Below are 55,711 nucleotides of genomic sequence, written 5' to 3' on the forward strand. Positions count from 1 at the left end.
GTGTAGAGCGATCCGCGAAAATTGGTCGACAGGCGGTAACCCATTTTGCCGCCGGCACCGAGCAGCGCAATCGTCGTCATGTAATCCCTACTCCCGATTCAAACGACGGCCGCGCCGATCGTCATGTTATTAACTGGTATGATCACCTTACCACGAATTGAGGAGTTGAACAGGGCTTTGATGAGCGGCTATGCAGTCGCCGTTTGGCTTCCGTCCGCACGATTTCCGCGGTGGCGGCCGAGAATTCAACCAAGCCAGAGCGCCGTTGCCTTTCCAGACGTTCGATGCCCGCGTTAGAAGCCTCCAGGTCCATTTTTGCGGGGGCTCGGTCGCGAGGTGACGGTGGGGGGCCACCAGCAAGGCGAAGCGCGTCCGCGGGGTCCGGTCGCGTTTTCGGGCCGTGAGTTCTCGCGGCGATTTGGCGAAGGGCTATAGAGAGCGCTTTGCCGGGGTTCCGGCGAGCCAAATCACTTCTAGGCGATCATGCCGACAATTATTTACCGGTAGCTTCCCGGGTCCTTGGCTTTCTCCGCCCGACAGCTGTCCGTGCGTTGCGCCGCCGTGCGGAAAGCGCCTTCATAAAACCTGATGGCTCTCTTGAATTTGGGGGGATTGGGCATCAGGTGTTTATCTTGCACATCGTACAAGATATATATCGCCGTTATTTTGGATTTTCCGTCTGGAGTCAGCTGCAGCGCCGGGCATCGCGTCGTAACGGCGATGACGTTAGCTGACCATGTTACGACCAATTTCAACTGGGCGTCGGACAGCCCGGCCAGATAGTTGATGTTTTTTTGATAGGCAGGGTCGATGTGTTGTCGATTATCTTTTGCAGACGCAGCGGAAGACAGGACACCTACCGCGCCGAGTATAATCAATATGCATTTCAAAAGCTGCCTCCCCCAATGTTATGGCCATCTCGACCACGGCATTGTCCGTCCCCACAAAGCAGGTTGAAACAAGTCAATTCGAAAAGCAATTGGGGTTCGCGACCTTATACGGATCACCGCACCTTCAGAACCCGGTTGCTCGCGGACGCCCTTCTTCAACCAAGTGAAACCGGTAGCGATCGCGTATGAACTCGTTGAAAAATTGCCCTTTCGAGAAGGCGGCGCGGAACGCCGCATAGGTCTCGGGCTCGACCTCTTCATAGTCGTAGCGGGCTCCGCTCGGGACGAACCAGACCGAGAGGATTTTCGTCGACGGGTCGTAGTGGGTGTTGCGAATGGCAGTGGACGGCATGTCGAAAATCCTGCTTCGTCCCCAAATCTTTCGCCCCAAATCCTGCTTCGAACATGCGTAATGCCGCAACGATGCGGAGGTTCCGTCAGGGAGGCGCACCACAACGCCGAAAATCTTGCCCGGGCCGCGAGGCTTCCTATCTCTCCGTCAGATGGCGCAGACGAAATCCAGCACAACAGCATATGCCAGCCAAGGCGATCTCTTCGGCGTGGCCGACGCGTTGCCGGAAGGATTTTCTTACCGGCCTAGCCTGATCACAACGGACGAAGAGGCGGAACTGGTCCGTCACCTCAATGAACTGTCCTTCAAGCCGTTCGATTTCCATGGCCATATTGCCAACCGGCTGGTCGCCGGCTTCGGCTGGCGCTACGACTACGACCGGCGACAGGTCGTCGAAGCGCCGCCCATCCCGAAATTCCTGCTGCCGCTTCGCGACAAGGTCGCGGATTTTGCCGGCAGGCAGGCCACGGAATTCGCCCAAGTGCACATCAACGAGTATCGGCCGGGCGCGGGCATAGGTTGGCATCGCGACAAGCCGCATTTCGATCTCGTCGCCGGCGTCTCGCTGCTGGCGCCCTGCAGCTTTCGGCTGCGCCGCAAAAACGGCTCGAAATGGGATCGCGAGACGATCGAGGTCGAACCGAGGTCCCTCTATCTCATGGACGGTCCGGCGCGCCACGAGTGGGAGCACAGCATTCCGCCGGTCGCCGGGCACCGCTATTCGATCACGCTGCGCACTCTGAAATAGGCCACACTCCAAGCCACGCAGCAGCCGCTCTGGAAGACCGAGCGCAGTTGTGCTTCGATCGCACATGAGCGTGGATCGCAGCAGAGTTTTGGTTACCCGCGTGGCGCTCTTTCTGTGGGCATGCCTGTCCTGCGTTCTGGCTCTGCAGTGGCTCGTCGACCTTGGCATGGTCGGCTTTCCCGACGGATACATAACGCCCTATGCCCGAGCAACGAGCACGCTGTTGCATGTCCTTGTCTGGGCATGCCTGGCTCAAAGTCTCTACTTCGCTTGCCGAGCCTTGTTTGGCAAACGCTTCGAGCCTGCTCCTCTCTTCCTGCAAATCCTGATCGCCGCCGCACTGACTGTCGTGCCGGTATTCATCGTAAAACACTGTCCGCGGTCCCAGGTATGCAGCAACATCTATGAAGCGCTCACGAATACGATGATGGACGACGGCACCGGCGGATGACGTTGTGTCTCCAGTAACTGACGAGAGATAGAAGTTTGGCGTCGCGCCCGCGCGGTGGCGGTAAAACCTGGAGGAACCATGCGAAAGATCCTGGCATCGATGCTGCTGTTCGCGGCGGCGCTATCTGCAAACCCCGCTCGGGCGCTGGACAGTACCAGCCCGCCGGTAGTCGTCACGCCGCTTGCCGATCGCAGCCAGACGGCGTCCGGCCAGCCGATCGTGCTGCCGCAGAAAAATGTCCAGGTCCTGGTTTCAACCTATGACATTGCGGTCGGCGCCACTCTGCCGGTGCACAAGCACCCGTTTGCCCGCTACGCCTATGTCGAGGCCGGGACACTCAAAGTGACGAATGTCGAGACCGGCAACAGCAACACCTACAAGACGGGCGATTTCATCATCGAGATGATCGGCCAATGGCACCAGGCCACCAACATCGGCGACGCCCCGGTCAAGCTGCTGGTCATCGACCAGGCCGAACAAGGCGCCAAGAACACGGTGCTGCAGAAACAATAGATCTCTCGCTACGGACCTAGGCAGGGTTGCCGGGCTGGCCCAAGCAGCGACTGGCTGTTCCGGCTTCCCCACCAACCGAGCCGATGCTAGGGCTGGCCGTCATGCAATCATGAAGGATCGCCCCTTGGCCGGAAATGCTCGCCCCCTGATCGAAATCTGCGTCGAAGGCATCGATGGACTGCTGGCCGCGCAGGCCGCCGGCGCCGACCGGGTCGAGCTCTGCGCCAGCCTGGTCGAAGGCGGCATCACGCCCAGCCTCGGCACGGTGCGCGCCGCACTCGAGAGCGCGACCATTCCCTTCCATGTCATCGTGCGGCCGCGCGGCGGCGATTTCCTCTACAGCGAGGCCGAATACAGCTCGATGCTCGCCGATGTCGCAGCGCTTCGTGACCTCGGCGTCGCCGGTGTCGTCGTCGGTTGCCTCAATGCCGACGGCACCATCGATGAAACCCGCATGGGCGCACTGGTCGATGCCGCCGGTCCGCTCGCCGTTACCTGCCACCGCGCCTTCGACATGACGCGCGACCCGGCCGAGGCGCTGGAAGCGCTGATCCGCTGCAAGGTCGGCCGCGTGCTGACCAGCGGCCAGAGGGACACCGCGGTGGAAGGCGCCGGCCTGTTGGCGGATCTCGTCCGCCAGGCCGACGGCCGCATCATCATCCTCGGCTGCGGCGCGCTGGACCCCGAAAACATCGCCGGGGTGCTGGCATCAACCGGGCTGAGGGAACTGCATTTCGCCGCGCTCAAGGACGTACCGAGCGCCATGGCCTACCGCAACCCGCAAGTCGGCATGGGCGGCGCCGATCTCGACCGCGAGTATCGCACCACAGTCACCGATGGGGCGCTGGTTGCGGCGACGATTGCGGCGGCCAGAGCATGATGAGCAAAGCCGTGACTGGGCCGTCGCCGATCAGCCGTGTCTCGCCTCGGGACGAAGCGGCCATCCTCGCACTCAACAATGAGCACGCCGCCGAACTGTCATGGCTCGAGCCCGAACGGCTGTCTTTCCTGCTTGGCGAAGCGTTTTACGTCAGGCGCATCGGCACGCTCGAAGCCTTCATCATGACCTTCGACCAGGATGCGGCCTACGACAGCCCGAATTTCCTCTGGTTCCGCGAGCGCTATCCACGCTTCGTCTATGTCGACCGCGTCGTCGTCGCGGCGCAAGCGCGCGGCCGCGGCCATGCCCGCCGGCTCTACGAGGATCTGTTCGGGGAAGTCGCCCGCGCGGGCCACAGCATCGTCACCTGCGAGGTGAATGCCGAACCTCCCAATCCGGCTTCGGACGCCTTCCATGCCGCGCTTGGCTTTGCGCAAGTCGGGGAAGCGGCGATCCATGGCGGCCAGAAGACCGTGCGCTACTACCTCAGGCAGATTGCGGGCTGACGCATCGCTGGCTGATGATCGGCAAGCAGATCGCCACGGCAGCATAAGATTAGGAGTCCGTAGCCCTCACCAATTCCGGTTCAGCCAGGCCCGCGCGGGCTTCTCGACCAGATAGTAGCTGCATAATGCACAGGCGAAGACAGCCGCCAGCATCGGGATCGGTGCACTGCCCTGCTCGGCGACGAATTTGTAGAAGGGCTGTTGCCAGAGATAGAGCGAGTACGACCATAGCCCGATCATCACCATCGGCCTGGATGAAAGCAGGCCGGTAAGATGCCAGTTGCTGGTGTCCAGCGTATTGACGGCAAGCGCCAGCAACGGCACCGCCAGTAGGTAATGGATCGGCGTCGGCACCGGATCGAGGAACAGCAATATAGCCGCCGCCGCCGACACGAGGCTGACATAGGGGCTCGTCAGGAATGCCGGCAGCCGGTCATCGTGCTTGAGCAGGCAGATCGATGCCGACAGCAGGATCGAGGCGATATGCACATCGGTGCGCCAATAGCTGTGCTCGTAATCCATGCCGAGTGCCCAGTACGAAATGGCGCCATTGGCCATCGCCAGCAGCGACAGCGTCACCAGCAGCCGAACGACATTACCCCGCCCGGTCACCACCACGCTGATCAGCGCCAGGATGATGTAGGCATGCTCTTCCACGCATAGCGACCAGATGTGGTCGAGCGCGCCGGCGCGGGTGATGAGAATTCCGGCATAGTTGTAGGTGAATGTCAGCGCCGTCAGCGCCGCCTTCCATTTGAAGCCGATAAAGGTGCCGGAGAGCCCGATCATGGCTGATGTCACGAACACCAGCAGCGCGGGATAGATGCGCGAAAAGCGGCGCTTGAAGAATTTTTTCAGCGGAAAGCGTTCGATGAACAGTATCTCGCCCATCAGCCGGCCTGAGAGCGCGAAGAAGAACTCGACGCCGAGCACGCCGAGATTGATCCCGGGAACGGGGAAGAAATGGCCGATCAGCACCAGTGCGATCGAAAGCCCGCGCCAGCCATCGAGATAGGCCAGTCTTGCTCTGGCTGCTTTGTCGGCTGTGGCCCGCGGCAGGGCAACAGACGCTGCGGAGATGTCGGCCATGCCGATCCTCTACGACGCAAGATCTTGGCGCAGCTCACACCGCCGCGCGCAGAATCCACCCCGTGTTCCGCCAAGCTATACATATTGCAGTGCAATATCAGATTGTGCAAGTGCGAGAATGGGGCTGGGCAGTCCCTTGGGAAGTATGCGCCTGTTCTTGCACGGGAATTACCTGAAACAACGGATTTGCGCGTGGCAGCGAACCCGCAAGGACTGGGCAGTTACAGCCCGCCGCAGACGAACAAAGGGGCCGCGATGGCCCCTTTCCTTGTCAGTAGCTTTATGATGTCAGGCGTTGGCTGCCGCCACCGCGCGCTTGGCCATCACGGCGATCAAATTGGCACGGTATTCGGCCGAAGCGTGGAGGTCGGTCATCAAATTCTTCGCCGGCACTTTCACGCCGTCGAGCGCCGATGCGGCAAAATTCTTCGCCAGTGCGGCTTCGATCTCCTTCGAGCGGAACACGCCGTCATCGCCGGCACCGGTAACGGCAACGCTGACCCCGTCCTTGCCCTTGGCCACGAACACGCCGACAATCGCATAGCGCGAGGCCGGGTTGCGGAATTTTTCGTAAGCAGCCTTGGCCGGCGCGGTAAAACTCACCGCGGTGATGATCTCGCCTTCTTTCAGCGCCGTTTCGAACAGGCCGGTGAAGAATTTCGCGGCTGAAATCTCGCGCTTGTTGGTGACGATGGTGGCGCCCAGCGCCAAGAGCGCCGCCGGATAATCGGCGGCTGGGTCGTTGTTGGCGACCGAGCCGCCGATCGTGCCCTTGTGGCGCACCGCCGGATCGCCAATCAGCGACGCAAGGTGCGCAAGCGCCGGACAGGCCTTCCGCAGCTTCTCGTCATTGGCGACGTCGTAATGGGTTGTGGCGGCGCCGATGGTGACGGTCTTGCCCGACACCTTAACGCCTTGCAGTTCCTTGATCCGCGACAGGTCGATCAGGTCGGAGGGTGCGGCGAGCCGCGTCTTCATCGCCGGGATCAGCGTCATGCCGCCTGACAAAACCCTGGCGTCGCCGCTCTTCACCAGCTTGGCGGCGTCGGCGACCGAGGCGGCGCGGTGGTAGTTGACTGCGTACATGGGATCCTCCCCTGAAGTGGTTAGGCAGTAGTGAGTAGTCAGTAGTGAATGCTCAGCTGCCGTTGGCGATGAAGCTCTTCGCTAATCACTACTCACTACTCACTCTGTTCAATGCTTCGCCGCCCTAATCGCCGCCCACACCGTCGACGGCGAGGCCGGCATGGCGATGTCCACAATCCCCAAAGCGTCGGTGATGGCGTTGATGACCGCTGGCGGCGAGCCGATGGCGCCAGCCTCGCCACAGCCCTTGATGCCGAGCGGATTGCTCGGACACGGCGTGTTCGAGGTCGACACCTTGAATGACGGCAGGTCGTCCGCGCGCGGCATGGTGTAGTCCATGTAGCTCGCCGTCAGCAGCTGCCCGCTATCGTCGTAGTGAGCGCCTTCCAGCAGCGCCTGGCCGATGCCCTGGGCGATGCCGCCATGCACCTGGCCCTCGACGATCATCGGGTTGATGATGTTGCCGAAATCGTCCGCGGCGACGAACTGGACGATCTCGGTCGTGCCGGTTTCCGGATCGATCTCGACCTCGCAGATGTAGCAGCCGGCTGGGAAAGTGAAGTTCGCCGGATCGTAGAAGGCGGTTTCCTTCAGTCCCGGCTCCATGCCTGCCGGCAGATTGTGGGCGGTGTAGGAGGCAAGCGCCACCTGGAACCAGGGCAGGCTCTTGTCGGTGCCGGCAACCTTGACCTCGCCATTCTCGATGACGATGTCGCCCTCGTCGGCCTCGAGCAGATGGGCGGCGATTTTCTTGGCCTTGACCTCGACCTTGTCGAGCGCCTTGGCAATTGCCGACATGCCGACCGCGCCCGAGCGCGAGCCGTAGGTGCCCATGCCCATCTGCACCTTGTCGGTGTCGCCATGGACGATCGACACCGAGTCGAGCGGCACGCCGAAGCGCTGGGTGACCAGTTGCGCGAAGGTCGTCTCATGGCCCTGGCCGTGGCTGTGCGAGCCGGTCAGCACCTCGATCGTGCCGACGGCATTGACCCGCACCTCGGCCGATTCCCACAGACCGACGCCGGCGCCGAGCGAACCGACCGCCGCCGACGGCGCGATGCCGCAGGCCTCGATATAGCAGCTCATGCCGATGCCGCGCAGCCTGCCCTGGCTGGCGGCTGCCGCTTTGCGCTTGGCAAAGCCGGCATAGTCGGACGCCTGTGTCGCCGCATCGAGTGAAGCTCCATAGTCGCCGGCGTCATAGTTCATGATGACCGGCGTCTGATGCGGAAACTCGGTGATGAAATTGGCGCGCCGAAGCTCCGCCGGAGACACGCCGAGTTCGCGTGCGGCGGTCTCCATTGTGCGTTCGAGCAAATAGGTCGCTTCCGGCCGCCCTGCCCCACGATAGGCATCGACGGGTGCCGTGTTGGTGTAGACGGTGCGCACATTGGCGTGGATCGTCGGGATGTTGTACTGGCCCGACAGCAGCGTCGCGTAGAGATAGGTCGGCACGCAAGACGAGAACAGCGACATGTAGGCGCCGAGATTGGCGATGGTGTCGACTTTGAAGCCGGTGATCTTGTTGTTCTTGTCGAACGCCATTTCGACCGTCGAGACATGGTCGCGGCCATGTGCGTCGGTGAGAAAGCTTTCGGTACGGTCGGCAACCCATTTGACCGGCACGCCGGTCTTCTTCGACGCCCACAGGCAGACGATCTCTTCGGGATAGATGTAGATCTTCGAGCCGAAGCCGCCGCCGACATCGGGCGCAATGACGCGCAGCTTGTTTTCCGGCGCGACATTGTAGAAGGCGCTCATCACTAGCCGCGCGACATGCGGGTTCTGCGACGTCGTCCAGCAGGTAAAATGGTCCTCGGCTTTGTCGTAATGGCCAAGGGCCGCGCGCGGCTCCATGGCGTTGGGAACCAGCCGGTTGTTGACGATCTTCATGCGGGTGACATGGGCCGCCGCCTGGATCGCCGCGTCGGTCGCCTTGGCATCGCCGATCTCCCAGTCGAAGATCAGATTGTCCTCGGCCTCGGCATGGACCTGCGGCGCACCTTTTTGCAGCGCCTTGGTGGCATCGACCACCGCCTTCAATTCCTTGTAGGTGATCTCGACCGCTTCGGCCGCGTCGCGGGCCTGGCCCTTGGTTTCCGCCACCACGATGACGACCGCATCGCCGACATAGCGCACCTTGTCGACCGCCAGCGGCGACCACGCGCCCATCTTCATCGGCGAGCCGTCCTTGGAATGGATCATCCAGCCGCAGATCAGGTTGCCGATGCCGTCGGCCTTGAGCTCCTTGCCGGTCAAGACGCCGATGACGCCGGGCATCGCCTGCGCTCGTCTGACGTCGATCTTCCTGATTTGAGCATGCGCGTGCGGGCTGCGCACGAAAGCGGCATGCTTCATGCCGGGAACCACCATGTCGTCGACATAGCGGCCGGCGCCGGTGATGAACCGTTTGTCTTCCTTGCGCACGACCCGAGCGCCGATGCCTTCAATGCCCATAGGAATTCCTCCGGAATAGCGAATAGTGAGTAGCGAATAGTGAACAGTGAGTAGGGAATTGTGCTCGGAGCGGTTCGGCTAAACCGACTACTCGCTATTCACTATTCACTACTCGCTTCTTTCTTACGCTGCCTGTTTCGCCCTGCCCTTCGGCACCTTCGCCATCGTCTGCGATGCGGCGAGGATCGCCTTGACGATGTTGTGGTAGCCGGTGCAGCGGCAGATGTTGCCTTCGAGCTCGGCGCGCACCGTCGCCTCGTCAAGTCCTTCGGGATGGCGCGCGATCATGTCGGTCGCCGTCATGATCATGCCCGGCGTGCAGAAGCCGCATTGCAGCCCATGATGTTCCTTGAACGCGGCCTGCATCGGATGCAGGTCGCCGCCATTGGCAAGCCCTTCGATCGTCACCACGGTCGACCCGGAGGCCTGCACGGCCAGCATCGAACAGGACTTCACCGCCTTGCCGTCGACATGCACGACGCAGGCGCCGCATTGAGAGGTGTCACAACCGACATGCGTTCCGGTGAGACCAAGATTTTCGCGCAGGAAATGAACCAGAAGCGTTCGGTCCTCGGCAGCGCCGCTGATCCGTTTTCCGTTCACGACAAACGAAACGTCCGACATGCATCCCCCCTGGGTATCGACCTTGGTAGTCATGCTGCCGATGCGGCTTTGGCGCTCGGCCATGCGCTATTGGTACACTGCAAAAAGCGCAAAAAACACACGGCGCTCATTGTACTTTCGGTCATGGAGAAAACGAAAATCATGGGCCTGTCCGCCCCATTGCCAAAGAGCGAATAGGGGGCAACAATGCCCTCGACGCCAACGCGCCGAGAGACATAAAACGGGCGCGCGCAGGAAGCGTCGGAGGATATCGGGAGGAAGCCTCTGGCCAGTTCACGGACGAGCTATGCATCCGGTCTGTCGGCGCTCACCACCGACGAGCCCGACGCCGATGCATTCGCCCTCGCGGTCGCCGTCGAGGCCGCAGCCATCGATGCCGGCTTTGCCCTGCTGTTCTTCTCCCAGAGCCTGTTTGACGCGAGCGTCCTTTCGCAAGGGCTGAAGACCCACGCGCCGACGCTGGCCTACGCCGCCTGCTCGACCGCCGGCGAGATTACCCCCCAGGGCCTGGAGGAAGGCCATGTGCTGGCGCTGCTCTTTCCCTCCGCGTCGTTTTCGGCGGTCAGCACCATGGTCGACAATCTCTCCTCGTCGGGCATGGACAGGATTACTGATGAAGTCGAGGCCTTGCGGCGCCTGCTGCGCGGACGCACTGGCAGTTGCCATGCCAAAAGCACTTTCGCGCTCTGCTTCATCGACGGCCTGTCCTTTGCAGAGGAAGCGGTGACCTCGGCCATCCATTGGGGGCTGGACGACATCCCGCTGATCGGCGGTTCGGCGGGCGACGATTTGAAATTCGAAACCACCAGGCTGATTTCGAACGGCAAGGTAGCGTCAGACAGCGCCATCATTGTGCTGATCGCCACCGAGATCCCGTTCCATGTCTTCAAGACCGACAATTTCATCCCCACCGACGAGAAGCTGGTGGTGACGGCATCCGATCCGGACCACCGCACCGTGCGCGAATTCAACGCCACCAATGCGGCTGAGGAGTATGCAGCCTCCGTCGGCATCGTTGCGCAGAACCTGACGCCGATGAGCTTCGCCTCGCACCCGGTGGTGGTGAAAGTGGGCGGCGAATATTACTGCCGCTCGATCCAGAAGATGCATGCCGACGGCTCACTGTCTTTCTTCTGCGCCATAGACGACGGCGTCGTGCTCTCCATCGCCCAGCCCAAGGACATGGTGGAATCGACGCGCGCCGCACTGCGCGACGTCGAGGAGCGGCTCGGCGGCATCGACATGATCCTCGGCTTCGATTGCGTGCTGCGCCGGCTCGACGCCCGCAACCGCCAGGTGTTCCGCGACATTTCGGAGCTCTACCGGGTCAACAATGTCATCGGCTTCGGCACCTATGGCGAACAGTACCGTTCGATGCATCTGAACCAAACCTTCACCGGCATCGCCTTCGGCGAACGCCAGGCGGCGGAATAGCGCATGCCGCTCAGGGACATCAACGACGTCGACAGGCTGAAGAAGATCAACGCCGCTCTGGTCAGCCGCGTCGAGCGCTCGATGGACCAGCAGGGCAACGCCTTCTCGCTGTTCCAGACCGCAATTTCACTGGAAAACCGCGTGCGCATGCGCACCGAGGAACTACACTCGACCTTGCGCCGGCTGGAACAGTCGAACATCGACCTCAGCGCCGCAAAGGAAAACGCCGAACTGGCAAACCTGTCCAAGACCAGGTTCCTGGCCGCCGCCAGCCATGACGTGCTGCAGCCGCTGAACGCCGCCCACCTCTCCGTCTCGGCGCTGGCCGAAGTGCAGACCAGCGACGAGGGCAAGAAACTTGTCCGTCAGGTCGAGCGCTCGCTGGAGACCATGGAAGACCTGTTGCGCACGCTGCTGGACATTTCCAAGCTCGATGCCGGTGTGGTGCAGCCCGACATCGGCGATGTCAATCTGGAGACGCTGTTTTCCTCGCTGCGGTCGGATTTCCTGCCCGTGGCCGAGATGAAGGGGCTGGCGCTGAAGTTCCGCCCGGTCAGCGCCGTGGTGCGTTCGGACCGCACGCTCTTGCGCCGCATCCTGCAAAACATCCTGTCCAATGCGCTGCGCTATACCCCTTCGGGCGGCGTGCTTGTCGGCACAAGGCATCGCGGCGATACCATCCGCATCGATGTCGCCGACACCGGCTGCGGCATTCCCGACGACCAGCGCGAGGCGGTGTTCGAGGAGTTCCATCGCGGCTCCGCCATTCCAGCCGACACCGGGATCTCCGGCGGCGGGCTGGGCCTGGGCCTTGCCATCGTGCGGCGCATGGCCGCCGCGCTCGGTCATCCCGTGACGTTCTCCTCGAGGGTTGGGCGCGGCACCATCTTCCACATCGACGTGCCGGTCGGCATCGGCGCCAGCGCCGACGCCATCGCCAGCCTTGCCGAAATGGAGCGGCCGCGCGGCTACGGCCTGTTCGGCACCAAGGTGCTGCTGGTCGAAAACGACGCCGACGTGCTGCAGGCGATGACTTTCCTGCTCGAGCGCTGGCAGTGCCTGGTGCGCGCCGCGACCTCGACCGAGGCTGCGGTCAGCCTGCTTGGCGACACCGACTGGGTGCCCGACATCGTCATTGCCGACCAGCATCTCGACGACGGCGACCTCGGCACCGCCACCATCGCCGAAGTCCGCGATTATCTCGGCCGCGCCGTGCCGGCGCTGATCGTCACCGCGGACGGATCGGAGGCCGTCGTCAAAGCCGCCCGCGCCGCCGGCATCGAACTGATGCGCAAGCCGCTGAAACCGGCGCAGCTAAGGGCGCTGCTGGCGCATTTGCTGGCTTGAGCCCCATACCATCCCCTCGATGGGGAGGGTCGGCGCGCAGCGCCGGGGCGGGGTGCAGCGCCAAGCTCCCCCACCCCGCTCCGCTTCGCGGATCGACCCTCCCCACAAGGGGGAGGGTAAAGATCAAAACCCGGCCTGATCGCGAAACAGCTCCGCATTGTCCAGCTTCGACACCTCAATCACCGCTTGCGTGCGGCTGTAGACGTTGAGCTTGCGCAGGATCTCCGAGACATGCGCCTTGACCGTGGTCTCGCCGACCTGCAGCTCGTAGGCGATCTGCTTGTTCAGCAGGCCCTGGCGCAGCATCTGCAGCACGCGCAGCTGCTGCGGCGTCAGTTTGGCCAGCCGCTGCACCATATCGGCGCGGTCGGCGCTGTCGGCGTCGGGCGGCTGTCCCTCATAGGTCTCCGGCACATAGATCGCGCCCTCCATCACTGAGCGGATGGCGGCGGCAAGATCGCTCTTGCGCGCCGATTTCGGGATGAAGCCGGCAGCGCCATAGGACAACGCCTCGGAGATGATCTTCGGCTCCTCATAGCCCGAGACGACGACCACCGGCAGCCGCGGATGGCGGGTCCTGAGTTGCAGCAGTCCATCGAAGCCATGGACATCAGGCATGTTGAGATCGAGCAGCGCCAGATCGAACGGTTTTATCCCACCCAGAAGATCGAGCGCCTCGGCGATCGAGCGCGCCTCCACGGTGTCGACTTCCGGATAGGCCATCTGCACGGCGCTGTGCAGCGCCTCGCGAAACAGCGGATGGTCGTCGATGATCAGAAACCGGGCGCGATCGTTGATTGCGGTCATGGTGTTCGTTTCAGTTCTCCGTGGGCACGATACTCCCGCTGGTATGGCCAGCTTATTGGCAAATAGTCTATCGCCATCTTGGTCCACGGAGCGCAGCCGACGCTTTTGCCAGCGCTGATGCCTTGCCCGGCGGTCCAAATCGGTCAAATGTGCCCTCAGTTGAAGCAGAGACCCGCGCATGACAGACTTCGTCCTTCCCCTGCCCGCAACCCCGTCGGTGGCCGTCGCCGGCTCTGCCGAGCGTTTTGCGGTGCGCCGCATCTTCTGCGTCGGCCGCAACTACGCCGCGCATGCCCGCGAACTCGGCAATGACGAGCGCGACCCGCCCTTCTTCTTCACCAAGCCGGCCGATGCGGTGGTCGGTTCCGGCACCACGATCCCCTACCCGCCCTTGACCAAGAACCTGCACCACGAGATCGAGCTGGTCGCGGCGATCGGCAAGGCCGGCTTCCGCATCCCGCGCGCGCAAGCGCTCGACCATGTCTGGGGCTACGGCGCCGGTATCGACCTCACCCGCCGCGACCTGCAGGACGAGGCCAAGAAAGCGGCGCGGCCGTGGGACTGGTCGAAGGCCTTCGACCGCTCGGCGCCTTGCGGCCCGTTGGTATCAGCCGCCAAATCCGGCCACCCGCAAAAGGGCCGTATCTGGCTCGCCGTCGACGGCGCGGTGAAACAGGAGGGCGACCTCGCCGAACTGATCTGGCCGATCGCCGATATCGTTTCGATCTGCAGCAGTGCGGTTGTACTACAACCGGGCGACCTGATCTTCACCGGCACGCCGGCCGGCGTCGGCGCGGTGGCGCCGGGCCAGACGATGACCGGCGGCGTCGACGGCATCGGCACCATCGAGATCACCATCGGCCAAGATTCCGTCGGCCAAGATTCCGACAAGCCGTGATCCAATGAGCGACCTCGTCCTCCACAACTACTACCGCTCTTCCACCTCCTATCGCGCACGCATTGCGCTCGAGATGAAGGGCCTGACCTACGATTACGTGCCGCATCATCTGCGTCATGGCGACCATCTGGAGCCGGCTTACCTGGCGGTCAATCCGCAGGGGCTGGTACCGGCGCTGATCCTGGGCGACGGCACGCTTTTGACGCAGTCGCTGGCGATCATCGAATATCTCGACGAGACCCATCCCGAACCGCCGCTGCTGCCGAAGGACGCGCTCGGCCGGGCGCGCGTGCGAATGCTGGCGCAGATGATCGCCTGCGACATCCACCCGGTGAACAATCTGCGCGTGCTGACCTCGCTGCGCACTTTGTTCGGCGCAGGCGACCAGGATGTCGTCAACTGGTTCCGCCACTGGGTGAACGAAGGCTTCCAGCCGCTTGAAAAGATTCTGGCTTCATCGGATGAGACCGGCACATTTTGCCATGGCGACACACCGGGCCTCGCCGACATCTGCCTGGTCGCCCAGATCGCCAGCAACGCCCGCTTCGGCGTCGACCTGACACCCTACCCCGAGATCTCGCGCATCCACGCCGCCTGCATGGCGCTGCCGGCCTTTCAGAAGGCGGCGCCGGAGAATCAGATAGATGCCGAATAGGCTCACAATGCCGGAGCAGAGCACGGAGAGTTGCCGATGAAAGCCGTCGTCTTCGAAAAATTCGGTGAGACGCCGAGAATCCTGACCGTGCCGGATCCGAAACCGGCTGCCGACGGCGTCGTCATCAAGGTCGAGGCGACCGGGCTCTGCCGTAGCGACTGGCATGGCTGGATGGGCCATGACGATGGCATCACACTGCCGCATGTGCCGGGCCATGAACTGGCCGGCATCGTCGTCGCCGTCGGCAAGCAGGTCACCCGCTGGAAGGCCGGCGAGCGCGTCACCGTGCCGTTCTGCGTCGGCTGCGGCCGCTGCTTCGAATGCAATTCGGGCAATCATCAGGTCTGCGAACACCAGACGCAGCCGGGATTCACCGCCTGGGGATCGTTTGCCGAATATGTCGCCATCGAGCATGCCGACACCAATCTCGTACGCCTGCCCGAGGAGATGGAGTTCGCCACCGCCGCCAGCCTCGGCTGCCGCTTCGTCACCTCGTTTCGCGCCATTGTCGACCAAGGCCGGGTGACGCCGGGGGAATGGGTGGCGGTGCATGGCTGCGGCGGCGTCGGCCTGTCGGCGATCATGATCGCCAGTTCCATGGGCGCCAATGTCATCGCCATCGACCTCACCGACGAGAAACTGGACTTCGCCAAAAAGATCGGCGCCGTGGCGACCATCAACGCCGCGACCACGCCGAACGTGGTCAAGGCGGTCAAGCAAATCACCAATGGCGGCGCGCATATGTCGATGGACGCGCTCGGCCACCCCACGACATCCTTCAACTCGATTGCCAATCTGCGCCGGCGCGGCCGCCACGTGCAGGTCGGTCTGATGCTGGGCGAACATGCCCGCCCGCAAGTGCCGATGGACAAGGTGATCGCCTTCGAGCTCGAAATCCTCGGCAGCCACGGCATGCAGGCCTACCGCTACCCCGCCATGATGGAGATGATCCGCACCGGCAAGCTCAAGCCCGAACTGCTGGTCGGCAAGAAGATCAGCCTTGATGAGGCGCCTGCGGCGCTGATGGCGATGGGCGGGTTCGAGGGGATTGGCATTGGGGTGGTGACGAAGTTCTAGGGCGGAGTCGCCCTCCACCACCAAACTCCTAGCGTGCAAATTTCTTCGCCCCGAACACGCAGGCCACCACGCCGAGCGTGACAACAATCATCGGCCGGCTGACCTGCTCGTGCAGCAGCGACGCTGCCAGCGCCAGGCCGAAAAAGGGCTGCAGTAGCTGCAACTGCCCGACGGCAGCGATGCCGCCTTGGGCGAGGCCGCGGTACCAGAACACGAAGCCGATCAGCATGCTGAACAGCGAGACATAGGCGAGACCCATCCAGGCGCCGGAGCCGACGCCGGCGAAGGACGACGGCAGCGTCGCAAAGGTCAGAACCAGCATGATCGGCAGCGAGATCGCCAGCGCCCAGCAGATCACCTGCCAGCCGCCCAGCCTGCGCGACAATGCCGCCCCCTCGGCATAGCCCAGGCCGCAGACGATGATGGCGGCCAGCATCAGGCCGTCGCCGACAGGTGAGGCCGTCACGCCTTGCATCAGGGCAAAACCGGCGACCAGCGCGCTGCCGATGCAGGAAAACAGCCAGAAGGCCGGGCGCGGACGCTCGCCACCGCGCAGCACGCCGAAGATCGCGGTGGCCAGCGGCAGCAGGCCGACGAAGATGATAGAGTGGGCAGAGGTGACGTGCTTGAGCGCCAGAGCGGTGAGCAAGGGAAAGCCGACAACCACCCCAAGGGCGACGATCACCAGCGACAGAAAATCGCTGCGCGCCGGGCGCTTCTGCTGGAACAGGACGAGCATCGCGAGACCAAGCAGCCCGGCAATCGCGGCGCGGGCCGAGGTCAGGAATGTCGGATCGAACTCCGCCACGGCGCCGCGCGGCGCCGGCAGCGAGCCTGAGAAGATCAACACGCCGATGAATCCGTTCACCCAGCCGCTCGCGGTCTTGTCCATTCCAGGCTCCATTGCTTTCGCCCTCTATCGGGCACGTGCCTATGGTGCAGCCAGAGACAATGCAGTACAATTCCATCAAACTGTAATGGCTGATTGAGCAATACAGATGACTGGTCTCGTTCTGGAAGTCGACACCGCACGCACTGTTGCCGCGGCCACTCTGGTCGAAACTGTCATGGCGACCATCCGCCAGAGGATTGCCGCGCGCAGCCTGACGCCGGGCGCGCGGCTGCCTTCGATCCGCGCCTTCGCCAAAGCCATGCAGGTGTCCAAATCCACCGTCGTCGAAGCCTATGAGCGGCTTGCTGCCGAAGGCGCGATCCGCTCGCGGCCGGGCTCGGGTTTCTATGCCGCCGGATCGCTGGCGCCGCTATCGCTGGCCGAGATCGGCCCTCGGCTCGACCGCGCTGTCGATCCGCTTTGGGTTTCGCGCCAGTCACTGGAAGCCGGCGACGACATGCTGAAACCCGGCTGCGGCTGGATGCCGGCCTCATGGATGCCGCAGGCGGCCTTGCGCCGGGCGCTGCGCACCGTGGCGCGCGCAGACGATGTCGACCTAGCCGATTACGGCACGCCGCTCGGCCTGCCGCCGCTCAGGCAATTGCTCGCGCGGCGCATGGCCGGCCACGGCATCGAGGTCTCGCCCGAACAGATCATGCTGACCGAATCGGGCACGCAGGCCATCGATCTTCTGTGCCGCTTCCTGATCGAACCCGGCGATACCGTGCTGGTCGACGACCCCTGCTATTTCAATTTCCACGCGCTGCTGCGCGCCCACCGCGCCAAGGTCGTCAGCGTGCCCTACACGCCATCCGGGCCTGATATCGAGCTGTTCGCCCAGGCACTGGCCGAGCACAAGCCGCGCCTCTACATCACCAATTCCGCCATCCACAACCCGACCGGCGCGATCCTGTCGCCGGTCACCGCGCACCGGCTGCTGAAGCTCGCCGACCAGTCGGACCTGACCATCGTCGAGGACGACATCTTCGCCGATTTCGAGCACAGTCCCGCGCCCCGGCTGGCGGCGTTCGACGGCCTCAACCGCGTCGTCCATATCGGCAGCTTCTCCAAGACGCTATCGGCATCGGTTCGCTGCGGCTTCATCGCGGCACCGCGCGACTGGATCGAGCAACTCACCGACCTCAAGATTGCCACCACCTTCGGCGGCGGCCGGCTGGCGGCCGAACTGGTGCTGACGCTGCTTAGGGACGGCAGCTACCGCAAGCACATGGAATTGCTGCGCGCGCGGCTTTCCCGCGCCATGGGCGAGACGGGCGTGCGCCTGAAGGCGATCGGCATCACGCCCTGGATCGACCAACCGGCCGGCTTGTTCCTGTGGTGCAGCCTGCCCGATGGCGTGGATGCGGCCGAAATCGCCCGCCGCGCGCTGGCCGACAACATCGTGCTGGCGCCCGGCAACGCATTCAGTCTGTCGGGAACCGCCAGCCGCTTCCTGCGCTTCAACGTTGCCCAGTGCCAGGACGAGCGGATTTTCAGGGTGCTCAAGGCGGCAATGGCGCGCTGAGCGCTCAGCGGGAGGCCGCGCAGACCTCCCGAACGCAATCTCGCAGCCAGCGTTGCGCCGGATCGGCATCGAGCCGTGGATGCCAGAGCATCGAGATGGTGACCTCCACAGTGGCGACCGGCAGCGGAAAGCTGACCATGCCGGCGCGTGCGCCTTGCGTGTGCCGTTCGGGCACGCTGGCAATAAGGTCCGAAGCGCGCGCCATGGCGAGTGCAGCCGAAAAGCCGGAGACCATGCACGCCACGGTTCGCTGCAGGCCGAGCTGCGCCAAAGTCTGATCGATCGGCCCTCTTTCCCGACCCCGCCGTGAAACGCTGATGTGGCGGCCGGCCGCGTAGCGTTCAGGCGTTACCGCGCCTTCACTCAAAGGGTGGCCGGCTCGCACAGCACCGACGAAGCGGTCGCGAAACAGCGCCTGTGTCAGCACTTCAGGTCCGGCCTCGCCGGCAACGCCGATTTCGAGGTCGATGTCCGCGTCGCGCAGCGAGGCGACATCCTTGTCGGATTTGGGCCCAAAGCGCAGCCGCGCGCCCGGCGCCTCGGCCTGGATGCGGGCGACAAGACGCGGCCCGAATTCCTCGACGAACCCTTCATTGGTGCGCAGCGTGAAGATCTGTTCCAGCTTTGCGAGATCGAGAGGCCTGGCAGGGCGCAGCAACGTTTCTGCTTCCTGGACGACATGGCCGGCCTGCTGCCGCAATGCCTCCGCGCGCGGCGTCGGGACCAGGCCGCGGCCGGCGCGGACCAGCAGCGGATCGCCGGTCGCTTCGCGCAGCCGCGCCAGCGTGCGGCTCATCGCCGAAGGGCTGAGCCGCAGCCGGGTTGCCGCGCGCGCCACGCTGCCTTCGGCGAGCAAAACGTCGAGCGCGAACAGCAGATTGAGATCGGGCGATGCCATCGGCGGATTGTAGCACATGCCATGGCGTTTGGCGCACGAATAAGATGCAAATGATGCGCCTTCCGCCATTCCATCCTGACGACTAGATCTCCGACAGGTCCGGTTGCGGGACTGACAAGGAGGAAATCGCCATGGCAATTGCTGAGCAGAACGAGTGCGCATCGGCGCCGCACAACACCCGGTCCGCAGGCCTGGCCCACTCTCCTGTCTTGGCATTGGCCAGCCTGTCGCTCGCCACGCTGCTGTCGTCGCTTGGAACCAGCATTGCCAGCGTCGGACTGCCTTCCCTCATGCAGGCGTTCGGTGCGCCGTTCCAGTCCGTGCAATGGGTGGTTCTCGCCTATCTGCTCGCCATCACCGCCCTGATCGTCAGCGCCGGGCGCCTGGCTGACATGGTCGGCCGCCGGCCGTTGCTGCTCGGCGGCATCGCGCTGTTCACACTGGCTTCGGTGCTCTGCGGCCTGGCGCCGACGCTCTGGCTGCTGATTGCGGCGCGCGCCGTACAAGGACTGGGTGCCGCGCTGATGATGGCGTTGACGCTGGCCTTTGTCGCGGAGACCGTGACCAAGGAGAGAACCGGCAGCGCCATGGGCCTGCTCGGCGCCATGTCGGCGATCGGCACGACGCTCGGACCCTCGCTCGGCGGCTTGCTGATCGCCGGCTTCGGCTGGCGGGCGATCTTCCTCGTCAATGTGCCGCTCGGCCTCCTGACCTTTGCCCTCGCCTCGCTGGCCCTGCCTGCCCGCGACAAGACTGCGGAAGCAGCTCAAAACAGCTTCGATGCGATCGGGACGGTCTTGCTGGCCCTGACGCTGGCCGCCTATGCATTGGCCATGACGCTCGGCCGCGGCCATTTCGGCGCCCTCAACACCGGCCTGCTGGTTGCCGCCGGCATCGGCGTCGTTCTGTTCGGCGTCGCGCAGAAGAGGGCGAAGAATCCCTTGATCCGGCTTGCCCGGTTGTACGACATCCGGCTCAGCGCCAGCCTCGCCACGAACCTCGTTGTCGCCACAGTGATGATGGCGACCCTGGTGGTCGCTCCATTCTATCTGTCGCGAGCGCTGGGGCTCGATGCTGCGATGGTCGGCGTGGTCCTGTCGACAGGTCCGCTGGTCTCCGCGCTCTCGGCGCTCGTCGCCGGCCGCCTCACCGATCGCTTCGGCGCGCACAGGATGATGGTCGTCGGACTGTTCAGTCTTGCCGTCGGAACCTCATTGTTGTCGCTCGCCGCAACAAAACTCGGCATTGCCAGCTATATCGTGCCGATCGCCGTCACCTGCTTCGGGTACGCCCTGTTCCAGACATCCAACAATGCCGCCGTCATGAGCGGTGTCGCTGCCGGCGAGCGCGGCGTGGTGTCCGGCCTGCTCAATCTGTCGCGCAATCTCGGCCTGATCACCGGCGCATCGCTTATGGGCGCCATTTTTGCGGCTGCCTCGACGGGAGAACGGCAAAGCCAGGACATGCTGACCTCAGCGGCAGCCGCGCGCGGCATGCAGGTTACCTTTCAGACGGCAACGGTCCTGGCGGTGGCTGCGCTGTTGCTGGCACTGCTCTCGACCCGCGCCGGCGGCAGGCTGTCGGTGCGGCAACAGCCATCATGACCGAAGATAGGGAGCTTACGCTCCCGCCCGCTTGCGCCGCTCATAAAGCATGACCAGCGTTTCGGCGGTCAGCGCCGGCCTCTGTTCGCCCTCGATCTCGACCGTATTGGCGGCCTTCATCAGATACTGGCCCGGCCCCTTGTCCTCCACCGACAACAGCGTCGTGCGCAGCCGGATGCGTGCGCCGACCCTGACGGGCGCCAGGAACCGCACCTTGTCGAAGCCGTAATTGAAGGCGGCTTGCGTGTTTTCGGGTACGATGCCCATGCCCAGCGCCAGCGCGCCGATGATCGACAGCGTCAGATAGCCATGCGCGATCGTGGTGCGAAATGGGCTCTGCCGCTTCGCCCGCTCCGGATCGACGTGGATCCACTGATGGTCGCCTGTGCATTCGGCAAACTGGTTGATGCGGTTCTGGTCGACGGTCGTCCATTCCGACACGCCGAGCTCCTGCCCGGCCATCGCCCTTAACTGCTCGAAGGTCGGCGGCGTTTTCGGCCGTAGTTCCGTCATTCCTGCTTTCCCGGTGGCTCCCAGTGCCTCGGACCACGAACGGACGGCTCCTGTCAATTCGCCCGTTGCGATTCCGTTCCGCCATTTTCCGCCAAACAGCGTCCCTCGTCCATGCTCATGCGCCGCAACCGGCCCACTCCTCTCATGGTTGCGTTGAGAGTCACTTCTTGTCATAGCCCGAGCGGATTTCCTCCATCGCTTCCTTGATGCGGCTGCGCAGGATTTCGATCGATTCGGTGCCGGATTTCTTGACCAGCTCGGCCACTTCGCCGGCATTTTTCAGGGCGGCTTCGAAGGATTTCCTGGCGAACTCCGCCTGTTTTGTCATCAGTTCCTGGGGATTGCCCGGCGCCTTGTAGCTCTGCGCCATGTCGCTGACTTCACGCAGCGTGTCCTGCAGCATCTCGCGCTGTCTGGACAACAATGAGGTCGCGCCGGCAGCTCCCGCCCGCGCCGATCTTTCCAGGGCCTCGAGGTTCTTGCGATGATGCGCGAGGATCGCCTCGACATTCGGCACCTTCAGGTCACGGCCGAACCGGCTGAACATGTCAAGGAACGAATCGGAGTCGGGTTGTTTGGCCATTGCTCGTGCTCCCCAGTTGTCGCAAATGCTGAACCTCGAGCAATTCCAGGAAAAGTGTGAAACGGTTTTCCGTCAGGAATTGCGTCAAAACAAAGAGTTAGAGCAGGTCGCCGTTTCCTTGAAACGGTGAACTGTTCTGTTCTGGACAATAGCACTCGCGCGCCGTGTGTCCATTCGGACGCCCAAGCAATTCAGCGGCAAATGCAGCATCAGCCAGCGAGAAACAGCCTCTCCGCCGTGTAGAGCACGAGACCGGCCAGGCCGCCAATAATCATGCCATTGAAGCGGATATATTGCAGGTCCCTGCCGATGTTCATCTCGATCAGCCTCGTCAGCTGGGCAAGGTCCCAGCGCTTGACCTGATCGGCGATGAACGTCGACACACCGCTCTTCTGGCTCTCCACGAACGACGACAGCGCCACGACAAAGCCCTGGTTCATGTCGGCCCTGATCTGCGGATCGCCTGAGAGATGGCGGCCGACCTCGACGAACATGTTGGCGAGATGCGCGCGAACAATCGAATTCTCCGCCTTGGCGTCCTGTTCGATGAACACGCTGAGGCTCTGCCACATGTCGCCGGCGAGCGACTTCACTTCCGGCCGCGCCAGGAAATCGCGCTTCAGCTTCTCGGCCCGTTTGGCGTATTGCTTCGAGGTTCTGAGCCGCTCGATGAAGCTGTGCGCGAAACGGTCGAATTCGGCGCGCATCGGATGGTCGGGATCGGCCCGCACCTCGTCAAGCAGCGAACCGGCGGAAGCGACGATCTTTTTCAGCAGATAGGCGTCGGCTCTGAACAGGTTGAACAGCGACGGCAATTCCTCGCGGATTTTCTCGCGCATGGTCGCCAGCGCCTCTTCATCGTTCAGGAACCGGCCGATCACCCTGGTGAATTCGTCGAAGAGTTTCTGGTGGCGGCGGTCGTCGGTCAGTGCCGACAGCAATTCGGCCGCGAGCGGCGCCAGCGGCACCTTGTCGATCTGCTCCAGCATGCGGCTGGTGACGAAGCTCCGCAGGCCGGATTGCTCGATCGCCGCAAGCGTCTGCGGGACCAGCCGTACGACGAAGCGCGACAGGCCGGCAGAGCGTTCGGCGTCAGTCAGCCAGTCGGCGACGAGTGCTGCAAAATCGACCTCGGCCAGCTTTTCCCGCACCGGCCCGGGCGCCAGAAAATTGACCTCGATGAAGCGGCCCAGATTATCGGCGATGCGGTTCTGGTTCGCTGGGATGATGGCGGTGTGCGGGATCGGCAGGCCCAGCGGCCGCTTGAACAGCGCCACCACCGCGTACCAGTCGGCCAGGCCGCCAATGGTCGCCGCCTCGGCGAAGGCCGCCACGAAGCCCAGCCACGGATACTTGGCCTCGAACGATTTGGCCACGGCAAAAACCACGACGCAAAGCACCAGCGCAGCCGTGGCGAGGAACTTTGTCCGCCGCAACGCGAAAAGCTTGGCGCCCGTCTCGGCATCAAAACCGCCAGGCGCCAGGGACGAAGCCGATTGGGACATGATACGCCGCTCCTCATCGATCTCTTGGCTATCTGGCATGGGCTATTTAGGGGGTGTTTGGGCCCGTAGCATGATCGGATGGGCCGATTTCGTCCGGGAATTGCCGGTTTCGCACGCAAAGTTGACAAGAATGTTCATCTATCATGCAATCCCAGTCTGGAATTGTTCCAAGGTATAGGCCATATTCCGATCAGGCCAGTGTGGGCGAATCCGAAACTCCGGGTGAGAAAGCTGCACCAGCACAATCTAAAATCTGGTGCAGTTCCAGCGCGCCAGCACTCGGTGAGGAATGAAATGCGGCTGACGCGCCAGACCAACTACGCCATGCGCATCCTGATGTATTGCGCCGCCAACAACGATCGCCTGAGCCGCATCCCCGAGATTGCGGCCGCCTATTCGGTGTCGGAGCTTTTCCTGTTCAAGATCCTGCAGCCGCTGGTCGAGCATGGCCTGGTCGAGACAGTGCGCGGCAGGAATGGCGGCGTGAGGATCGGCCGCCCCGCCGAGCAGATCAGCCTGTTCGACGTCGTACGGGTGACAGAAGAGAGCTTTGCCATGGCCGAGTGCTTCGAAAACGACGCCGCCGAATGCCCGCTGGTCGACAGCTGCCAGCTGAATTCGGCGCTGCGCGAGGCGCTCAACGCCTTCTTTGCCGTGCTTTCCCGCTACACGATCGCCGATATGGTGGCGGCGCGCCCGAATGTGCGTCATTTACTCGGCATCGACATGCTGGTCCAGCGAGCACCGGCCGCCTGAGTTTTCTAGTGCATGTCGCTCAAAAGTGGCCCCGGTTTTGAGACAATGACATGCATAAAAACAAAGACCTAAAGCGCGTCGCCTGAGTCCGTTCAAACGCGACGCGCTTTAGGCGGCTGACTGCGGCAAGACGAACGGCATGTTCGCCGCCGGCAACACACCGACCCTTAGCCGACAATCGAACACCTTTTCGATCAGATCGTCGCTCAGCACCTCCTGCGGTGAACCGTCGGCGGCGAGCCGGCCGCGATGCATCACGAAAATCCGGTCGGCATACATGGCCGTCAGATTGAGGTCGTGCAGGATGGCGATCACACCGCCGCCGCGCCGGGCGAAATCGCGGGCGATGTTCATGATGATCAGCTGGTGCTTGATATCGAGGCTGGAGACCGGCTCGTCGAGATAGAGATAGCGCGGCTTGCCGTCGAGCACCGGCGCCCAGACCTGGCACAGCACGCGCGCCAGCTGCACACGCTGTTGTTCGCCGCCCGAAAGCTCCTGATAGAAGCGGCCGGCAAAGCCGTCGAGGTCGACCCGCGCCAGCGCCCGCTCGGGCAGACGATCATCTTCGCCCGGCAGAACGCCGGAACGGCCGCCGATAAGGCCGAGCCTGACCACTTCGTGCACGGTGAAGGGAAAGGACAGCGTCGCGGTCTGCGGCAGCACGGCACGCACGGTCGCGGCCTCCACCGGCTTCATCTCGGAGAGGTCGCGCCCGTTGACGGCCACTGTCCCCGTAAACGCCAGATCGCCCGACAACGCCTTCAAAAACGTCGTCTTGCCCGAGCCGTTGGGTCCGACGATTGCCGCAATTTCGCCCGGCCGCGCGACGAAATCGACATTGGCAACAATGCGCTTGCCGCCGATCGCCACCGAGACATCGCGTGCTTCGATCATGCCGCCTCACAAGTCGATTACGCCGCGCTTGCGCAGCAGGATCCAGAGGAAGAACGGCGCGCCGGCGATCGCCGTGACGATGCCGATTGGCAATTCGGCCGGCGCCACGATGACGCGGGCAACTGCGTCGGCAAGAAGCAGCATCGAGGCGCCGAGCAGCGCCGATGCGAGCAAAAGATAGCGATTGTCCGGACCGATCAGCAGCCGCAGCAGATGCGGCACGACGATGCCGACAAAACCGATGCCTCCGCTGACTGCGACAGAGGCGCCGACCGCTGCCGAGACGCCGACGATCGCGGTGTATTTCAGCCGCTGTACCGGGATGCCGAGATGTCCGGCCGTCGCCTCGCCGAGCGCCAGGGCGTTGAGGCCTTTGGCCAGGAACGGCATTGCCGCAAGCGCCAGCACGATGATCGGCCCGACGGAAGCGATCTTCGGCCAGGTCGCGCCGCCAAGCGAGCCCAGCTGCCAGAAGGTCAGGTCGCGCAACTGCCGGTCGTCGGCCATGAAGATGAGAATGCCGGTCAGAGCCATGGCAAGGGCTGCGAGCGCAATGCCGGCAAGCAGCATGGTGGCAACCGATGTGCGACCCTGCCGCGTGGCGACGCGGTAGAGCACCAGCGTGACCGCAAGGCCGCCGCAGAAAGCGGCGAGCGGCAAGGCCAGCCCGCCGAGCGCCAGAGTGAGCGGCGCCAGCCACGTCGTGCCGAGCACGATGACGGCGACCGCGCCGAGGCTCGACCCGGCGGAAACGCCGATCAGGCCGGGATCGGCGAGCGGGTTGCGAAACAGGCCTTGCATGACCGCACCCGATACGGCCAGTGCCGCCCCGATGAGCACACCGAGAAGTACGCGCGGCATGCGGATATCGTAGACGATCAGCCGGTCGCGGGCACCAAGCGCGGCGTCGTCCGGCATGGTGCCGGTCAGCCAGTCACGAATGACAGCAACGGCCGATGCATCGGAAGCGCCCGACCTCAGCGACAGGAACATCGAAAGGGCAAGCGCCACACACAGGAGCACAATAACCACGCGAGCGCGCCCGGAACGATCGCCCTCGGCCACCTTGCCCGCCGCGCCGGTGATCGACTGATCCACCATCGGCTCAGTCCGTGACCTGGCTGCCATAGAGCGAGGCGGCCAGATCGTGGATGGCATCGGCCGTGCGCGGCCCGAAGCCGAGCAGATAGCTGCCATCCATCAGGATCAGTTTGCGGCCTTCACCCGCCGGCGTCGAGGTGATCGACGGGATGGCGAACAGCTCGGCCTCCGCAATCGGCGGTCCGGCATTTTTCATCGCCAGGATCACGTCCGGCCTGGCGGTTACGATGGCCTCGTCGGACATCTGCTTGTAGCCGGAAAAACCTTCGACGGCGTTGACCGCACCGGCGAGCTTGATGATGCCATCACCGGCGGTGTCGGTGCCGGCGGCCAGGATCTTGCCGCCCTGGATCGACAGCACGAACAGGATGCGCTTGCGCTGCTTGATCGACGCCGTCTGCTTCTCGGCCGCCTTCAGCTTGGCGTCGGTCTCAGCCACCAGCGTCTCGGCCTTGGCGTCGACGCCAAGCGCCTTGCCGACGATGCGGATCTTTTCCAGGATGCCGTCATGGCTGTAATGCTCGGGCACGTCGATGAACGGAACGCTCGACTTTTTCAGCACATCGACCGCTCCCTTCGGCCCACTGCCATGCAGCGCCAGAATGCCCGAAGGATTGACCGACAACACGCCTTCCGGCGACAGCTGGCGCATATAGCCGACGTCGGGCAGCGCGACCGCGGCGGCGGGGTAGCGGCTGGTCGAATCGCGGGCGACGAGATGACCTTCCTCGCCAAGCGCGTAGACGATCTCGGTGATCGAACCGCCGATCGCCACGATCCGCGACGTGTCGGCCAACACGGCCACGTTCTCGCTGGCCGGCACTGGGGCGGCAATAAACAGCGACAGGCCCATGGCCGCGGCAAGCGTCCTGAACAGTGAAATCATCGTCGTTTCCTCAGGCTGCGGTCGGGCTTGGAATGCGCGGCAGGTTCTCGGCAAGGAACCGCCAGTCGTCGCGCTCGCCCTCGCCTTCATGGCGCTTGCCGAAGAACTGGATGATCATCTTGCCGTCGGTGCCATAGGCTTCGAGCGAGGTGACATGACCGTCCTTGGTCGGTTTGCGCACCGCCCACACCTCCTGGATGTGGTCGGTGCGCAGATGCAGGTGGAACGTCTCGTCCATGACGTTGATCCACGGCCCCATCGGCTTGATCGACTTGACGGGACCGGAATGGATCTGGATGCAGCCTCGGTTTCCGACAAAACACATGATCGGCATGCCGTCGGCGGCGGCATGGTGGAACATGGCGACGATGGCGTCATTGTCGAGCAGCCAGGCATAGTCCTGGCCGACCATGCGCACGGCCTGGCGGCGGGTGAGCTTCAGCGTTTTCAACATGCCAAAGAACTGGTGGACGTCGGTCAGCCGGCTCCAGCGGTCGCGCAGATCATCGATGTCTGCGGCAATGCCCGACGTCTCCGCGTCGTCGTCGGCCAGGCCTGCGATAGACACGGTTGCCTCCTGGTTCGGCGATTCGAGTGCGGCCACGAGCTTCTGGTAGGCATAGAGATTGGACGCCGGCCGCAGATGCACCTTGTGCACCGCATCGCCGGCCGCGTCGAAGAATTGCAGGCTGCGGCGGATGTCGCCACCGTCGCGCTTTTCCACGGCAAAGCCATGCGCCCAGACCTTTGGAAAGATACGCAGGTCGATGTTTTCGCCCAGCACCATGGCATTGTGCGTGCCTGTGACAACCTTGTTGTAGACGCCGATCTTCTCGTGCACCGCGCTTTCGTTGCGGGTCAGCGCCATCACTTCGCCGACGGCGTCGAGGCCGGTCAGAAGATCGTTGACCCTGGGCTCGACGCGCACGACACCGTCGCCGCAATGCGCGGCCACCAGCTCGGCTTCGGAAATACCGAGCTCGGCGGCAAGATCGCGCTCGCGCGCTTTCGGATTGTCTGCCCGCGCCCGCCGGATTTCATGCGGGGCGGGTTTTGCGCGCTGGTCCATGTCCTGCTTACCTGTCAGCCGTGTTTGGTCGTTTCGTCACTTGTTGAGGATGAGCTTGCCCTGGCGGGTGATCTTCAGCCGATAGAGCGCGCCATGGTGCTCGATGCCGATCTCGTGCTCGCCCTGGAACAGCGTGTTGGAGGACAGCGTCCGCACCGCCAGCGGCACCCGGTCGAAGCGGGTCGGCGTCTCCTCGGAACGGCGGACGCGGTAACGGAAGTCGTTGGGATTGTGGGTGTTCATCTCTTTCGATCCCTTTCCTGTGCCGGGCAACTGGCTAGGCGTTGCAAAAATGCCGATTCATTTCTTGACTTGAATAATCATGTTTATTAGTCAGTGCAATACCGGACCAAATGAGTCAACATTTAAGACGCCGGACAGAATGAAAAATGCCAGCGAGCACCAAGCCAGCCAGCATCGAACCTGGAATTTTGGAGTTGGGGCATGGGCTTGGGAAATTGTGGACGACTGGGTCTGGCGAACGCCGATCCGGTGCATCGGCCTATGGCAAAGGCAATGGCAGCCTTGCTTGCGGGGGCAGCGACGATCGCGCTGCTGACATCGCCGGCCAGCGCTCAGCCGGCCGCTGACCAGCAGCAGGCTGATCCGGCCAGGAAAGCTGAAGACACCAAGGCCGCCCCTGCCGGCGCAACGCTGCTCGACAAGATCCTCGTCATCAGCCGCACCGGCGAGACGGCGATCGAATCGCTTGCCTCGGCCAGCCATGTCGACCAGGAACAGCTCGACCGCCGCATGGCGACGACGCCGAGCGAAATGCTGCTCGGTGTGCCTGGTGTCGCCGTGCAGGCCGATGCGCGACGCGTCAGCTCCAGCATCAACATCCGCGGCCTGCAGGATTTCGGTCGCGTCGCCGTCATCGTCGACGGCGCCAGGCAGAATTTCCAGCGCTCCGACCACGGCACGCAGTCGACCTTCTATGTCGATCCCGAGCTCATCAAATCCGTCGATGTCATCCGCGGACCGACCGCCAACACCTATGGCTCCGGCGCCATTGGCGGCGTCGTCTTCTTCGACACCAAGGATGCGGTGGACTTTCTGAAGCCCGGTGAGACCTGGGCCGGCTCCGTCACCGGGCGCTATGAAAGCAATGGCAAGGGCTGGACCACCAGCGCCAGCGGCGCCTACAAATTCAACGACGATTTGGATGTGCTGGGCAACATCGTCTACCGCGACTACGATGACTACAAGAACGGCAGCGGCGACACCGTCGCCGGAACCGGCTTCGACGTGCTGAGCGGCCTGCTCAAGACCACCATCCGCCCGAGCGAGAACAGCGAATTGAAGCTCGGCTGGGTCGGCTCGAGCGACGGCTGGACGGAAACCGGCGGCGGCGTGCCGGCCAACGACGTCGACGTGAAGTCGAACACCTTCACCGCCCGCTACAACATCACCGACGACGCCAGGAGCTGGCTCGATCTCCACATCAACGCCTCCTACAACAAGACCAATCTGGACCTGACGACGCTGGCGCCGCAAAACAGGTTCGATCCAGTCACTGGTCTTCCCGTCGTGCTGCCGGCAGGATCGATGTCGACTTTCGATGTCGGCACCACCGGCATCGACATCTGGAACACGTCGCGCTTCGAAACCGCCGGTTTCTCGCACGAGCTGACCTATGGCGGCGACTGGGCGGGCGACATTGTCGAGACCGGCGGCACGTCGGGCGGCGACTCCTTCTACACGCCGTCGGGTAAGCGCAACGTCTCGGGCGCCTACATCCAGGACAAGCTGACCTGGGACTGGCTCGAGATCATCACCGGCCTGCGTCACGACAATTACAGCCTGAAGGATTCCGACAATGAAACGTCGGGCCACAGGCTGTCGCCGCGCATCACCGTTGGCGTCTCGCCCTTCGAAAGCGCCAGCCTTGCGGGCCTGCAGTTCTACGGCACCTACGCGGAAGGCTACCGCTCGCCGTCGCTGACCGAAACGCTGATCAGCGGCAACCATCCGGCGGGCGTCACCTTCCCGTTCCTGCCCAACCCAAACCTGCGGCCTGAAACCGGCAAGACCACCGAATTCGGCGTCAACTACAAGCTGAACGACCTTATCGAGGCCGGCGACGCGTTCCGGCTCAAGGCCGGCTACTTCCACAACGATGTCGACGACTACATCGAAGGCGTCACACTGTCGGCATTCGACCCGACCAGCGGCTGCCCGTTCGGCCCCGGCATTCCGATCTGCTTCCAGTACCAGAACGTCGCCCAGGCCAAGATAAACGGCTTCGAACTGGAAAGCGTCTACGATGCCGCCTGGGGTTATGCCGGGCTCTCCGCCTCGATCACCAACGGCCACACCATCTCCGATGAAGGTGAGCGCGCCGACCTTGCCACCATCCCGTCCTCGCAGGTCACCGGGCAGCTCGGCTTCCGCTTCCTTCAGGACAAGCTGACCGTCGGCGGCGAGGTGCAGTACAACGGCAAGCCGAAGGGCAACCCCGTAGCCAAGGATTATACTCTGGTCAACGCCTTCGCCAGTTACCAGGCCACCGACAATCTGAAGGTGGACTTCCGCGCCGACAATTTGTTCGACGTCAAATACACCAACCCGCTGAACGGCGGCACCACCGCCGTCATCTATGAACCCGGCATCACGCTGAAGCTGGCCGCAACCATGCGCTTTGGAGGCTGATACCCATGACAAGTTTGACGGCATCGCTTCGGCTCCTGACCTCGACGCTGGCGATGTCGCTTGGCTTGATGCCGGCGTGGGCTCAGTCCGCGCCGGCTCCGCAACTCAGCCTCGAGCTCAATGCCGCGCAGCCCTCCGAAAAGGGTTGCCGCCTGACCTTCGTCGTCAACAATGCGCTCGGCGCCGATCTTTCCAAGGCGGCATTCGAAATCGCGCTGTTCAACGAGGCCGGCGTGGTCGACCGCCTGAGCGTGCTCGACTTCAAGGACCTGCCGGCCGGCAAGACCAAGGTGATCCGCTTCGACCTCGCCGGCACCGACTGCACCAAACTCAGCCGCGTGCTGATCAACAGCGCCACCGAATGCGCCGGCGTCGAACCGGGCGCCTGCATGCGCGGCCTGAAGACGCAGACCAAGACCGGTATCGCATTCGGCGTCTGAGGTGGGTCTGCATCCCGCCTTCCTGCACGACAATGCGACACGACCCGTCGCAGCTCCGCCGTCATGGCCGGCAACCGATCTTGATTTGACAATCCCGCCGCGCTCGCGGCAGGTCTCGCCGCGAACCATGCAGGACATCACCCCCCTCCCCGACGCCGGCAACGAACCGGCGATAACAATGGACGAGCTCGTACAGCCGGCGGCCGCGGACCGCAAATGGACTGTGGCGATCGTCGCGTCCTGCCTGCTCCATGCCGCTGCCGCAGCGGCGTTCATGGTCGCACCCGCCGGGACATTCGATACCGGGAAGGCAATACAGGCCGAAGGCGCCGATCGATCAGGCGCCGACGTCCTCGGCACCGCTTTGCAAAACCCGGTACCCGACGCGGTGGATGTTACCCTGGTAACCGATCCGCAGCCGGCCAAACCCGAGGCCGTTCAACCCCCACCGCCAACCCAAGCGCCCCAATCGGTTCAGGAGCCGGCGCCCAAATCTGCGCCGGAAGCTGCCAAGCAGGCAACCGTCGCTCCGGATGCACCAACGGCCGCCATCCCGGATGATCAAAGTGTCGCCCCAGAGGGTGAGACGCCTGCACCGTCACCGGTTCAAACGCAGAGTTCGGAGGCGTCTCCCGCCAATGAGCCTGCCGTTGAATTGCCTGCCGCGAGGCCACCAGTCCCAAGCCCGAGGCCAAGTACATCAATATCAGGCGCACCAATATCGGGAGAGACTGGCGGCACGGCAGATGGCGAGGAGCGCGAGGCAACGGCGGTTGCCAGCAAAGGCGGAAAACAGAGCGCGGCGGGCAATTCGATGGAATCCGGCTACAGCGTTGAAGTACAGAACAAGCTTGTCCGCGCCAACCGCCACGTTTCGAAGGCGGTTCAAGCCAAGGCTCGCAACAATGCCAGGGTCTATTTCGTCGTCATGGCCGACGGCAGCGTCAGCGACTTGCAGCTTGTCGAAAGTTCAGGGTCTGCCGAGCTAGACCAATTCGCCTTGAAACTGGTGCGCCAGCAAGCCCCGTTCCCGCCCATTCCTCCCGAGACCGGATTATCAAGTTGGGTGTTCAGGGCGCGGATCGGTCCGTTTTAAACAGCTCGTAGACCTTCGCCAAATGTCATCGTCCACCAATTCAAGAGGAAGCTCAATGTACATCGCCATGAACCGCTTCAAGGTCCAGAACGGCTCCGAGACCGCCTTCGAGGATGTCTGGAAGAACCGCGATTCGAGCCTCTCGGAGATGAAAGGCTTCAGGGAATTCCACTTGCTGCGCGGCCCGGTCAACGAGACCGAGGGTTACACGCTGTTTGCCTCGCACACGGTGTGGGCAAGCCATGAGGATTTCGTCGCCTGGACCAAATCCGAGAATTTTCGCGCCGCCCACCGCAACACCGGCACCTCGAAGGTGCATTATCTCGGCCATCCGCAGTTCGAAGGCTTTTCGGTCGTCGAAGGGGCCTGATTGAGATTTCACCCGTCGACGAGATCTGACGACGGGCAGATGCCGTCATGTTCCGGTTGAATTCCGGCCGCCCAGTCGCCGAAGCCGCTGGGCAATGTGCAGGCGCAGCCGCCGCCAGGGCTGTCCGCGTGTCAGGTAGCGCGCCAACCGCGGGTCACCGGCCAGCTCCGGGAACTGGCGCACATGCTGCGTCAGGAATGCAGGTATGAAATTGCGCCCGTTGAGATCGCTGAGCCAGGCAGAATTCGCCAGCAAATAGTCTGCGGCATCCGCCGCCAACACGCTCCTGTAGCTCCTGTATGCAGGCGTTTGCCGCACATTGCCGCCGGCAAAGGCAGTTCCGGTGGACAGGTTGGAGCCATGCAGGCGATAGAGGCCGAGACCTTCTGACAGGATGAGGCTGCCGCCGGCCTGGTGCGCGAGTGTCGCCGTCAGATAATCCGTCCCGACCTTGGCCTTGAACGGGAAGGACAATACAGGTTCCAGCGCGCCACGCCGGTACATGATCGCCGAGCATTGCGACCACAGCCAGCCCGTCACCGCAGGTGCGAAATAGGTTACCGGATGCTCCGATGCGTAGGCGATCCCGGGCGCCATGCCGGCAAGCCGGCCACCGGGCGCGATGGCGACGCCACTGCGATCCGCTCCGGACCGCGGTTTGCGCAAGGCAAGGAAGGTACCGCCCAGCAAGGTGCCGTCGCCATCGACAAGGAACACATCGGAACTCGACAGTGCGGCCGAATGCGTCGTGTTGAGGTGGGCGGACAGATGCGCGAGGAGAAAATCCGGCAGCCACACGTCATCGGCGTCGAGAAACGCGACGAAGGGCGCGTCGGTTGCGGCAAAGCCGTCGCGGAATCCCGCGGTCTGGCCGCCATTCTCCTTGCGCGCCAACAGGCGCAGGCGCGGGTCTTCTATATCCCTTAGAAGCTGTCGGACATGGTCGGCCGAGCCGTCCGTCGAGGCATCGTCGACGATGACGCATTCCCAATTCCGGTAGGTCTGCGCAAGCACCGAGCGGATCGCCTGTTCGACGTACGGCCGATAGTTGAAGCAGGTGATGACCACCGCCACGCGCGGCAGCTCAAACGGTCGGGACGTGTCTTCCATCTGTTCGGCTGCCCCGCTCGAGTTGCTCTCTGTCCCTTGCGCATACCCTTGCAACCCGACGCAGGCAAGCGAGCCGCGAAAAGCCCCCTAGGCCGCCGCGAGCAGGCTGGCATTGCCGCCGGCAGCCGTGGTGTCGACGCAGACAGCGCGTTCATGCGCATAGGCCGCCGGGTTGAGCACCTCGCTGACCAGCGGCACGATCGGCCCGCTGCGGTCGGCAATGACCTTGCGCACGATCCGCGCCGCCTCGGGCCTGCCCGAGAAGGCGACGACATGGACGCGCAGCGAACGCGCTTCGACTGGGTCTGGCCGACCGTCTATGGCCGCCAGCGGCAACCCCTTGCCGGTCAGCGCCGACAGTGCCGCCGGCGCGCTCGGCGCCACGGCCAGCACCGCATTGCCGGCGGCCAGCGCCTGGATCGTCTGGGCAAGCAGCGTGTCGGCGTCCGGACCGAGGCACAGCACCCGGCCACGCGACGACAGCGACAGCGTGTTGGCCTCGCCGGTCGGTCCGGGCAGGTCGACCTGGCCGAAATCGATGGCGGCTGCAGCGCCGATCGCTGCAGCGCCCTTGCCGCGCAGATGCTTTCTCAAGATGGCGATGCGGTCCGGCCGCGTCGACCAGCCGCCAAGCGTCGGATCGGGCAGATTGTCGGCCAGTTCGGTCGCCGTCACCTTGTGGCCCTCGGCAATCTCCGTGCCCGCCTCCGGCCCCTTGCGGAACCGCCGGAGATAATGCGGCCCGCCGGCCTTCGGCCCGGTGCCCGAAAGCCCCTCGCCGCCAAAGGGCTGCGAGCCGACGACGGCGCCGATCTGGTTGCGGTTGACATAGATGTTGCCGGCATGGATGCCGTCGACGAAATGCTGGACGCGGCCTTCTATGCGGGTGTGCAGGCCGAAGGTCAGGCCATAGCCCTTGCGGTTGATGGCGGCGATGACGGCGTCGATCCCGTCGGCGTCGAAGCTGGCGACATGCAGCACCGGACCGAACACTTCGCGCTCCATCTCCTCGATGCCCTTGACCCGGAACACATGCGGCGCAACGAAGCGGCCGTCCTTCGGTGCTTCGAGCTTGGCAATCAACCGGCCCTGCAGCCCCATCTTGGTGCAATACTCGCGGATCGATTCCTGCGCCTCGTCATCGATGACCGGCCCGACATCGGTCGAAATCTGCCAGGGATCGCCGATGGTGAGCGCTTCCATGGCGCCCTTCAGCATCTCCAGCATCTTCTTCTCGACATCCTTTTGCACGTAGAGCACGCGCAGCGCCGAGCAGCGCTGGCCCGCACTCTGGAAGGCGGACGCCAGGATGTCGCGCACCGCCTGTTCGGGCAGTGCTGTGGAATCGACAATCATGGCATTGAGACCGCCGGTCTCGGCGATCAGCATGGCGTCGGGCGCAGCTGTCTCGGCCAGTTGCTTCTCGATCAGCTTTGCAACCTCGGTCGAGCCGGTGAAGCAGACGCCGGCAATGCGCGGATCCGCGGTCAGCGGTCCGCCGACCGACGGGCCGTCGCCCGGCAGAAGCTGGATCACATCTTCCGGCACGCCGGCCTCGCGCAGCAGCTCGACTGCGCGGAAGGCGATCAGCGGCGTCTGTTCGGCTGGCTTGGCGATGACCGAATTGCCGGTGACGAGCGCTGCCGCGATCTGGCCGGTGAAGATGGCGAGCGGGAAATTCCACGGCGAAATGCACACGATCGCGCCGCGCGCCTCGGTGCCCGCTTCGTTGTTGGCCGCTTCGGCAGCGTAGTAACGCAGGAAGTCGACGGCTTCGCGCACTTCAGCCACGCCGTCGGCCAGCGACTTGCCGGCTTCCCTTGTAGCCAGCGCGAAAAACTCGACCGCATTGGCCTCATAGAGGTCGGCGGCGCGGTTGAGGATGGCGGCGCGCTCGGCAACGGGACGCTTCGCCCAGGCCGGCTGCGCTTCCACAGCAAAGCGCACCGCGGTCGCGACCTGCTTGGCAGCGGCTTCGGCGACCGTGCCGACGATCTCGGCAGGCTTTGCCGGATTGACCACCGGGCGCTGCTTGCCGTAGCCGGCGGCGCGCGTGATCGGCTTGGCATGCCAGCGCTCGGGCCCGGCAAAGGCCGCCTTGGCCTTGTCGATCGCCGCCAGCGTCACCGGATCGGTGATGTCGAACCCCTTCGAGTTGCGCCGACCAGCGCCGAAGATCGTCGCAGGACGAGCGATTGCCGGATTGGCGGCGGGGCCCTGGCTCTCGACCGTCTCGAGCGGATCGCGCGCAATATCCTCCGGCTCGACGTCCTCGTCGGTGAGCTGATGGACGAAGGAGGAGTTGGCGCCATTCTCCAGCAGGCGGCGAACCAGATAGGCCAAGAGGTCGGAGTGCGCGCCGACCGGCGCATAGATGCGGCAGCGCGTGCCTTCGGCCCGGCGCACCGTCTCATGCAGCGCTTCGCCCATGCCGTGCAGGCGCTGGAATTCGAAAGCGTCACGGTTGTCAGCCATCGACAGGACGGCGGCGACGGTATGGGCATTGTGCGTGGCGAATTGCGGATAGATGCGGTCGGTCATCGACAGCAACTTTTTGGCGCAGGCCATGTAGGAAACATCGGTGTTGGCCTTGCGGGTGAAGACGGGGTAGCCGGAAAGCCCGAGCGTCTGTGCCCGCTTGATCTCGGTGTCCCAATAGGCGCCCTTGACCAGCCGCACCATGATGTTGCGGTCGTACTTTTCCGCCAGCGCATAGAGCCAGTCGATGGTGAAGGCCGCGCGCGGGCCGTAGGCCTGGACGACGACGCCAAAGCCATTCCAGCCGGCAAGCTCCGGCTCGGACAACACACGCTCGATCACATCGAGCGACAGGTCGAGCCGGTCGGCCTCCTCGGCGTCGATGTTGAGGCCCATGCGCGAATGGCGTGCGGCCAGCGCCAGCGACAGCAGCCGCTCGGCCATCACCGGCAGCATCTTTTCCTTCTGTGCCTCTTCGTAGCGCGGATGCAGCGCCGACAGTTTGACCGAGATGCCGTGGTTCTGGCGGATATCGGGACCGTTGGAGCCTGAATCGAGCGAGGAGATCGCATCGGCATAGGCCTTGAGGTAGCGCAGCGCGTCGGCCTCGGTGCGGGCCGCCTCGCCCAGCATGTCGAAGGAATAGAGATAACCTTTCTGGATCATCGACTTGCCGCGCTTGACGGCTTCCGCAATGGTGCGGCCGAGCACGAACTGCTCGCCCATTTCGCGCATGGCGGCGGCGACCGCCTTGCGGATCACCGGTTCGCCCAGCCGGCGAACCATCGAGCGCAGCGTGCCTTCAATGCCGCCCTCGCCTTCGTCGAGCACACGGCCGGTCAGCATCAGCGCCCAGGTCGAGGCGTTGACGAAGATCGAGCTCGAACCGCCCGAATGCGCCGACCAGTCATGCGGTGCGATCTTGTCGGCGATCAGGTCGTCCATAGTCTCGGTGTCAGGCACGCGCAGCAGTGCCTCGGCCAGGCACATGAGCGCCACTCCTTCCTTGGTGGAGAGGCCGTAGGCGGAGAGAAAAACCTCCATCAGCCGCGGGTCGGACGAGCCGCGCACCGCGCGCACCAGATCCGCGGCACGGGCCGAGACGGCCTTGCGGTCATCGGCCGAAAGTTCTGTCGCGGCAGCCAGGCGCTTCACAGCCGCGTCTTCGTCGGGCAGGTAGTTGGCGCGGATCTGCTGGCGGATGGTGTCGAGCGGCATGGCGGTCCTGCGGAGCAAACATCTGGGAGCGGGCCGGCGGTCGCCGGACCGAATGGCGCAAGCTAGCACAGAGCCGCATTTTCGGCCGGTCCAAAGAAATCGACATGGCAGGCCGAATGATCTATCATTGCGGCTCAATTGTTATCAGATGGGCTGTGATATCCGTGACAGAAGACCAATTGGACCGCATCGACAGAAACATCCTGTCGGCGCTGGCGCGCGACGGGCGGCTGTCCATGTCGGAACTGGCCGGCAAGGTCGGCCTGTCGAAGACGCCGGTGCAGGCGCGGGTGAAGCGCCTGGAGAAGGACGGCTATATCAGGGGCTATCAGGCGATCATCGATCGCGAGCGCATGGGCGAAGGCCATGTCGCCTTCGTCCAGGTAAAACTGTCGGACACGCGCTCGGCCGCGCTCGATGCTTTCAACCGTGCGGTGCAGACCGTGCCGGAGATCGAGCAGTGCCACATGATGGCGTCGAGCTTCGATTATCTCCTGAAAGTCCGTACCACCGACATCGCCGCCTATCGCCGCGTGCTCGGCGAGCGCATCTCGGCACTGCCGCATGTTGCGCAGACCTCGACCTTCGTGGCCATGGAGACGGTGAAGGATCGCTAGCTCACTCCGACAGCGTCTTCAAAAATGCCACCAGCGCCGCGCGTTCGCGGTCCGACAGTTGCAACGGGTGCACTTCGGAGGTGCCTTCAACGGCCGCCTCCGCCTTCGCGTAGTGCGCCACCACCTCCTCCAGCGTGGAGAACTGTCCGGCATGCATATAGGGCGGCCGTGTCGCCGCGCCCCGCAGCGACGGCGTCTTGTAGGCACGCATCAGTTCGGGTGCTGCCTTGACGATGAAGCGCAGTTCTCCGCAGGCGCCGGCGTCGCCATCGCGGAAGGCGCCGAAGCAGTTGAATGGGTCGGCCTGAACCTGGGCCACCGCATCGAAACGGCCGCGATCCAATGGCAAATCCCTGACCGGCCGCACGCCGGTGTTGTGGAAAGCGTTGTCGGTGAAGCGCGGGCCGTTATGGCAGGTGACGCAATTGGCCTTGCCGATGAACAGTTTCAGCCCGAGCATCTCCTCCTGCGAAAAGGCATTGTCGGCTTTCGGCTTGGCGCCTGACGCAAGATCGATGGCAAAGCGGTCAAAGCGCGTCTGTGCCGGTTCGATCGACCGTTCGAAGGCGGCGATCGCCTTGCCGATATTGGAAAAGACGCGGTTGACGTCGTCCATTTGCGCCGCGGTCATTGCCTTCCACGCCGCCTGCTCGGCCTCATTGCCGAGCGGGCTGGCGTTGGCCGGCACGGCGGAAAGATCCGGCAGTGGCCCGAAGATGCGCTCATAGCGCTCGCCGAACCGCTTCTGGATGTAATGCGCGAAGGCCGCGCGGTTCCCCGCCTGCTCAAGCGGATTTTCCAGGGGCATCAGCGCCTGCGCCCACAGGCTGTCGCGCCGCCCATCCCAGAAGAACCACGGATTGCGGGCGATGCCGGCCAGCGGCATCGAGCGCCTGTTGGTGCGGCCGACACCGACGGATTGCGGCAGGTCATCCTGGAACTGCCGGTCGATCTTGTGGCAGGTCGAGCAGGATACGTTACCGTCACGGCTCATGCCCTGGTCGAAGAACAGAGTGGAGCCCAGGGCGGCGGCGGCCGGCACGTCGGCGAAGCGGTTGGTGGTGTCGGGTTTGAGCGCCGGCAAGGTGTTCAGCGCCAGCGAAGCGATGGTCTTCTTCTCGGCATCGGAAAAATCCGGTTTGCCGCAGCCGGCAACGAGCACGACCGCCGCCAATGCCAGAAGGCGCAACAGGCCGTTCATCCGCTCACAGCACCACGTTGAAGACGACCGTGTCGGAACCGGCCGCCGCCGAAATGGCGAAGCGTAACTGCCACACGCCGCTCATGGTGAATTTCAGCCCCTCGATGCGGTAACGCCCCTCGCCAAGATAATCGGTCGCCTGCGGACTGGTCGGCAAGCCGTGATTGTGCTGCGGCATGCCGCCGGACACCGAGATCGCCGCACCTTCCACGGAATCGCCGTTGACCGTCTTCAGGGTCAGCAACCAGGATTGCAGTTCGCCTTGCCGGATAACGCCGCGTTCCGGCTGAATGCTGGCGACAAACAAGCCGTTCGCCGTCTTCTTCGAGCGCGAAACATCGGGGCTGGGCGCCGACTGCGGCGCGGTCAGATAGACGATCGCCAATATGCCAGCCAGCAAGGCGGCCAGACCAACGCCCGCAAGAAGATAACGCCATATCGATGCCAAACCGGTTCCTCTTCTGGACATAACGTCTCGGGAAGCAATTCGCGTCCCGCCGCTTCTGTGGGAAAACGCTTCTGGCGCAAAAAACCGCCGCCGCCAAGCATGGCGCTGCCGGCCGCAAAAAGCTACAGCAGCGAACTGATCCGGAGACAGATACATGGCAGCAGACGGCGTCGCTTCGATCGGTGAATGCATGCTCGAACTGTCCGGCCAGGCCGGGCCGAACTGGCGCATGGGCTTTGCCGGCGACACGTTCAACACGCTGTGGGCGCTGCATGCGCTGAGCGGCGAGCGGCCGGCGACCTATGTCTCGGCCTTCGGCGACGATCCCTTCTCGCAGGGCCAGATTTCGTTCTTCGCCGAAAACGGCATCGGCATCGGCGCCAGCCCGGTCATCCCAGGCGCGCGGCCCGGCCTCTACGCCATCACCTTGACCGGCGCCGAACGCGCCTTCACCTACTGGCGCAGCGACGCGGCGGCCAGGCGGCTCGCCTCGTACCCGGCCGCCTTGGAAAAAAGCCTTGAAAACCAGGCTCTTGTGTATTTTTCCGGAATCACTTTGGCAATTCTGGATGCCGCCGCGCGCAAGACGTTGCTGGCGGAAGTGTCCAAGGCGCGGGCTGCCGGTTCGCTCGTCGCCTTCGACCCCAACTACCGGCCGCGCCTGTGGCAGAGCCGCGAGGAGGCGCAAGCCGCGATCCTCGACGCGCTTGCCGTCGCCGACATCGCGCTGCCGACCTTTCCCGACGAGCAGATGCTGTTTGGCGACTCGGCACCGCAAGCGACCGCCGAACGGTTCGGAAAACTCGTCGGCGAAGTCGTCGTCAAGAATGGCGAGAAGCCCGCGCTGATCGCCACTGGCGGAGCCCTGCAGCCGGTTCCGGCCCAGCATGTCGCCACCCCGGTCGACACCACCGGCGCCGGCGATTCCTTCAATGGCGGCTATCTCGCCGCCCGGCTTGCCGGCCATGCCCCGGCGGATGCCGTGCAGCGCGCGCATCGCGTCGCCGCCGCTGTCGTGCAGGTGCGAGGCGCGCTGGCGCCGTTCGAGGTTCTAAGAACCGCTTTCGAGGGCTAAGACCTTAGGGAAGCCTGAAACGATATTCCGTCACCTGATGATAGATCTGGCCCGGCCACAGCGTGGCCTGTGGGAAATAGGGCCGGTTCGGCGCGTCGGGCCAGGTCTGCGCTTCCAGGCAAAAGCCGGAAAACGCCTTGTAGCGCCGTCCGTCCAGGCCGCCCGAGGTCGGCGCGACATACTGGCCGGTGTAAAGCTGCAGGCCCGGCTCGGTGGTCCAGACTTCCATCTCGACGCCGGAATTGGCGCCTTGCGCCCACGCTACCTGGTGAAGCGGGCCCCGGGCTGACGCCAGGCAGAAATTGACGTCGTAGGGAAGCTGCTCGCCTTCCGTTTCCATGCGCAGCGGCCGCGCCTGGCGGAAGTCGAAGGGCGTGCCGTCGACAGGTTTGACGACGCCGGTCGGGATCATCTCGCCATCGACAGGCGTATAGGCGCCGGCGTTCAGCATCAGCCGGTGGTCGAGAATGTCGCCGGTGCCGCCATCGTCGAGATTGAAATAGGAATGCTGCGCCAGATTGCACAGCGTCGGCTCCTCGCAAGTGGCGGTCAGTTCCATCGAGAGCGTGCCGGGAATCTTCAGCCGGTAGGTGCAGGTGACGTCGAGCGCGCCGGGAAAGCCCATCGTGCCCTCGGGATCGTGCAGGGTCAGCGTGACAAAATCCCGGCCGTGCAGCGAAACCGTCCACGGCCGATGGAAGAAGCCCTCCGAACCGCCATGCAGCGTGTGCTTGCCGAGGAAATTGCGCTCGGTCTGGTAACGCTGGCCGGCAATGGTGAAGCGGCCGTCGCGGATGCGGTTGGCATAACGGCCGACGACAGCGCCGAAGAAGGCCCGGTCGGTCTCGTAAGGCTCGAAGCGATCGTAGCCCAGCACCAGCGGCGCGTCGTGACCGGCGAGCCGCAGATCCTGGATGATTGCGCCGAGCCCGATGATGTTGGCACTGATGCCACCGCCCCGGATGGTGAAACGGCGAACGGGTTCGCCTGCCTGCGTCGTGCCGAAGACCTCGCCGTCCTTCATCGCTATGTCCAAATGCTAATTCATCGATCTGCCGACTTAGAGCAATTCCAGGAAAAGTGTGAAACGGTTTTCCGTCCGGAATTGCAAAAAACAAAGAACTGGAGCGGTTCGGCGTTTCCGTGAAACGCTGAACCGCTCCAGTCCGGCTGAATGTCGTCTGGCAAGGGCAGGCGCGCGGCCTGCCCTGCCCGTCAATGATTTAGAGGCCGAGACCGCCGATGCAGACATATTTGGTGTCGAGATAATCCTCGATGCCCTGATGTCCGCCTTCCTTGCCGAGGCCCGATTCCTTGACGCCGCCGAACGGCGCTTCCGGCGTGGTGATCAGGCCTTCATTGACGCCGACCATGCCGTATTTCAGGCCTTCCATGACCCGGAAGGCGCGGCCGAGATCGCCGGTGTAGAAATAGGCGGCCAGGCCGAACTCGGTGTCGTTGGCAAGCGCAATGGCTTCCTCTTCGGTCTCGAACTTGAACACCGGGGCGATCGGGCCAAAAATCTCTTCCTTCATGAAGCGCATGTCAGGCTTCGCATCGGCGATGACAGTCGGCTGGAAGAATGAGCCGCCAAGCGCGTGGCGCTTGCCGCCGGCAACGACCTTGCCACCCTTCGACGCGGCGTCGGCGATGAATTCCTCTACCTTCTCGACCGCCTTCACGTCGATCAGCGGTCCCTGCTGCACGCCCTCTTCCAGGCCCGAGCCAACCTTCAGCGCATTGCTGGCAGCGGCCAGCTTCTCGACAAACTTGTCGTAGATGCCGGCCTGCACCAGGAAGCGGTTGGTGCACACGCAGGTCTGGCCTGAATTGCGGTATTTGGCGGTGATGGCGCCGGCGACGGCGCGATCGAGGTCGGCATCGTCGAAGACCAGGAACGGCGCATTGCCGCCGAGTTCCATCGAGACCTTCTTGACGGTGACGGACGACTTCTGAATCAGCAGCTTGCCGATCTCGGTCGAGCCGGTGAAGGTGATCTTCGACACCAGCGGATTGGCGCAGATCTCGTCGCCGATTTCGCCGGCAGCACCCGTCAGGATGTTGATGACGCCCTTTGGGAAGCCGACTTCCTCGGCGAGCGCGCCCCATGCAAGGCCGGAATACGGCGTCTGCGAGGCCGGCTTGACCACGGCGGTGCAGCCGGCGGCAAGCGCGGGGCCAAGCTTGCGGGCAAGCATCGAGGAGGGGAAATTCCACGGCGTGATGGCGGCAATGACGCCGACCGGCTCCTTGGTCACCAGGATGCGGCGATCGCCCCATGGCGATGGCACGACATCGCCATAGGTGCGGCGGCCTTCCTCGGCAAACCACATGATGTAGGCGGCAGCCGAACCGATCTCGCCCTTGGATTCGGCGAGCGACTTGCCCTGCTCGATGGTGAGCAGTTCGGCCAGCACATCCTGATTATCCATCATCGCGTCATGCAGCTTGCGCAACAGCTTCGAGCGCTCCAGCGCGGTCGTCTTGCGCCAGGTCTTGAAGGCTTCGCTTGCGGCTTCGATGGCGCGGCGGGTTTCCGCCTTGCCCGACTTCGGCACGGTGCCGATCTTGAGACCGGTGGCCGGGTTGTTGACGTCGACCGTTTGGCCGCTGTCGGCCTGCACCCATTCGCCATTGATGAGATTGGCCTGGCGCATGAAATGGCTGGTTTTCTGCAGCATGGTCTACCCTCCGTTCGGCGCACTGACGGGCCGGTCTGTGGATGTCTTCGATGAGCGCGCGCAATGGCCTGGATGCCCGACACGCTGAAAGCCACTGCTCTTTACCTAGGGCAAGCCCGGCAAGCAATTGCAAGATGGCATATAGGCTTTGGGCCAGCCAAACGCCAGGTAAAATTCACATGTAAATTAGTTTGGGTCCCAGCCTTGCCAAAGACCAGCCTTGCAAAAGACCAAGCCTACCCAAAGACCAGCCTACCCAAAGACATGAACCACCACCGTCAGCCAAAAGGCGGTTGTAACAACCGCGCTTGCCGTGGCGATGGTCATCTGGTTCGACGCCAGCGCCTGGCCGGTGTTGAACTGCACGGCGATGAGATAGGAATTGATGCCGGACGGCAGCGCCGCCACCACGACCGCCACCTTGGCCGTCAAGGGCGGCAGGCCAAACAGCCAGACCAGGCCGAGCACCAGCGCCGGCATCAGGAACAGTTTCAGCGTCGACAGCGCCAGCGCCGGTCGGATGTTACCGGAAATGCCGAAACGGCGCAGGCTGAGCCCCATGGCGAACAGCGCCACCGGCCCGGCGGTGTTAGCCAGCGCATCGACCAGCCGCGTCGCAAGGTTCGGCAGCGGCGCGCCGGTGAGGCGCCATGCCAGCCCGGCCAGGATGCCGATGATCAGCGGGTTCGTGAACAGTCTTCTCAGAAAGCTCTGGATGATGCGCAGCGGGTGTACGGGCTCGCTGCCGCCGCGGCCAAATATCTCGAACATGATGATCGAAGCCATCATCATGGTCGGCAGGTGCACGGAAACGAGCAGCGACAGCACTTCGAATCCGCTGGACCCGAATACGCCGAGAACGAAGGGAATGCCCAGCAACACCACATTCGAGAAGGATGACGACACTCCACCGACGATGCCGGTGCGCGCGTCCCGCCCGAAGATCCGTGTCGTCACCAGATGGCCGGCGGCCCATGTCATTGCAACCGCCGCGAAATAAGCACCCCACAGCGACCAGGGCGCCACGCCGTGGAAATCGGAATTCACCATCGTCCGAAACAGCAGCAGCGGCATCGCCACGTTGATGGCGAATTCGGAGATGCCGTCCCCGCTGGCCGGCTTCAGATAGCCGGTGAGCCCGGTGACATAGCCGAGCGCAACGAGGCTGAAGACGAAAAGAACGGTTTCGGTAAGCGGAGACATTTTTCAGGGATAGGCGAGCCCGGATTCCAGCGCAATCGCCATGATCTTCAGAAACTGATCCTCGATCCGCCCGGCGCCTGAATTTGATCATGGTCGGGTGGCAGCGCTATACAGGCTTGGGATCATCAGGGCGGACACACAGCGAATGGTTGCGACGCCGAAACAGCGTCATTTCAGACAGGGGTGGCTGGCGGGTTTCGTCGCTATACTGCTTTGCCTTGGCGTATCTGAGGCCCAGGCCGCCGAGACCAAAAGTCTCAAGGGCGTGGCGCTGATCATCGGCCAGTCGAAATACGAACACATCGCAGCCCTTGCCAACCCGGCCAACGACGCCCGCGACATGGCCAAGATGCTGACCGACCTCGGCTTCGACGCCCGCAACGTCACCGATCGCGATGCCGCCAAGCTGAAGCGCGATCTCGATCGGTTTGTCGAGGACGCCGAAGGCGCCGACGTCGCCTTCATCTATTATTCCGGCCACGGCATCGAGGCGGGCGGCGAGAATTATCTGGTGCCGGTCGATGCCGACGTCTCGTCGTTGAAAAATGCTGGTGAGGCGCTGGTGCCGATTTCAGCCGTCATGGACGAGCTGAAAAAGACCGTGCCGGTGACGATCGTGCTGCTTGACGCCTGCCGCACCAACCCGTTTCCGCCGGACGCGGTCGTGCGACGCGGGCCGACGGCTTCCGCCGAGCCTGTCGGCGCCGGCGGGCTGGAACCGGTGCGCGGCGCAAAAGCCCTCGCCGATGCCTCATTGGATAATGCCAGCCTGGGAACCGTGGTCGGCTTCGCCGCTGAGCCGGGCCGACCCGCACTTGATGGCGCCGCCGGCGAAAACAGCCCCTACGCCGCCGCCCTGCTGCGCCACCTCACCGCGATGAAAGGCACGGAATTCGGCTCGGTCATGCGCATGGTCACCGAGGAGGTCTATCTCGACACCAAGGCAAAGCAGCGCCCCTGGGTCAGCGAGAGTCTGCGTCGCCTGCTCTATTTCGGCGTCGCGCCGCCGGAACCGACCGGCGACGACGGGCTGATCACCGGTGAGCGGCGGCAATTGCTGCTGACCATTTCCGACCTGCCCGATCCCAAACGGGCTCAGGTGGAGTTGGCTTCTCTGCAGGACGGCGTGCCCCTTGACGCGCTCTACGGCGTGCTCAAGGCGCTCGGCACGGAAAAGATCCCTGAGGATCCCAACGACCTGCAGAAGGTGCTGGACAGCCAGGCCGAGCGTCTGAAGAAGATGATGGCCGAGCGCGCCGCATTACGCACCGACGATCCCGAGATCAGTCGCCTGGTCGCATCCGCCGACAAGGCCATAGGCCAGGGCGCCATGGTGACGGCGCGCAAATTCCTCGACGACGCGGTCGGCCGGATCGAGGAAAACAGCGGTGCGGTCGACGAGGCCGAGGACCTGCTCCGGCAAAAGCGCATCGCCGACGCCGCCATCTATGCCAAACGCGCCGACGCCGCCGCGCTGGTCTTCGACTACAAATCCGCCGCCAACGACTATGCCAAGGCGTATTCGTTGGTCGAGAAGTGGGACGAAAAGCTGCGCTGGAACTACAAGAACCAGGAGGCCGAGGCGTTGAACGCTCATGGCTACGCCACCGGCGACCTCGATGCGCTGCAGCACTCCATCGAGGCCTATCGCACCATCTTGAACTTCATCCCCAACGGCGAACAGAATCGCGACTGGGCAATCACCCGCAACAACATGGCGGTGGTGCTGCAGACCATTGGAGAGCGCGAAACCGAGACTGCGCATCTCGAAGAAGCAGCGGTGATTTTCCGCGATTCGCTGGTGGTGTTCGAGCGCGAGAAGGACGACCGCAACTGGGCCGCGGCGCAGAACAACCTGGCCAACGTGCTTCTGAAGATCGGCGAACGCGAGAGCGACCCGAAGCGTCTCAATGAAGCGGTGGCGGCGACGCGCGCCACCCTTGAGAAGCGTCCGCGCGACAAGCTGCCGTTGGACTGGGCCGGTTCGCAGAACAATCTAGGCCTCGCGCTCTATGCACTCTCCGAGCGTGAGCCTGCCGGCGAGCATCTCACCCAGGCCGAAGCAGCCTACCGGCTGGCGCTTGAGGAATACACACGCGAGAAAGCACCCGTGGAATGGGCGATGGTCGAGAACAATCTCGGCAACACGCTTGTAACGCTTGGCATCCAGCTCAACGACAAGGCGAAGATCAACGAGGCGGCCGACGCGTTTCGCGCCGCGCTGGAAGTGCGAACCCGCGAAACTTTCCCGGTGTCCTGGGCGACCAGCCGCCTCAACCTGGGCAATGCGCTGAGCGGTATCGCCCGCTTCGATATGGGCACGGCTACGCTCGAAGAAGCTGCTGCTGCCTATGACGACGCTCTGACGGTGTTTACCCGCAAGCGCTTCCCGATGGACTGGGCGTCAGCCCAGAACAATCTCGGCTCGATCTATCAGACGCTGGGCCAGCGCACGCGTGATGCGGCCAAGCTGGAACAGTCGGCGGCAGCCTTCCAGGCGGCACGGCAGGTCTATGTCAGGCGGAAGTTCCCGCAGGACTGGGCGATGAGCTACTACAATCTCGGCAACACGCTGCAGCTTCTCGGCGGCGTCACCGACAAGCCCGAGCATTACAGCGAGGCGGTCGACGCCTACGGCAATGCGTTGCGCGAGTACAAGCGCGAGACCAACCCGCGGCAATGGGCAATGGCCCAGGCCGGCCTGGGCTCGACGCTGCACTGGTTGAGCATGAGCAATGGCGATGCCAAGACGCTGCAGGATTCGATTGCGGCGCGGCGGGCAGCGCTCGAAATACTCACCATCGAGGCCGCGCCGGTCGACTGGGCCAACGCTCAAAATGGCATCGGTATGAGCCTGCTCAATCTCGGCAATCTCCAGCGGACCGACAAATATCTCAACGACGCCGAAGCGGCGTTCACGGCGGCGCTGAAGGTGTTTACGCGCGAAAGTCAGCCGCTGCAGTGGGCCTTCGAGCAGAACAATATCGGCGACGTCCACTGGAACCGCGCCAGCTATGGCGCGGGCAAGCCGGAATATCTCAAGGCGATCGAATTCTTCGAGAACGCCAAGCAGGGCTTCACCGAAGCCGGCTACACGATCCCTATCCCGCTCACCGATCAGAAGATCGAGCTGGCGAAGAAGCAAATGGCGAAAATGTGAAGCGAACCGAGGGTTCGCCTTTCGCTTGTCTTTGTGCCGGCTTTCCGATCCCTATATCAGAATGACCGGAGCGGCATCCGGCTCCCGGAAAGGTTTCGATGATTCGGTTTGTGCTGTCGCTGTTCCTGCTTGCTGTTCCCGCCGTCGCCCACGCGACCGACGCCGGCTGGGCGCTGCTGCGTGACGGCGGCCATGTCGTGCTGCTTCGCCATGCACTGGTCACCGGCACCACCGACCCCGCCAATTTCGTCATCGACAACTGCGCCACCCAGGTCAACCTATCGGCGCGCGGCAAGCAGCAGGCGAGCAAGATCGGCGCCTTGTTCGGCGCCCGCGCCGCCCCCATCGAGCGGGTGCTGTCCAGCCGCTATTGCCGCTGCCTCGACACTGCCCGCATCGCCTTCGAAGCGGAGCCGGAGCTCTTTGCGCCGCTAGACCTCCTGAGGAGCGATCCGACCGAGAAGGCCGCGCAGCTCGACGCGGTGATGAAGGAAATCCGCGCCTACACCGGTTCCGACAATCTGGTCATGGTCACGCATCTCGAAAACATCGTCGCGCTGACCGGCGTCTCGCCGCGCGAGGGCGAAGCGGTGGTGGTCGAGCCGCAGGGCGATGGCTTGCGCGTGCTCGGCCGCGTCACGTTCTGAGAAAGCCAGTGGTCAAGCTCCGCGAAAACTGAGCTGACGTAACGTCAACTGGGAGGGCCGCCGGCTTGTCGGGCTGCCCTTCTTGTCTTCACGGAAGGGCCATCCCATCTGCGCCCGGCGCATCAGGCCTTTTCCTGCCGGGAAAAACCGATTAGACAGCGCCCAAACCAGATGCGGACAGATTCCGCCCGCAACCGAAGGAAGAGCCCTTGTCCACCACGTTCGACAAAGTCGCCAAGATCATTGCCGACACCAGCGAGATCGATATCGACACCATCACTCCCGAGAGCCACACGATCGACGATCTCGGCATCGACAGTCTCGATTTCCTTGATATCGTCTTTGCCATCGACAAGGAATTCGGCATCAAGGTGCCGCTGGAAAAGTGGACCCAGGAAGTCAATGACGGCAAGGCTTCGACCGACGATTACTTCGTCATGAAGAACCTGTGCGCCAAGATCGACGCGCTGGTCGCCGCCAAGACCGCCTGATATCGGCTGGCGCGCGGCCTTGACGGGCTGCGCCGCCTGACCCACAAAGCCGCTCATGAGCAGCCGTCGCGACGTCGTCATCACCGGTATCGGCCTTGTCTCCTCGCTGGGAGAGGGTCCGGATACCCACTGGCAGAAGCTGGCGCAGCCCGGCTTGCAGCCGGTGCTCGAAGCCGCGCGCTTTGCGCCCTACACCGTGCATCCCCTGCCGGAGATCGACTGGAACCTGCAGATCGCCAAGCGCGGCGACCAGCGGCAGATGGAAACCTGGCAGAGGCTGGGCACCTATGCCGCCGGCATGGCGCTGGACGACGCCGGCATCAAGGGCAATGACGATCTCTGCACGACGATGGACATGGTGGTGGCCGCCGGCGGCGGCGAGCGGGACGAGGCGGTCGATGCCGCCATCCTCGCCGCGTCCGAGAGCCGCAACGACCGCGACGTGCTGCTCAACGAGAAACTGACCACCGAATTGCGGCCGACGCTTTTCCTGGCCCAGCTCTCCAATTTGCTCGCCGGCAACATCTCCATCGTCCACAAGGTGACGGGGTCGTCGAGGACCTTCATGGGCGAGGAAGGTGCCGGCGTCGCCGCCGTCGAGACCGCCGCCGCGCGCATCCGCTCCGGACAGTCGACGCACATACTGGTCGGCGGCGCCTTCCAGACCGAACATTCCGACATGCTGCTCGGCTATGAGCTGGCCGGTTATCTGCATCGCGGCCCATGGAAGCCGGTCTGGCAGAGACAGGGCGCCGAGGGCGGCGGCCTGGTCTCCGGCTCCGGTGGCGCCTTCCTGGTGCTGGAGCAGCGCGAACACGCGCAAAGCCGTGGGCGGAAAATCTATGCCGAGCTCGGACCGGTCATCTCAGGCCGCGCCCGGCGCTCGCGCGGCGAGCTTGACGCCGAGATCGCGGCATTGCTCAAACAGGCGGCTCTCCCGAACGGCAAGTTGCTGGCCCTGTCGGGCGCATCCGGGGCGCATACCGCAACGTCAGCCGAAAAGGCAGCGCTGGATGCCAATCCGGCGATATCGGCGCGCGGCTTCGCGACGCTGACCGGGCATATGAAGGAAGCGCAGTTTCCATTCGCGGTCGCCCTCGCCGCCCTGGCCGTCGACCGCAAGGCCGCCTACCCCGTTTTCGACGCCGCGGCCGAGAAGCCGTTCGAAGGCATTCCCGAAACCGTGCTCGCAACGGCGATCGGCTATCACCAATTCGAGGGCATGGCTCTGGTCAACGCTGCTGCTTGAAGCAGCGCTGCGCGATCATGCTGCAAAGTTAAGAGGTTCCGGATGGCCAATCTCAGAGATCACATGGGCAGGCCGATCGTCGCCGTCACCGGCATCGGCGTGGTAACGTCGCTCGGCATCGGCAAGGCCGATAACTGGGCGGCACTGACCTCCGGCAAATCGGGCATCCACCCGATCACCCGCTTTCCCGTCGACCACCTCAACACCCGCATCTCCGGCATGGTCGATTTCCTCGACTCAAGCTCGAAAGGCGCCAGCCTGCTGACCTACGAACTGGCCGAAACCGCCGCGAATGAGGCGGTGGCCGAATCCGGCCTCGATTCCTCTGATTTTGGCGGGCCTCTGTTCCTCGCCTCGCCGCCGGTCGAACTCGACTGGCAGGATCGCTTCGCGCTCTACAATTCCGACGGCAAAGGCGCCGGCGCCGAAAGGCTGCTCAGGGTGGCGCGCGGGCTGAAGGAAACAGATACGTTCGCAAGCACGCAGTTCGGCGCGATCGCCGACCGGCTGGCCGACCGCTTTGGCACGCGCGGCCTGCCGATCACGCTGTCGACGGCCTGCGCTTCGGGCGCCACCGCCATCCAGCTCGGCGTCGAAGCGATCCGCCGCGGCGAATGCGACCGGGCGCTGTCGATCGGCGCCGACGGTTCGGCAACCGCCGAGGCGCTGATCCGCTTTTCGCTGCTCTCGGCGCTGTCGACCCACAATGACATCCCTGAAAAGGCGTCAAAACCCTTCTCCAAGGACCGCGACGGCTTTGTGCTGGCGGAAGGCTCCGGCGCTCTGGTGCTGGAATCGCTTGAGGCAGCCCTTGCCCGGGGCGCCAGCGTTCTCGGCATCCTGCGCGGCTGCGGTGAAAAGGCCGATGATTTCCATCGCACCCGTTCCAAGCCCGACGGTTCGCCGGCGATCGCAGCAGTCCGCGCCGCCCTTGCGGATGCCGGCCTGAGCAAGGACGAGATCGACTACGTCAACGCTCACGGCACCTCGACGCCGGAAAACGACAAGATGGAGCATCTGTCGCTGTCGACCGTGTTCGGCGATCGCATCGGCTCGATGCCGGTCTCGTCCAACAAGTCGATGATCGGCCACACGCTGTCGGCGGCCGGCGCCGTCGAAGCGGCGTTTTCGCTGATGACCATGCGCGAAAGCGTCATTCCGCCGACCATCAACTACGACAATCCCGACCCGGCAATCGTGCTCGACGTGGTGCCCAACAAGAAGCGCAATGCCGAAGTCGGCACGGTGCTGTCGAACTCGTTCGGCTTCGGCGGCCAGAACACTTGCCTTGTCATGGCGCGGGAACCGGTCTAAGCGACCTTTTTCAGCCAGACTGAACTGACAGGCTCCATGCGCGCACTGCAACTTATCGAGGACCGCCGTCTTGAAACGGTGGACCTGCCGCCCCCGCCGCCCCCCACATTGGGCGAAGTCACGCTGCGCATCAAGGCGGTGGCGCTGAACCATATCGACGTCTGGGGCTGGCGTGGCATGGCCTTCGCCAAGCGTAAGCTGCCGCTGGTCGTCGGCGCCGAAGCCTCCGGCGAGGTCGAAGCTGTCGGCCCCGGCGTCTCCAGCCTGCTGCCCGGACAATTGGTGTCGATCTACGGCGCGCGCACCTGCGGCCTTTGCCGCGCCTGCCGCGAAGGCCGTGACAATCTCTGCGAACATGTCTCGGGCGTCCACGGCTTCCATCTCGACGGCTTTGCGCAGGAGAAGATCAACCTGCCGGCGCGCCTGCTGGTCCCGGCCCCTCCAGGCGTGACCGATGTCGGCGCTGCCGTCGCCCCCGTCACCTTCGGCACCGTCGAGCACATGCTGTTCGACAATGCCAAGCTGCAGCCCGGCGAAACCATCCTCATCCATGCCGGGGGCTCCGGCATCGGCTCGGCGGCGATCCAGCTGGCCAAGCGCATGGGTTGCTCCATCATCACCACGGTCGGCTCCAACGACAAGATCGACAAGGCCAAGGCGCTCGGCGCCGACCATATCATCAACTACCGCGACGACCGTTTCGAAGGCGTCGTGCGCAAGCTCACCAGGAAGAAGGGCGTCGACGTCGTCTTCGAACATGTCGGCGCCGACACCTTTGCCGCCTCGATGCTGTGCCTCAAGCGTGGCGGCCGCCTGGTCACCTGCGGCTCGACCTCCGGCGTGTCGACGCAGATCAATCTGATGCAGCTGTTCCAGCAGCAGCTGAAGCTGCTTGGGTCCTTCGGCTGCCGCATGGAGAACATGGCCAACGCCATGCAGAAGATGGCGGCGGGACAGGTCGCACCTGTCATCGACACCGAGGTCGGCTTCGACGGCATCGACGCCGCGTTGAAGCGCATGGAAGGCCGCGACGTGTTCGGCAAGATCATCCTGCGCGTTTCCTAGGACAATGGCCGGCTCGGTGTTCAAGAAAGCCCGCCGGGACTTCATGTTCCGCTATGGCCGAAGACTGCGCCAGATGGAGCACTGGCTGGTGGCGCGCGCGGCGATGACGATCATCTCGCTGCTGCGCCTCTTGCCCGCCGACAAGGCGCTCAATTTCGCCGACCGCGCGGCCCGCCGCATCGGCCCCCGTGTCGGGCGCCACCGCGTCGCCATCGACAATCTGCGCCTTGCCTATCCCGAAAAGAGCGATGTCGAGATCGAGGCCATCGCCTCCGACATGTGGGGCAACATGGCCCGGCTCGCCGCCGAATACATCTTTCTTGACGCGCTCTTCGACTATGATCCGAACGCAGCGACGCCCGGCCGCGTCGAAGTCGGTGGCGCCGACCATTTCCATCAGATAGCTGGCGAGGACAAACCGCATATCCTGTTCACCGGCCATCTCGGCAATTTTGAATTGCTGCCGGTGGCTGCCGCGACGTTCGGCATGAAGATCACGGCGCTGTTTCGTCCGCCGAACAATCCTTACCTCGCCGATTATATCCATTCGACGCGGCGTTCGAGCATGGGCGCCTTGCTGCCGTCTTCGACCGGCGCCTCCTTCGCGTTGGCGTCGATTCTGGAGAAAGGCGGCAATATCGGCGTTTTGGTCGACCAGAAATTCTCCAGCGGACTGGAGACGATCTTCTTTAATCGCCCATGCCAGAGCAATCCGGTTCTGGGCATGCTCGCCCGTCACTATGATTGCGACGTCTATCCGGCGCGATGTGTGCGGCTGCCAGGCAACCGCTTCCGCCTCGAGATCGAGGACAAGCTGACCTTGCCGCGCAATGAAAGCGGCAGCGTCGATGTCGCGGCCACCACCCAACTGCTCGCCGACGTGGTCGAGCGCTGGGTGCGCGAAGATCCGGGACAGTGGATGTGGTTCCACAAAAGGTGGGAAATCTCAGGCCGGCGTCGCCGCCGGCGCGGACAGGCCAACGCCACCGGCCAGGGGCAGCGTCAATCTTAAGTCGTCGAAAGCCTCAGTTCGTCACAACGATCCGCGTATTGCCGAAGCCGACTTCGCGCACCATCGCATAGAACATCGCGGCATTGGCGGTGTGCAGCCGCACGCAGCCATGCGATGCCGGACGCCCTAGCTGCCTGACCGCGCCGGTGCCGTGGATGGCGTAGCCGCCATGGAAGAACACCGAGTAAGGCATTGGCGACATGTGGTATTTCTTCGAATACCACATCCGCGCCGTGCGTTGCGGCCGATAGGTGCCGCGCGGCGTGAAATAGCCACTGCGGGCGGTCGACACGCTCCAGCGATAAAGCACCTGGCCGTATTGGCTGACGGTCATGGTCTGCGACGAGACGTCGATGCTGGCCACCAGCGAGGCAGCCCTGCTTTCGATGGACGTGCCGAACAGCATCGCCGCAAAAGCAGCTGCCATGAGAACGATTTTAGTCATGAGATCAAACCCCTTTGATGCCCCTTGCCTGCCCTGTCATCACGCGGTTTTTCATCTTTTTAACGACAGGTGAGTGATCTAACACACACTCCTTGATAAATTCGCCAATCTAAAGCAGCGAATTTGAACGATTTTCCGCCATAGTTGCCGCTGCGACACGAAGTTTCGGCGCCAGTGGCGCGATGCTTGCAAAACCACCCCCTTGCCTGCTCAAATCCGGGAATGAACAAACGACTCTTCAAAGCGATAGACGCCCGTGTTGATGACCTGGTCGCACTGACCGCCGACCTGATCCGCTTCCCGACCATCAACCCGCCTGGCGAAGCCTATCGCCCCTGCGCCGAATATATCGGTGCGCGCCTAGGCAGGCTTGGCTTCGAAACCGAATTCATCCGCGCCGAAGGCACGCCCGGCGATACCGACCGCTATCCCCGCGTCAATGTCGTCGCCCGCTTCGACGGCCGCTCGCCTGGAGCCTGTGTCCATTTCAACTCGCACATCGATGTGGTCGAAGCCGGCGAAGGCTGGAGCGTCGATCCCTTTGCCGGGGTGGTGAAGGACGGCAAGGTCTACGGCCGCGGCGCCTGCGACATGAAAGGGGGCATGGCCGCCTCGATCATCGCGGCGGAAGCCTTCATGGAGGTATTCCCCGACTTTCCCGGCGCCATCGAAATTTCGGGCACGGTCGATGAGGAGTCCGGCGGCTTCGGCGGCGTCGCCCATCTGGCGAAGCTTGGCTATTTCTCGAAACCCAAGGTCGACCACGTCATCATCCCGGAGCCGCTGAACAAGGACCGCATCTGTCTTGGCCATCGCGGCGTCTGGTGGGCGGAGATCGAGACCAAGGGCGAGATCGCGCATGGCTCGATGCCGTTCCTCGGCGACAATGCGGTGCGCCACATGGGCGCCGTGCTGCAGGCCTTCGAGGACAAACTGTTTCCGGCGCTCGACCGCAAGGTGACGCGCATGCCTGTCGTGCCCGAAGGCGCAAAGCGCTCGACCATGAACATCAACTCGATCCATGGCGGCCAGACCGAGGATTTCCGCCCCGGCCTGCCCTCACCCAACGTGCCCGACGCCTGCCGGCTGACCATCGACCGCCGCTTCCTGCTCGAGGAGGACCTTGCCACGGTCAAGAGCGAGGTGACCGATATCCTCGACCGGCTGAAGCGCGAGCGCAAAAAGTTTGACTACGAGATTCGCGACCTGATGGAGGTGCTGCCGCTGATGACCGAGCGCGACGCGCCGGTGGTCAAGGCGGTGGCGCAAGGCATCATGGCGATCTTCGACCGTGAGCCGGATTATGTCATTTCACCAGGCACTTACGACCAGAAGCACATCGCCCGCATCGGCCACATCTATGATTGCATCGCCTATGGCCCGGGCATTTTGGACCTCGCCCACCGGCCCGACGAATGGGTCGGTATCTCTGATATGGTGGAGTCGGCCAAGGTGATGGCGATCGGGCTGAATGTGCTGCTTAGGGGCACGGCCGCGGACTGAACCATCGACTTCGCTGAAAAAACATTCCTCCCCGCGCCGCTGCAGAGCACGAAACGCAATTTACTCCACCTCGAAATCACGCTTCTATCGCACCAGGGTTCGAGCATTTGGGAGTTGCACGATGAAATTGTGGAAAACCATTCTTGCCGCCGCGGTGCTGGCACTGGCCGGCAGTCAGGCATTTGCCGCACGC

The 55,711-nt window shown here is 63.6% G+C and carries 54 protein-coding genes (2 of these 54 cut by a window edge); 28 read left to right on the top strand and 26 right to left on the bottom strand.

Features of this window, described 5'->3' with window-relative positions; genetic code table 11:
- The 3 genes from NKI37_RS08230 to NKI37_RS08240 form a co-directional block, all read right to left on the bottom strand.
- Positions 1 to 80, bottom strand: the start of a protein-coding gene (locus NKI37_RS08230; protein ID WP_023706030.1) for a phosphogluconate dehydrogenase C-terminal domain-containing protein. It extends 748 nt beyond the left edge of the window; the window shows 80 of its 828 coding nt (coding positions 1-80); its start codon is at positions 78 to 80; its stop codon lies off the left edge, out of view.
- Positions 81 to 497: 417 nt separating this feature from the next.
- Positions 498 to 878 carry a hypothetical protein gene (locus NKI37_RS08235; protein WP_352787270.1) on the bottom strand — a complete coding sequence of 127 codons (381 nt, stop codon included), beginning with the start codon at positions 876 to 878 and terminating at the stop codon, positions 498 to 500.
- A gap of 136 nt (positions 879 to 1,014) precedes the next feature.
- Positions 1,015 to 1,242, bottom strand: a complete 228-nt coding sequence (locus tag NKI37_RS08240; protein ID WP_023744756.1) for a KTSC domain-containing protein — start codon at positions 1,240 to 1,242, stop codon at positions 1,015 to 1,017.
- 151 nt (positions 1,243 to 1,393) lie between these two features.
- On the opposite strand from NKI37_RS08240, the gene NKI37_RS08245 reads away from it, so the two are divergent.
- The 5 genes from NKI37_RS08245 (at position 1,394) to NKI37_RS08265 (ending at position 4,340) form a co-directional block, all read left to right on the top strand.
- Positions 1,394 to 1,990: an alpha-ketoglutarate-dependent dioxygenase AlkB gene (locus NKI37_RS08245; RefSeq protein ID WP_352787272.1), complete on the top strand. Its 597-nt coding sequence runs from the start codon at positions 1,394 to 1,396 to the stop codon at positions 1,988 to 1,990.
- 64 nt (positions 1,991 to 2,054) lie between these two features.
- Positions 2,055 to 2,441, top strand: a complete 387-nt coding sequence (locus tag NKI37_RS08250) for a hypothetical protein (RefSeq protein ID WP_023730737.1) — start codon at positions 2,055 to 2,057, stop codon at positions 2,439 to 2,441.
- Positions 2,442 to 2,519: 78 nt separating this feature from the next.
- Positions 2,520 to 2,954, top strand: coding sequence for a cupin domain-containing protein (locus NKI37_RS08255; RefSeq protein WP_352763528.1), 435 nt, complete (start codon positions 2,520 to 2,522; stop codon positions 2,952 to 2,954).
- 109 nt (positions 2,955 to 3,063) lie between these two features.
- Positions 3,064 to 3,834: a copper homeostasis protein CutC gene (locus tag NKI37_RS08260; RefSeq protein WP_502896291.1), complete on the top strand. Its 771-nt coding sequence runs from the start codon at positions 3,064 to 3,066 to the stop codon at positions 3,832 to 3,834.
- Positions 3,834 to 4,340 (top strand): GNAT family N-acetyltransferase, encoded by a 507-nt coding sequence (locus NKI37_RS08265; RefSeq protein WP_352787287.1) that lies wholly within the window; start codon positions 3,834 to 3,836, stop codon positions 4,338 to 4,340. The genes NKI37_RS08260 and NKI37_RS08265 overlap by 1 nt, the downstream gene beginning before the upstream one ends.
- A gap of 66 nt (positions 4,341 to 4,406) precedes the next feature.
- Here the strand turns inward: NKI37_RS08265 and NKI37_RS08270 are convergent, their stop codons facing one another.
- The 4 genes from NKI37_RS08270 to NKI37_RS08285 all read right to left on the bottom strand — a co-directional run bounded on the left by NKI37_RS08270 (position 4,407) and on the right by NKI37_RS08285 (position 9,596).
- Positions 4,407 to 5,429: an acyltransferase family protein gene (locus NKI37_RS08270; RefSeq protein ID WP_352787276.1), complete on the bottom strand. Its 1,023-nt coding sequence runs from the start codon at positions 5,427 to 5,429 to the stop codon at positions 4,407 to 4,409.
- Positions 5,430 to 5,717: 288 nt separating this feature from the next.
- Positions 5,718 to 6,515, bottom strand: coding sequence for an FAD binding domain-containing protein (locus NKI37_RS08275; protein ID WP_352787278.1), 798 nt, complete (start codon positions 6,513 to 6,515; stop codon positions 5,718 to 5,720).
- 108 nt (positions 6,516 to 6,623) lie between these two features.
- Positions 6,624 to 8,972, bottom strand: a complete 2,349-nt coding sequence (locus tag NKI37_RS08280; protein ID WP_352787280.1) for a xanthine dehydrogenase family protein molybdopterin-binding subunit — start codon at positions 8,970 to 8,972, stop codon at positions 6,624 to 6,626.
- 123 nt (positions 8,973 to 9,095) lie between these two features.
- The gene (locus NKI37_RS08285) at positions 9,096 to 9,596 is read right to left on the bottom strand and encodes a (2Fe-2S)-binding protein (protein WP_023681712.1); all 501 of its coding nucleotides are present in this window, start codon (positions 9,594 to 9,596) and stop codon (positions 9,096 to 9,098) included.
- Between the two features lie 297 nt (positions 9,597 to 9,893).
- Here NKI37_RS08285 and NKI37_RS08290 point away from each other — a divergent pair, with 297 nt between their 5' ends.
- Complete coding sequence (locus NKI37_RS08290) at positions 9,894 to 11,030, top strand: FIST N-terminal domain-containing protein (protein ID WP_352787289.1); 1,137 nt, start codon at positions 9,894 to 9,896, stop codon at positions 11,028 to 11,030.
- Between the two features lie 3 nt (positions 11,031 to 11,033).
- Positions 11,034 to 12,377 (top strand): ATP-binding response regulator, encoded by a 1,344-nt coding sequence (locus NKI37_RS08295; protein WP_352787282.1) that lies wholly within the window; start codon positions 11,034 to 11,036, stop codon positions 12,375 to 12,377.
- A gap of 123 nt (positions 12,378 to 12,500) precedes the next feature.
- On the opposite strand, the gene NKI37_RS08300 is transcribed toward NKI37_RS08295, so the two are convergent.
- Positions 12,501 to 13,184 carry a response regulator gene (locus NKI37_RS08300; protein ID WP_023672627.1) on the bottom strand — a complete coding sequence of 228 codons (684 nt, stop codon included), beginning with the start codon at positions 13,182 to 13,184 and terminating at the stop codon, positions 12,501 to 12,503.
- Between the two features lie 178 nt (positions 13,185 to 13,362).
- Here NKI37_RS08300 and NKI37_RS08305 point away from each other — a divergent pair, with 178 nt between their 5' ends.
- Genes NKI37_RS08305 through NKI37_RS08315 form a run of 3 tightly spaced genes read left to right on the top strand, consistent with a single transcriptional unit; the run spans position 13,363 to position 15,814 of the window.
- On the top strand, positions 13,363 to 14,082 hold the full coding sequence (locus NKI37_RS08305) for a fumarylacetoacetate hydrolase family protein (protein WP_023825746.1): 720 nt from the start codon (positions 13,363 to 13,365) through the stop codon (positions 14,080 to 14,082).
- A 4-nt stretch (positions 14,083 to 14,086) separates the two neighbouring features.
- Positions 14,087 to 14,737 (top strand): maleylacetoacetate isomerase, encoded by a 651-nt coding sequence (maiA, locus tag NKI37_RS08310; protein ID WP_352790846.1) that lies wholly within the window; start codon positions 14,087 to 14,089, stop codon positions 14,735 to 14,737.
- Positions 14,738 to 14,773: 36 nt separating this feature from the next.
- Complete coding sequence (locus NKI37_RS08315) at positions 14,774 to 15,814, top strand: zinc-dependent alcohol dehydrogenase family protein (RefSeq protein WP_352790848.1); 1,041 nt, start codon at positions 14,774 to 14,776, stop codon at positions 15,812 to 15,814.
- Positions 15,815 to 15,842: 28 nt separating this feature from the next.
- Here the strand turns inward: NKI37_RS08315 and NKI37_RS08320 are convergent, their stop codons facing one another.
- Complete coding sequence (locus tag NKI37_RS08320) at positions 15,843 to 16,706, bottom strand: DMT family transporter (protein ID WP_352794399.1); 864 nt, start codon at positions 16,704 to 16,706, stop codon at positions 15,843 to 15,845.
- A gap of 106 nt (positions 16,707 to 16,812) precedes the next feature.
- Between NKI37_RS08320 and NKI37_RS08325 the strand changes: the two genes are divergently transcribed.
- Positions 16,813 to 18,231: an aminotransferase-like domain-containing protein gene (locus tag NKI37_RS08325; RefSeq protein ID WP_352790852.1), complete on the top strand. Its 1,419-nt coding sequence runs from the start codon at positions 16,813 to 16,815 to the stop codon at positions 18,229 to 18,231.
- A gap of 4 nt (positions 18,232 to 18,235) precedes the next feature.
- Here NKI37_RS08325 and NKI37_RS08330 read toward each other — a convergent pair whose 3' ends face one another.
- Positions 18,236 to 19,129, bottom strand: coding sequence for a LysR family transcriptional regulator (locus NKI37_RS08330; protein WP_352790854.1), 894 nt, complete (start codon positions 19,127 to 19,129; stop codon positions 18,236 to 18,238).
- Positions 19,130 to 19,260: 131 nt separating this feature from the next.
- On the opposite strand from NKI37_RS08330, the gene NKI37_RS08335 reads away from it, so the two are divergent.
- Positions 19,261 to 20,733 (top strand): MFS transporter, encoded by a 1,473-nt coding sequence (locus NKI37_RS08335; protein ID WP_352790856.1) that lies wholly within the window; start codon positions 19,261 to 19,263, stop codon positions 20,731 to 20,733.
- A gap of 15 nt (positions 20,734 to 20,748) precedes the next feature.
- Here the strand turns inward: NKI37_RS08335 and NKI37_RS08340 are convergent, their stop codons facing one another.
- The 3 genes from NKI37_RS08340 to NKI37_RS08350 all read right to left on the bottom strand — a co-directional run bounded on the left by NKI37_RS08340 (position 20,749) and on the right by NKI37_RS08350 (position 23,334).
- Positions 20,749 to 21,246 (bottom strand): MaoC family dehydratase, encoded by a 498-nt coding sequence (locus NKI37_RS08340; protein ID WP_023681725.1) that lies wholly within the window; start codon positions 21,244 to 21,246, stop codon positions 20,749 to 20,751.
- 160 nt (positions 21,247 to 21,406) lie between these two features.
- Positions 21,407 to 21,829, bottom strand: coding sequence for a phasin family protein (locus NKI37_RS08345; protein WP_023672638.1), 423 nt, complete (start codon positions 21,827 to 21,829; stop codon positions 21,407 to 21,409).
- Between the two features lie 209 nt (positions 21,830 to 22,038).
- Positions 22,039 to 23,334, bottom strand: coding sequence for a DUF445 domain-containing protein (locus tag NKI37_RS08350; RefSeq protein WP_023688166.1), 1,296 nt, complete (start codon positions 23,332 to 23,334; stop codon positions 22,039 to 22,041).
- Between the two features lie 294 nt (positions 23,335 to 23,628).
- On the opposite strand from NKI37_RS08350, the gene rirA reads away from it, so the two are divergent.
- The gene (gene rirA, locus NKI37_RS08355; RefSeq protein WP_023672640.1) at positions 23,629 to 24,090 is read left to right on the top strand and encodes an iron-responsive transcriptional regulator RirA; all 462 of its coding nucleotides are present in this window, start codon (positions 23,629 to 23,631) and stop codon (positions 24,088 to 24,090) included.
- Positions 24,091 to 24,198: 108 nt separating this feature from the next.
- Here rirA and NKI37_RS08360 read toward each other — a convergent pair whose 3' ends face one another.
- The 5 genes from NKI37_RS08360 to hemP are packed head-to-tail and all read right to left on the bottom strand — an operon-like array spanning position 24,199 to position 28,286.
- Positions 24,199 to 24,987, bottom strand: a complete 789-nt coding sequence (locus NKI37_RS08360) for a heme ABC transporter ATP-binding protein (protein ID WP_023815471.1) — start codon at positions 24,985 to 24,987, stop codon at positions 24,199 to 24,201.
- Positions 24,988 to 24,993: 6 nt separating this feature from the next.
- Positions 24,994 to 26,088, bottom strand: a complete 1,095-nt coding sequence (locus NKI37_RS08365) for a FecCD family ABC transporter permease (RefSeq protein WP_352790859.1) — start codon at positions 26,086 to 26,088, stop codon at positions 24,994 to 24,996.
- Between the two features lie 4 nt (positions 26,089 to 26,092).
- Positions 26,093 to 26,974 carry a heme/hemin ABC transporter substrate-binding protein gene (locus tag NKI37_RS08370; RefSeq protein WP_352790861.1) on the bottom strand — a complete coding sequence of 294 codons (882 nt, stop codon included), beginning with the start codon at positions 26,972 to 26,974 and terminating at the stop codon, positions 26,093 to 26,095.
- A 10-nt stretch (positions 26,975 to 26,984) separates the two neighbouring features.
- Complete coding sequence (locus NKI37_RS08375) at positions 26,985 to 28,043, bottom strand: hemin-degrading factor (RefSeq protein ID WP_352790863.1); 1,059 nt, start codon at positions 28,041 to 28,043, stop codon at positions 26,985 to 26,987.
- A gap of 36 nt (positions 28,044 to 28,079) precedes the next feature.
- The gene (gene hemP / locus NKI37_RS08380; protein ID WP_023673860.1) at positions 28,080 to 28,286 is read right to left on the bottom strand and encodes a hemin uptake protein HemP; all 207 of its coding nucleotides are present in this window, start codon (positions 28,284 to 28,286) and stop codon (positions 28,080 to 28,082) included.
- Positions 28,287 to 28,559: 273 nt separating this feature from the next.
- Between hemP and NKI37_RS08385 the strand changes: the two genes are divergently transcribed.
- The 4 genes from NKI37_RS08385 (at position 28,560) to hmuQ (ending at position 32,601) form a co-directional block, all read left to right on the top strand.
- Positions 28,560 to 30,695, top strand: coding sequence for a TonB-dependent hemoglobin/transferrin/lactoferrin family receptor (locus NKI37_RS08385; RefSeq protein ID WP_352790865.1), 2,136 nt, complete (start codon positions 28,560 to 28,562; stop codon positions 30,693 to 30,695).
- A 5-nt stretch (positions 30,696 to 30,700) separates the two neighbouring features.
- Entirely contained in the window at positions 30,701 to 31,135 is a 435-nt protein-coding gene (locus tag NKI37_RS08390) for a hypothetical protein (protein WP_352790867.1), read from the top strand.
- Between the two features lie 127 nt (positions 31,136 to 31,262).
- Positions 31,263 to 32,231, top strand: a complete 969-nt coding sequence (locus NKI37_RS08395; protein ID WP_352790869.1) for a TonB family protein — start codon at positions 31,263 to 31,265, stop codon at positions 32,229 to 32,231.
- A 55-nt stretch (positions 32,232 to 32,286) separates the two neighbouring features.
- Positions 32,287 to 32,601 (top strand): heme-degrading protein HmuQ, encoded by a 315-nt coding sequence (gene hmuQ, locus NKI37_RS08400; RefSeq protein WP_023714379.1) that lies wholly within the window; start codon positions 32,287 to 32,289, stop codon positions 32,599 to 32,601.
- A gap of 45 nt (positions 32,602 to 32,646) precedes the next feature.
- Here the strand turns inward: hmuQ and NKI37_RS08405 are convergent, their stop codons facing one another.
- Together NKI37_RS08405 and putA are read right to left on the bottom strand one after the other, a co-directional pair.
- Positions 32,647 to 33,711: a glycosyltransferase gene (locus NKI37_RS08405; RefSeq protein WP_023818078.1), complete on the bottom strand. Its 1,065-nt coding sequence runs from the start codon at positions 33,709 to 33,711 to the stop codon at positions 32,647 to 32,649.
- Positions 33,712 to 33,798: 87 nt separating this feature from the next.
- Positions 33,799 to 37,407, bottom strand: a complete 3,609-nt coding sequence (putA, locus tag NKI37_RS08410) for a bifunctional proline dehydrogenase/L-glutamate gamma-semialdehyde dehydrogenase PutA (RefSeq protein WP_352794402.1) — start codon at positions 37,405 to 37,407, stop codon at positions 33,799 to 33,801.
- A 164-nt stretch (positions 37,408 to 37,571) separates the two neighbouring features.
- On the opposite strand from putA, the gene NKI37_RS08415 reads away from it, so the two are divergent.
- Positions 37,572 to 38,024 (top strand): Lrp/AsnC family transcriptional regulator, encoded by a 453-nt coding sequence (locus tag NKI37_RS08415; protein ID WP_023696487.1) that lies wholly within the window; start codon positions 37,572 to 37,574, stop codon positions 38,022 to 38,024.
- 1 nt (position 38,025) lies between these two features.
- On the opposite strand, the gene NKI37_RS08420 is transcribed toward NKI37_RS08415, so the two are convergent.
- Positions 38,026 to 39,225, bottom strand: a complete 1,200-nt coding sequence (locus NKI37_RS08420) for a cytochrome-c peroxidase (RefSeq protein WP_352790873.1) — start codon at positions 39,223 to 39,225, stop codon at positions 38,026 to 38,028.
- 4 nt (positions 39,226 to 39,229) lie between these two features.
- Entirely contained in the window at positions 39,230 to 39,865 is a 636-nt protein-coding gene (locus NKI37_RS08425; RefSeq protein WP_352790874.1) for a FixH family protein, read from the bottom strand.
- Here NKI37_RS08425 and NKI37_RS08430 point away from each other — a divergent pair.
- Positions 39,828 to 40,748 (top strand): sugar kinase, encoded by a 921-nt coding sequence (locus tag NKI37_RS08430; protein WP_023833821.1) that lies wholly within the window; start codon positions 39,828 to 39,830, stop codon positions 40,746 to 40,748. The two genes, NKI37_RS08425 and NKI37_RS08430, sit on opposite strands and share 38 nt — an antisense overlap.
- Before the next feature lie 4 nt (positions 40,749 to 40,752).
- On the opposite strand, the gene NKI37_RS08435 is transcribed toward NKI37_RS08430, so the two are convergent.
- The 3 genes from NKI37_RS08435 to NKI37_RS08445 all read right to left on the bottom strand — a co-directional run bounded on the left by NKI37_RS08435 (position 40,753) and on the right by NKI37_RS08445 (position 44,632).
- A complete protein-coding gene (locus NKI37_RS08435; RefSeq protein ID WP_352790892.1) occupies positions 40,753 to 41,778 on the bottom strand; it encodes an aldose epimerase family protein in 1,026 nt (341 codons plus the stop codon).
- Positions 41,779 to 41,971: 193 nt separating this feature from the next.
- Complete coding sequence (locus NKI37_RS08440) at positions 41,972 to 43,429, bottom strand: NAD-dependent succinate-semialdehyde dehydrogenase (protein WP_352790876.1); 1,458 nt, start codon at positions 43,427 to 43,429, stop codon at positions 41,972 to 41,974.
- A gap of 252 nt (positions 43,430 to 43,681) precedes the next feature.
- Positions 43,682 to 44,632, bottom strand: a complete 951-nt coding sequence (locus NKI37_RS08445) for an AEC family transporter (RefSeq protein ID WP_023670444.1) — start codon at positions 44,630 to 44,632, stop codon at positions 43,682 to 43,684.
- A 145-nt stretch (positions 44,633 to 44,777) separates the two neighbouring features.
- Here NKI37_RS08445 and NKI37_RS08450 point away from each other — a divergent pair, with 145 nt between their 5' ends.
- The 7 genes from NKI37_RS08450 (at position 44,778) to NKI37_RS08480 (ending at position 53,570) form a co-directional block, all read left to right on the top strand.
- Positions 44,778 to 47,792 carry a caspase family protein gene (locus NKI37_RS08450; protein ID WP_023696482.1) on the top strand — a complete coding sequence of 1,005 codons (3,015 nt, stop codon included), beginning with the start codon at positions 44,778 to 44,780 and terminating at the stop codon, positions 47,790 to 47,792.
- 98 nt (positions 47,793 to 47,890) lie between these two features.
- Positions 47,891 to 48,439, top strand: coding sequence for a histidine phosphatase family protein (locus NKI37_RS08455; protein ID WP_023670442.1), 549 nt, complete (start codon positions 47,891 to 47,893; stop codon positions 48,437 to 48,439).
- A gap of 209 nt (positions 48,440 to 48,648) precedes the next feature.
- Positions 48,649 to 48,930, top strand: a complete 282-nt coding sequence (locus tag NKI37_RS08460) for an acyl carrier protein (RefSeq protein WP_010909964.1) — start codon at positions 48,649 to 48,651, stop codon at positions 48,928 to 48,930.
- A 55-nt stretch (positions 48,931 to 48,985) separates the two neighbouring features.
- Positions 48,986 to 50,179 carry a beta-ketoacyl-ACP synthase gene (locus NKI37_RS08465; protein ID WP_352790878.1) on the top strand — a complete coding sequence of 398 codons (1,194 nt, stop codon included), beginning with the start codon at positions 48,986 to 48,988 and terminating at the stop codon, positions 50,177 to 50,179.
- Positions 50,180 to 50,221: 42 nt separating this feature from the next.
- Positions 50,222 to 51,493 carry a beta-ketoacyl-ACP synthase gene (locus NKI37_RS08470; protein WP_023696480.1) on the top strand — a complete coding sequence of 424 codons (1,272 nt, stop codon included), beginning with the start codon at positions 50,222 to 50,224 and terminating at the stop codon, positions 51,491 to 51,493.
- Between the two features lie 36 nt (positions 51,494 to 51,529).
- Positions 51,530 to 52,558 carry a zinc-binding dehydrogenase gene (locus NKI37_RS08475; RefSeq protein WP_023696479.1) on the top strand — a complete coding sequence of 343 codons (1,029 nt, stop codon included), beginning with the start codon at positions 51,530 to 51,532 and terminating at the stop codon, positions 52,556 to 52,558.
- A 4-nt stretch (positions 52,559 to 52,562) separates the two neighbouring features.
- Positions 52,563 to 53,570 carry a lipid A biosynthesis lauroyl acyltransferase gene (locus NKI37_RS08480; protein WP_352790880.1) on the top strand — a complete coding sequence of 336 codons (1,008 nt, stop codon included), beginning with the start codon at positions 52,563 to 52,565 and terminating at the stop codon, positions 53,568 to 53,570.
- 13 nt (positions 53,571 to 53,583) lie between these two features.
- Here NKI37_RS08480 and NKI37_RS08485 read toward each other — a convergent pair whose 3' ends face one another.
- Positions 53,584 to 54,015, bottom strand: coding sequence for a L,D-transpeptidase (locus NKI37_RS08485; RefSeq protein ID WP_023681747.1), 432 nt, complete (start codon positions 54,013 to 54,015; stop codon positions 53,584 to 53,586).
- A 222-nt stretch (positions 54,016 to 54,237) separates the two neighbouring features.
- Between NKI37_RS08485 and NKI37_RS08490 the strand changes: the two genes are divergently transcribed.
- Both NKI37_RS08490 and NKI37_RS08495 read left to right on the top strand, forming a co-directional pair.
- Positions 54,238 to 55,518 (top strand): acetylornithine deacetylase/succinyl-diaminopimelate desuccinylase family protein, encoded by a 1,281-nt coding sequence (locus NKI37_RS08490; protein WP_352790881.1) that lies wholly within the window; start codon positions 54,238 to 54,240, stop codon positions 55,516 to 55,518.
- Positions 55,519 to 55,639: 121 nt separating this feature from the next.
- On the top strand, positions 55,640 to 55,711 hold the 5' portion of the coding sequence (locus tag NKI37_RS08495) for an ABC transporter substrate-binding protein (RefSeq protein ID WP_352790883.1). Its footprint extends 1,404 nt past the window's final position; 72 of the gene's 1,476 nt are visible here — the first part of the coding sequence; the start codon lies at positions 55,640 to 55,642; its stop codon lies beyond the right edge, outside the window.

This window comes from Mesorhizobium sp. M0626 (assembly GCF_040320665.1).
Classification (GTDB): domain Bacteria; phylum Pseudomonadota; class Alphaproteobacteria; order Rhizobiales; family Rhizobiaceae; genus Mesorhizobium.

Excerpts from the sequence above, each read along its gene's own strand:
- NKI37_RS08360 (WP_023815471.1), bottom strand. The coding sequence starts at position 24,987 with ATGATCGAAGCACGCGATGTCTCGGTGGCGATCGGCGGCAAGCGCATT.
- maiA (WP_352790846.1), top strand. The coding sequence starts at position 14,087 with ATGAGCGACCTCGTCCTCCACAACTACTACCGCTCTTCCACCTCCTAT.
- NKI37_RS08295 (WP_352787282.1), top strand. The coding sequence starts at position 11,034 with ATGCCGCTCAGGGACATCAACGACGTCGACAGGCTGAAGAAGATCAAC.
- NKI37_RS08340 (WP_023681725.1), bottom strand. The coding sequence starts at position 21,246 with ATGACGGAACTACGGCCGAAAACGCCGCCGACCTTCGAGCAGTTAAGG.
- NKI37_RS08245 (WP_352787272.1), top strand. The coding sequence starts at position 1,394 with ATGGCGCAGACGAAATCCAGCACAACAGCATATGCCAGCCAAGGCGAT.
- NKI37_RS08440 (WP_352790876.1), bottom strand. The coding sequence starts at position 43,429 with ATGCTGCAGAAAACCAGCCATTTCATGCGCCAGGCCAATCTCATCAAT.
- NKI37_RS08465 (WP_352790878.1), top strand. The coding sequence starts at position 48,986 with ATGAGCAGCCGTCGCGACGTCGTCATCACCGGTATCGGCCTTGTCTCC.
- NKI37_RS08365 (WP_352790859.1), bottom strand. The coding sequence starts at position 26,088 with ATGGTGGATCAGTCGATCACCGGCGCGGCGGGCAAGGTGGCCGAGGGC.
- NKI37_RS08280 (WP_352787280.1), bottom strand. The coding sequence starts at position 8,972 with ATGGGCATTGAAGGCATCGGCGCTCGGGTCGTGCGCAAGGAAGACAAA.
- NKI37_RS08265 (WP_352787287.1), top strand. The coding sequence starts at position 3,834 with ATGAGCAAAGCCGTGACTGGGCCGTCGCCGATCAGCCGTGTCTCGCCT.
- NKI37_RS08470 (WP_023696480.1), top strand. The coding sequence starts at position 50,222 with ATGGCCAATCTCAGAGATCACATGGGCAGGCCGATCGTCGCCGTCACC.
- NKI37_RS08250 (WP_023730737.1), top strand. The coding sequence starts at position 2,055 with ATGAGCGTGGATCGCAGCAGAGTTTTGGTTACCCGCGTGGCGCTCTTT.
- hemP (WP_023673860.1), bottom strand. The coding sequence starts at position 28,286 with ATGAACACCCACAATCCCAACGACTTCCGTTACCGCGTCCGCCGTTCC.
- NKI37_RS08375 (WP_352790863.1), bottom strand. The coding sequence starts at position 28,043 with ATGGACCAGCGCGCAAAACCCGCCCCGCATGAAATCCGGCGGGCGCGG.
- NKI37_RS08305 (WP_023825746.1), top strand. The coding sequence starts at position 13,363 with ATGACAGACTTCGTCCTTCCCCTGCCCGCAACCCCGTCGGTGGCCGTC.
- NKI37_RS08240 (WP_023744756.1), bottom strand. The coding sequence starts at position 1,242 with ATGCCGTCCACTGCCATTCGCAACACCCACTACGACCCGTCGACGAAA.
- NKI37_RS08315 (WP_352790848.1), top strand. The coding sequence starts at position 14,774 with ATGAAAGCCGTCGTCTTCGAAAAATTCGGTGAGACGCCGAGAATCCTG.
- NKI37_RS08300 (WP_023672627.1), bottom strand. The coding sequence starts at position 13,184 with ATGACCGCAATCAACGATCGCGCCCGGTTTCTGATCATCGACGACCAT.
- NKI37_RS08260 (WP_502896291.1), top strand. The coding sequence starts at position 3,064 with ATGAAGGATCGCCCCTTGGCCGGAAATGCTCGCCCCCTGATCGAAATC.
- NKI37_RS08450 (WP_023696482.1), top strand. The coding sequence starts at position 44,778 with ATGGTTGCGACGCCGAAACAGCGTCATTTCAGACAGGGGTGGCTGGCG.
- NKI37_RS08335 (WP_352790856.1), top strand. The coding sequence starts at position 19,261 with ATGGCAATTGCTGAGCAGAACGAGTGCGCATCGGCGCCGCACAACACC.
- NKI37_RS08430 (WP_023833821.1), top strand. The coding sequence starts at position 39,828 with ATGGCAGCAGACGGCGTCGCTTCGATCGGTGAATGCATGCTCGAACTG.
- NKI37_RS08490 (WP_352790881.1), top strand. The coding sequence starts at position 54,238 with ATGAACAAACGACTCTTCAAAGCGATAGACGCCCGTGTTGATGACCTG.
- NKI37_RS08255 (WP_352763528.1), top strand. The coding sequence starts at position 2,520 with ATGCGAAAGATCCTGGCATCGATGCTGCTGTTCGCGGCGGCGCTATCT.
- rirA (WP_023672640.1), top strand. The coding sequence starts at position 23,629 with ATGCGGCTGACGCGCCAGACCAACTACGCCATGCGCATCCTGATGTAT.
- NKI37_RS08285 (WP_023681712.1), bottom strand. The coding sequence starts at position 9,596 with ATGTCGGACGTTTCGTTTGTCGTGAACGGAAAACGGATCAGCGGCGCT.
- NKI37_RS08485 (WP_023681747.1), bottom strand. The coding sequence starts at position 54,015 with ATGACTAAAATCGTTCTCATGGCAGCTGCTTTTGCGGCGATGCTGTTC.
- NKI37_RS08405 (WP_023818078.1), bottom strand. The coding sequence starts at position 33,711 with ATGGAAGACACGTCCCGACCGTTTGAGCTGCCGCGCGTGGCGGTGGTC.
- NKI37_RS08320 (WP_352794399.1), bottom strand. The coding sequence starts at position 16,706 with ATGGACAAGACCGCGAGCGGCTGGGTGAACGGATTCATCGGCGTGTTG.
- NKI37_RS08370 (WP_352790861.1), bottom strand. The coding sequence starts at position 26,974 with ATGATTTCACTGTTCAGGACGCTTGCCGCGGCCATGGGCCTGTCGCTG.
- putA (WP_352794402.1), bottom strand. The coding sequence starts at position 37,407 with ATGCCGCTCGACACCATCCGCCAGCAGATCCGCGCCAACTACCTGCCC.
- NKI37_RS08420 (WP_352790873.1), bottom strand. The coding sequence starts at position 39,225 with ATGAACGGCCTGTTGCGCCTTCTGGCATTGGCGGCGGTCGTGCTCGTT.
- NKI37_RS08425 (WP_352790874.1), bottom strand. The coding sequence starts at position 39,865 with ATGCATTCACCGATCGAAGCGACGCCGTCTGCTGCCATGTATCTGTCT.
- NKI37_RS08445 (WP_023670444.1), bottom strand. The coding sequence starts at position 44,632 with ATGTCTCCGCTTACCGAAACCGTTCTTTTCGTCTTCAGCCTCGTTGCG.
- hmuQ (WP_023714379.1), top strand. The coding sequence starts at position 32,287 with ATGTACATCGCCATGAACCGCTTCAAGGTCCAGAACGGCTCCGAGACC.
- NKI37_RS08385 (WP_352790865.1), top strand. The coding sequence starts at position 28,560 with ATGGCAGCCTTGCTTGCGGGGGCAGCGACGATCGCGCTGCTGACATCG.
- NKI37_RS08480 (WP_352790880.1), top strand. The coding sequence starts at position 52,563 with ATGGCCGGCTCGGTGTTCAAGAAAGCCCGCCGGGACTTCATGTTCCGC.
- NKI37_RS08390 (WP_352790867.1), top strand. The coding sequence starts at position 30,701 with ATGACAAGTTTGACGGCATCGCTTCGGCTCCTGACCTCGACGCTGGCG.
- NKI37_RS08345 (WP_023672638.1), bottom strand. The coding sequence starts at position 21,829 with ATGGCCAAACAACCCGACTCCGATTCGTTCCTTGACATGTTCAGCCGG.
- NKI37_RS08395 (WP_352790869.1), top strand. The coding sequence starts at position 31,263 with ATGCAGGACATCACCCCCCTCCCCGACGCCGGCAACGAACCGGCGATA.
- NKI37_RS08330 (WP_352790854.1), bottom strand. The coding sequence starts at position 19,129 with ATGGCATCGCCCGATCTCAATCTGCTGTTCGCGCTCGACGTTTTGCTC.
- NKI37_RS08275 (WP_352787278.1), bottom strand. The coding sequence starts at position 6,515 with ATGTACGCAGTCAACTACCACCGCGCCGCCTCGGTCGCCGACGCCGCC.
- NKI37_RS08455 (WP_023670442.1), top strand. The coding sequence starts at position 47,891 with ATGATTCGGTTTGTGCTGTCGCTGTTCCTGCTTGCTGTTCCCGCCGTC.
- NKI37_RS08350 (WP_023688166.1), bottom strand. The coding sequence starts at position 23,334 with ATGTCCCAATCGGCTTCGTCCCTGGCGCCTGGCGGTTTTGATGCCGAG.
- NKI37_RS08325 (WP_352790852.1), top strand. The coding sequence starts at position 16,813 with ATGACTGGTCTCGTTCTGGAAGTCGACACCGCACGCACTGTTGCCGCG.
- NKI37_RS08270 (WP_352787276.1), bottom strand. The coding sequence starts at position 5,429 with ATGGCCGACATCTCCGCAGCGTCTGTTGCCCTGCCGCGGGCCACAGCC.
- NKI37_RS08475 (WP_023696479.1), top strand. The coding sequence starts at position 51,530 with ATGCGCGCACTGCAACTTATCGAGGACCGCCGTCTTGAAACGGTGGAC.